Consider the following 42,916-nt stretch of genomic DNA (forward strand, 5'->3'; position numbering starts at 1 on the left):
CCCAACCCCTCCCCGCAAGCGAGGCTACGGTGTACACACAAGTCTTGCCTGTCTGCGTTTGAGCCTGTTTAGCCCCCTAAATCCCACAAGTTTGGGGGACTTTGAAAATTCTGGTTCCCCCATAATTGGGGGTTAGGGGGCGATTCGATCCCTTGTGTGTACACCGTAGGCAAGCGAGGAGGGGAGATAAAGCAAAGGTTTGGCAGGTTTTCGTGTTTCGTAAGTCTTCAAACGGACTTGATATAACCCAATTTTTTAGTCAGTTTTTTTAACGTTCGCGTAGCGTGCGCGTAGCGCATACCGCAGAGGCGCAGAGGACACAGAGAGAGCAGAAGGAGTGGTTTTGGTTCGCTCATTTTCCTGATGAGGGTTCTGCAAGATTCACATTTCAATTCTTGTTTTGGCGTTGCTGAACTAAAGTATGAAATGCCAAAATTACCTTAATTTTTCTTCCTACCTTTGCGCCTACCCTACGGGAACGTTTTCAACGAATGCGCCTTTGCGTGAGCCTAATTCATATTTTCAATCAGCAACGCCCTTTTTTTCAAGGATTTGGATTAGTTTTATGGAACAGGAAGTTAAGCAAAGTTCATTTTTAGAACAAGCATCTATATGGGGACAGGTGTTTGAAATTGCTGTCAAACGCGGAGTTCTGCAAAATCTGATTCATCAAAAGTTACTTAGTGACCAACATCTGCTGCTGAAACCTTGGCAAGAGGTCAAGAATGCAGACATCTATAGCCAGTTGGTGAAAACTCTGAAGTTGACCGATCCAAATGCTCAAGCATGGGTTGGCTCAATGGTGCGTCATCTGCTGGGATTGGGCTATGGGTTAGGCTGGACAGCAATGCGGGAATGCCTCAAGTATGTACCAGTCCGTCAGCCACAGTTGGCAGCTATTTGGTGTCCGTTGATGCTTCCGGCACAGCAGATGCAACGTGAAGCGGAAAAGGAGAAAACAGCACAAGAATTTAAGGCGGCTTTTAATCTCGCTGGACAACCAGATTTAGGATTAGTCACAACAGGACAACCAGCAAGAGCAGATTTTTTGCTTTGGTTATCGAGTGGAAAGAATACCAGACAAAAGTTTGAGCATTTCCTTCTGTGTTTGGAGTTTTCCTATAATGCGCCGGCAAAATTGGCAGACTTTACCACAGAAGCTGCTCACCGAGAGGAAATGAGCCGTTATGCTCGTTATATTGATTCACGAGGTGTTTTTTCTAGGGTTTGTGCTGAGGTGGAAGGTGGGGAATTTTTGTTTTCGTCAAGTCTGAAAAATCACCTGGCAGCTTTCAGTGGTTTGGATAAACCTTTGTTTAAGTTATGTCAAGCCTCATCTTATACTGAGCGGCTGATAAATTTGTTAAGAAAACAAGGACGGTTAGAGGGTGGTTGTAGTGCTAGAGCGATCGCTATTACTTCCAATGGCTGTGAAAGTATTGCTGCCCATTTTTTTGAAGAATCAGAACCAAATCCTAGAACTAAGCTGATGACATCTCTAGGAGAAGCATATCGCCACACCCGCAAATTAGATGACCAACCTGATGCACTGTCAACAGAAATCCGTGTAGCCTTTAATAAATTGGTGCGATCGCTTCCCTCGGATTTTGAGCGCCAAGCCAAGCAACTCAGGCAAAAACCTAATTCAGAAACGTCACTGCACTACCAATTTACAGAACAGGTGACAGGTTTCTACAACCCTATGCAAGAATTTTCTCAGCAGGATGCGATCGCCAATATTGAAACAACAGAATCGCTGCATAAATTCTTTGGTAGTAGTCCTCTGGTTCATTTTCAATCCATCTTTCAACACCTACCAGAACAAATTCCTCTGCGAACAATCCATGAAAGTGCAGTTATTACTGGTCTGAAATCTGCCCAAACTGGAAGGCTGAATGTTATTGCTTTAGAAGGAAATCCAGGAATTGGTAAAACCACCGCTGTGATTAAATTTCTGGAAGCACAGTCAGAAGGTTTTATGTTTATTTATCTCAGTCCACGAGTGGTAATTAATCGGGATGTCACCGCCAAACTTGCCAAAAAACATGAAAATCACCGTGATATTTTAACCATTACTACTAATGCTCATTTAATTGCCACAGCGCCTGAGTGGTACGAAGAAATGCAGCCAAAAGGTAAGAAACATTGTGTAGATAGTGCAGTAGTTGTCGATGGCATCACAAACTTAAATTATCCTGATGGTAGTACCATTTTTTTAACCCCTGAACAGGAACACGAAATTGATTGTAACGGAGTCCCTTCTGGCCGCTTTAAACGTCGTCGCAATGAACGAGAAGACAGCGTAGAATCAATACCTCGTCCCGGTGTATTCCGAACTCTTGCCAGTTCCGCCCGTAAATTATTAGAACACAATCCCCAAGTAAATCATCTGGTGATGACAGCAGCAATTCAAGGTTATCGACACCTGGATCAAAAAACTACAATTGATGCTTTAGGAAATTTATTTGCTAAAAAAGCTCATACCAAACCAGGACAACAAGAACGCCGCAATTTTGCAGCCAGAATCCCTACTATCATCGCAATGGTTGATGAATTGGCTGGTGATGGTGCAGGGGCGCTATTTGTTCATAAATTAGCAGATTGGTTGCAGCAACAGTTTATTGAACCTTTTGAAGGAAGTCAATCACCGTTTAAAGTAATTCTGATTATTGCTGATGCTTCTTTAAGTAATGAAATAGTCCTGAATAGTTATCTTAATTCGGGGGATTCTGCCCCTGATAAAGTATTAATTAGTCCAACTCAAGGGGAAGCGCCATTTCGCGTTACGGGTACTGATATCAAAATTGGGTTGAGAAAACACCCAGTATTACATATCATGACTAATAGCTATCCGGCTTCTCAACTTAATATTGAATATAGTATCCGCCTTTCACCTATCACACCGAAGCTAATCAAAACAAATATTCAACAACAAATTCGTCAAGCAATACGAGCTACATTAGACGAAGAATTATTAAATAACGCCTACAAAGAAATTGAACGTGGGTTAAAAGCAGGGGCAGAGCAATTAATTTTCTTTGCCCAAGACAAAGCCTTTTTACGTCAATTAAAGCAGAAATTGATAGGGGGTAAAAATGCTCTTTGTCAAAATTCTGAAGTGGAAATCTTAGATCAAAGTGTACCTCCTAACAAGCGATTAGAATTAGTCCAAGAAGAAAAAAGAGATAAAATCCGCGTTTTTTTAATGACTTCTTCAGGGGCTAGAGGTGTTTCTTTTCCCAAAACTGATTGGATTATTGCCGCAATTCCTAGATTTAACATAGAAGCTGCTTTGATGGAAGTCGCGCAACTTATCTATCGAGGTCGAGGAATGTATACAGATCCTGAGACAAAAACGCTAGTTTCTGGAGATGATAAAGCCAGACGATTGGTAATGCTGATTAATGATGGTTTTGTTGTAGAGGAGGATATTGATAACTCAAGGCGCTGGTTACGTCAATCTAGTGATTTATTAACTTTATTGATGATGCTACGTTCTACAATTCACACCCGGATTAAAGGGGATGCGGGACTGAAAAACCAGCGTCTGGCTTTAGTCCCGGTGGGGTCAGTTGGGGATGAAGAATTATTAAATTTAATGTCTGATGATGTCTGGACTTTTTTGCAAGAAGCACGAGTTTTTGTCTATGATCATCAATCAGAAGAGGAGAAAGGTATTGTCAAAAAAGCAGAGATGTTAACGCGACAAATCTTTGCTGAGTTTACATTAAAGGGTAATATCGGTGATAGACAAGCCAAATCTTATGTAGATTATGCTAATTTGGAAGCTTTTATCATAGCTGTATCTACACCTTTAAGTCTGTTATTACCATCTTTAGAAAATGCCAATTTAGTAATTCCTGATTATTTAACCTGTATTGGTCCTTTCTGGATGGAAGACTGGTCTAATCGCCGCACCGAGGAAAAATTTAGTTTTGAAGGATGGCGGAAATATATTCAAGAACATAGCCAGCAACTTTTAGGATTACTGAGAGTAATTTATCAAGATAAAAATGGCAAGTTTCCACCTAAACTCAAACGTCCGGCGAAGGAATTACATCAACTTTTAATTCGAGAAAAGGAAGAATCAACTTTAGAATATTCCACACTCCAAAGTTTGAGAACACAAAATATTGTTGTGAGTATTCCCCTTGATTATCCTCATTTTTGGCGGAAAGATTCAGACGATGATAGTCCAAAACAAGTGTTAGAAGAACCCGATACATGGAAGAAGACTTTAGGAAGAAGTTTAACACCACAAGGTTTGGTTATGCCTGTAGTTCCACAATATAAAAAATTTCCTTGGGCGGCTGTGGCTGGGCGGAGGGTTTTTAGCCAATTGGAAACTATTTTTAGCGATCGCTATTTTCTCGCCTCTAGTGAATTAAATCTACTCAACAGCATTTTGTTAGTAGATGCGTTGGATGATTCAGTTTGACCTTTAATAAAGAACCTCACCCCCAACCTTAGTAAGGAGAGGGGAGACTTGATAACTCCCTATTCTCTGCTATTAATGGTCAAGTCTGAATAAGATTCCGCCTTTGAGTAATCCTTTCTCGTGACCGTAACTGCTGATTGTGAGCGATCGCAAATTTTGAAAAAATGGTTTACCCACTACTTCCACTAACTGCAAAATCGGTAGTTGACGCTCTAAGAGGGTTTTGCTTTTTGTCCAATCGAGATAGACATAGCCCTGATTGGGTTGGGGAATAGTAGCGATACTATCTTGGAAATTGTCATCGCTAATCAAAGAACCTTTCTTGGTGGTGATGACTTCGTTCAAAGTTTCCAAATTAGAAGCAAAAATTTCGTAATTTCCGAGAGTTGTGTGTACTCCCTGAACTTTAGCCTCAATAGCAAATGCTGGGCTGGCTTTAGTCTCAGTTTCTTTACTGACAGCATTTAACTCTGTCCAAGCAAAGATTTTTTGTTGATTCAAGTTGAAAGAACTAATACTGAGTCCACGAGACGAGGCGATCGCATCTAAACGCGAAATTCCTTCTGGGACATCCTCTAATTTTTCCACCACAAACACCCAACCAGCAGCGCCTTCTCCAGCATGGGGTAACACCGCTAAGGCATATTCTCCTTTTACCCAATTAAAGATATCCTCTGCCAAATTTATCCCCTGGCTTTTCTGAACTTCTGCCAAAGGTTTTACCAAGGTAGAAATTGCATCAGTTCCAGAACCAGAGAGCGCCGTTTTGACTTGTGTCCAGAGTTGGGCTAAATCACTTTTACCCAAATTGTCTAAATGAGAACTGGAAATCACCAAACCTGCCGCATCTGGTATATATTCTAACGCCTTTACAGTTTGAGAAAGTGGTGCAGAAGCCGGGATAATTTCCGAATCAGTCAGAAAGTTAGTTTCTGCTAGCAGTCCCTTGGAGTTCAACGACAAAGAAATAATTTGGCTATGGAAGATTGCTTCTGGTAATTCTAAACCTTGCCATTCGGCCACGGCGGGAAGATTGAGAAAAGCCGTTGCTAGGGAGGCTTTAGGCAGTTGTTGGGTGGCTTTTTGGTATTGAGACGAACTGGACAAATTTAAATCAGGAGCCTGGACGTTATTAATTGCATCTCGCAGCACCGACCGATCATTGGCAAATAAGACAAAGCCATCGACAACTGCACCAGCTAGGGAATCCGGCTGTGGTTGGGAGTCAGATATCAGCTTTACGCCTTCATATTCCTCAACAGCCAAATTTGCGCCAGCCAATACCCTACGAGAAAATAACAAGTCTAAAAACTCGCGGCTTTTCTCTGGTTTATCAGTTGCTAGCGCCATGAGATACCCTGGCTGTCGTCCATTCTCCGCGTCGCGATCAATATCTACAGTCGTGACGGAGAGGGTAATTTCATTTCCTAGCCAGGGCTGAATATCTTGTTTGTAATTGATGCCACTCTTAGCCAATAAACTGGTTTTGAGTTGAGATAATTCACCTTGACGCTCCAAAGATTGCAATCGCTCAGGATTCGTTAGCAGCGAAACCGTCACCGGAGCCAATTTTGACACGAAAATAGCAGCATTGGGACTAGAGGTAGAGGCCAGGAGGTTAACCGGAGATTTGGCGAAAAACCAGTATAATCCGGCGGACATGATCAGTAGTGCGATCGCACCAGCTACCAAGAAACCAAACAATGAGCGTTGACTATTGACATTAGACATACTAAACCAGAAAGAAGTTTGATAGTGATTGGATTTGCAAGCCCATCAGCGGCGAATTGCTGAATGAGTAATGGAAAATGACTCATGGCTACTCCCTGGGGAATAGATGCTGATGCTAGGAGAAAGATTTTCTGTCACCATAAAGGTGATAAGGTTGTTTACAAAAATCTCATGACAGGGAATCCTTCTGGTCAACTCATTACTCAGATTAGTGTAGAGGAACTGGCGCAACGTCTGTCTTCTGGTGATGCAAGTATTCAGTTAGTAGATGTGCGCGAACCTCAAGAACTAGCAGCCGCTAAAATTGAGGGTTTTGTCAACCTCCCCCTCAGCGAGTTTGTGGAATGGGGCGATCAAGTCCCCACCATGTTCAATCCCCAAGCTGAAACCCTTGTATTATGTCACCACGGTATTCGCTCTGCCCAGATGTGCCAGTGGCTCATGGTTCAAGGTTTTACAAATGTTAAAAATATTACGGGTGGCATTGATGCCTATTCTCTATTAGTTGATGATTCAATTCCCCAATATTAGTTGATCATCCCCTGAAAGATGGCATTGCGAAGATGCGGCTAATTTTGACATCGGAGCAATGCTATTCTTAACACAGGATTGTCTCAGTTGAGGATCAAGCAAATCAAACTCGCTACTCTCAGCAGTAGTTGGACTTTACACATTTTGCATATATGAATTTTCTCTAAAAATAAGTATTTAAAAATACAGGTTTTTGCTTCAGAAGCTGCAATAATACTTAATAATACTGACCAATAGTTCCTTAATGGTACAAACCTCCAGATTTATCTGTATAATCAATCGACAATCCAAAATCCAAAATCCAAAATCTAAAATTGTTTGACTTTGCTCGTAAAACTGAAAGTTGACTATTAGTGAGTACAACAAAATTAAATATTTTGCTAAATTAATTAACTATTATTCATATTTATGGCTTTCAAATCCGAAATTTTCCCAGTTTAATTAAAATTTGCCTTCAGCAAAACATACCCTATGCAAGTCCAGTTAACGAATCGACAACAGCATATACTTTGGGCAACAGTACGCCACTATATCGCGACAGCAGAGCCTGTAGGTTCAAAAGCTTTGGTTGATGACTATAACCTGGGTGTAAGTTCAGCCACAATTCGGAATGTGATGGGTGTGTTAGAAAAATCTGGTTTACTTTACCAGCCACACACCTCTGCTGGACGAATACCTTCAGACTCAGGCTATCGCATTTATGTTGACCAGTTAATTACACCTGGTCTGCGAGAGGCGACGCGAACGGATGTTTTAGCCAAAGAGGTAGAACTAGCGCTGCAAAATCGTCTCCACTGGGAAGATTGGAGTTTGGAAGCCGTACTACAAGGTGCAGCGCAAATTTTAGCAACCGTGAGTGGCTGCATTAGCTTGATTACTATGCCGCAAACCACGACAGCAATTTTGCGACATCTGCAATTAGTGCAAATTGAAGCCAACAAAATCATGCTGATTGTGGTCACAGACTCTTATGAAACCCATTCCAAGCTGATGAATTTGTCACCAACCGAGGAAGAAGCCAAACTTGATCCAGAGGGAATAGATCATGAATTGCAGATTGTCTCTAACTTTTTGAATACCCACTTGCGGGGGCGCAGTCTCTTGGAATTAGCCACTCTGGACTGGAGTGAGTTGGATCAAGAGTTTCAACGTTATGGCGACTTCTTGAAAGGTTCAGTTGCAGAATTAACCCGCCGCAATCTCACACCAACTACAACCCAAATTATGGTGCGGGGGGTAGCAGAAGTTTTGCGTCAGCCAGAATTTTCGCAATTACAGCAAGCACAGACAATTATCCACCTGCTGGAAGAAGAACAAGAGCAACTGTGGCGATTAATCTTTGAAGAACCGGAAGGGGAAGAGGTGGGTAAGTCCAGGGTAACCGTTCGCATTGGGACAGAAAACCCCCTAGAACCGATACGCACCTGCACCTTAATTACTTCTACCTATCGCCGAGGTTTGCTACCTGTAGGAAGTGTGGGAGTTTTGGGGCCGACACGCCTGGATTATGAAAGTGCGATCGCAGTTGTCGCGGCTGCGGCTGATTACCTCTCTGAAGCTTTTAGTTAATTTATTTAAATCATGCTCAGAAAAATTGCCTTTAGTCTACTATGGTTGGGATTTCTTACCTATGCTTTTCTCCTGGCTCCTCCCGATCAACCTGATACATTTGAGTTAATTCAAAATCTTTCTCTTGGTAAATGGCAAGGTATTAACCCCCTAGTCATCGCATTATTCAACCTCATGGGTATCTGGCCTGTAATTTACAGTGCCGTCTTGTTTTTTGATGGTAGAGGGCAAAAAATACCAGCTTGGCCATTTGCTACTGCTGCTTTTGCCGTTGGGGCTTTTGCCTTATTGCCTTATTTAGCTTTACGGGAACCAAATCAGGAGTTTTCTGGTGAAAAGAATCTCTGGCTCAAGTTGCTAGATTCTCGGATTACTGGTTTGATTTTGACTATAGCCGCAGTGATTCTAGTCGCATCTGGTTTACAAGGAGATTGGGGAAATTTTGTGCAGCAGTGGCAAACCAGCCGCTTCATCCATGTGATGAGTTTAGACTTCTGCGTACTTTCTCTCTTATTTCCCGCATTATTGGGAGATGATATGGCACGTCGGGGGATGAAAAATCAGCCATTATTCTGGTTAATCACCTTGATTCCCCTATTCGGCCCACTGATTTATTTATCTGTGCGATCTGCTTGCAGCAGCGCTTCGCTATCGCCGCAGGTGGGGCGTAGCCCATCGCCTTTACCTTCAAACCCCCAATAATTATTTAGACATTTTATAAATTTCTGGTAACTGCCACCAAGGAACATGAGGGTATTCGTGATGTTCGTAATGGTAACCAAAATGGTAACAAGTTATGAATGACCACCAAATTGGGCGGCTAATAGTTTGGGAACGATGAGGGTCTTTATAACCTTCTGCCGGCTCACTATGGGGTAAAAAAGTCCCAAAATAAAATAATTGTAAGGAACTTAAAATTGAGGGAATTACCCAAAAATAAGTGAGATTATCCTCTGGAAGATGCCATACATATTTGACGATGTTATAAATAATCATTAATGTAATAATTTGTCGCCAACTCCAGTAACGCTTCATAAAATATAAATACCAAGCAAAGAAGTTTTTATGCTTTCCGTTGTGAAAATCTGGATCTGTTTCACTGGCTGGATTATGGTGATGTAACCAATGCTTTTTTAAAAGTTTTTGATAAGGTAAAAGACCATAAAGAAACAGGCACAATGAGCCGATGAAATGGTTGATTTGGGGATTTTTTGGAAAAACCACCCCATGCATGGCATCATGAGCTGTAATAAATAATCCCGTATATAAAAATGTTTGCCAAAATATGATCGGCAACACCATCCAAAATTTGAATTGGGATATATCAAGATAAAGTAACAAACCCAAGCTGATCGCCCATACACTAATAATGGCGATCGCCATGAAAATTCCCCAGAACTGAGGTTTACTTTTCACTGCTGGTGTGGTAATGATTTTTATTTGAGGTAATGGTGGTTGTTCTAACTGGATCACGCTTTTACTCCGCGTAGCTTTCAGGTGAAAATTCTCAAAATATAGTTATGGAAAAGCACTCAGCATTAGCCAGCAACCAATTTTAGTGGTAAGCGTTCTGCATTAGGTAGTGCCAAGGATTGCCATAATGTGTACAAATATTAAGATAACTTAACTATTATTACACATAATAATCGCCATACCAAAAACTGTCTTCACTTTAAAGAGAATAATTAATCAGGGTGAAGATACTGATTAGTTTAGTATCCGCAACACCTAGTATTTTATCGTGGATATGTTCTCAACAGCCCCAACCGACAACTGAGCCGGACAGATTAGGAAACGAACTTGATGACTTCCCGCACTACACTGTAGCCGTTGGCATCCCAAAGTAGGTAAGCGAAAAAACCGATCATCGCCAAGCGTCCATTCCAAAGTTCAGATTGAGGCGTAAACCCAAATTTCAAGGCGTTACGGTCTTTGTCATTGTAAGCGGTTTCAGTGGCATCACTAGGATAAAGTCCCATAATCAATTTTCCTGAAAGTATAAAATCACCTTTTTCATAGTATTTACTTGCTCAGTTAGTGCTATCTGTCTTTAGTACCAAAGTGTCAGCAAGTCTAAAGGAGGAATTATTCAAGTTTGTGAGGAATACTCTTGAAAATTGAAAATGCCAGAATTCCGGTATTTTAAAGATACCAGGAACTCCTTTGGCACAAATTATTGAGCAATGCCATAACACTGGCAATCAGAGTAAAAAAATCTCAGAAGTCATAAAAAATCTAACGAAAGTTAGAAGGTTTCGTGAGTGTTGTTATCCAAACTAATAGATATACGGTAATTTGTTTAAACTTTAGAGAATGGCTCCTACAGTATTAATTACAGGTGCGTCTCAAGGCATCGGCAAAGCAACGGCTCTGTTATTTTCCCGCAAAGGTTATAATCTCGTACTTACAGCGCGTCAAGCTGACACATTGGCAGCCACAGCCCAAGAGGTGCAAAACCTTGGTCATCCCGCACCATTAACGATTACTTGCGATGTCAAAGATCCATCTCAGGTAGATAGATTAGTGCAGAACGCATTGGAAAATTATGGTGATATCGATGTTCTGGTAAATAATGCAGGTATCTTTGCATCAGGGCCAGTAGAACAATTTTCTCTCAAAGATTGGCATCAAGTTATAGACACTAATCTTTGGGGATATATTCATACCATCCATGCCCTTCTGCCTCATTTTCTGCAACGGGGAAGGGGAACCATAGTTAATATCAGTTCTATCGGGGGTAAAGTACCTACGGCTTACATGGTTCCTTACTGTACGAGTAAATTTGCGGTGACCGGGTTAACAGAAACACTGCAAGCAGAGTTACAGCCAAAAGGTATTCAAGTTTGTGGGATTTATCCGAATTTAATCAAGAGTAATTTTATGGAACGGGCAGTTTTTCGAGGTGAGGATGAACAAGAAATCCAAACTCGACGCGAACAGCTTGATAATGTGCTGAAAACTCCTGTAGTTGAGAAGCCAGAAGATGTAGCCAATGCTATTTGGGATGCAGTCCAGCATCAAAAATCAGATGTCATGGTTGGTTCTGCTAATGTGTCTCAGGGTTTATATCGTTTATTTCCTGGTTTAATGAAGTGGGTTTCTCGGCAAACTTTGAAAAATCAAGATAGTTAACCAATACCGTTGCAAATTTATGAGGGTTCAACGGCTGTAAAAACAAACGGGATGAATACGATTTAAGGAATTAATTTATGAAAAATGAAAATTTATACTCTATGTTCCTCCTTGACTTAACTTTAGTGGAGCAAGAACTTTTATCTGGTGGACAAAACTCAGATGATGAGGATGATGATTTCGATAAATTCAAAGATAAGGACAAACAGAAGGATAAAAATATTACAAATTTCTTGATTGCTCAAAAGGATATCAGTGGGTCGGTGGAAATAAACTTAAATATAAGTATGTAAGCAAAAGTAAGGATAATCAAACATTGCGATCGCCATCCTTAAATACCTGCCAATTATCGAAAGCATCAAAAATGCTGGCAATACCTGATCATCAGCCGCAGCTTTTCCACAAGCTCATTGACTAGTCGGCTGATTTTCCCATGTTTATGCTAAAGAATACAGAAAAAATAATTACAATCTATGATATCTGCGATCGCTCCTCATAGCTTTTCCCTCAAGAATGTTGGATTATGGGCAGTAGGCTAAGTTGCATTGGAACAAGTATTTTCTAGTAGTCTGTATAATAATGTAGTCATTTACCAATAGTTTAAATATTTAGGCTTAAGTATATACCAGTAGTTTGTTCATGTTTCAATATGTGGCTTTACATATTTTTGTATTGCCCCATATTCAATTGCTAGGCACTCTTCCCTACTAAAGATTTATGGGGGTGGAATAGCTCTATGTCAATTAATGCGGAATTTACTTAAAATCCTCTATAGGATGTATTTATTTTTTCAAGAGTAATCATGAAAAATTTACCATTTAAACTCTTGTCATTACAGTTAAATGTGCTTATAATTGCAATTGACATAGATTTGCTAAGTAGATAGGCACAAATAAACATAAGTATATAACAAAATGTAAATCTTCCAAAACCCTTGCGATTGCTTCACTCCGCTTTACTCCGTATGGCTAACGCCACGCTCCGCGAACGCAATGACATAGTTATAAATTTTTCCGCCAACCTACTTACATCAAAATAAAGAAAAATTAAATATTGGAGGTACAGAAGCATATCGCTTATCGTTTTAACTGATAAAAATATAGATTCGCTTATCTCTTTATTCAAATAAAAAAAAAGTTATATCAGTTAATACTTTTATGAATCCTGATAATTGAAAAGCATTAGCAAAAATTTATGAAGTTCACAATTCTTTTGTATTAGTGCGAATAAATTAATACTTGCTCAAAATTTAATTAATATACAAATTATAGGTTTATGGTTATTTAAGTTTTAACAAAATATTTGAAATTATCATCAAACAGCAAATCGTAATTAAGTAATAAATGTAATAAAATGGATAATTATTTTTATGAGTGAACCTATTTCTTTGACGCTAGATAATTGGCGTAACATTGCGATAATCGCAGGGACAATTATTACTTTGCTAACCTTAATCAAGGGCGTTTATGAATACACACGCCAGGTAGCGCAAAAACGAAGTGAGCAGTACGCGGAAATGCGAAAGCGGTTTAGAGAGAGTAAAACTTTTCCAAAATTACTTGACTTGCTTGAGGAAAATGACCCTAAACTAGCTAAACTTCCTTGGTCGGAAAAGGTTGAGCTTCTAGGGTTCTATGAGGATGTTGCTTTAATGATATATTCCGGCATAATGAAACGTCATGTTGCCTTCTATATGTTTGCATATTATGCTCTCCGTTGTTGGGACAGCGAGTACTTTTGGCATGATGTTAATCGGAACAGCAGTTATTGGTCACTCTTCCGACATTTTGTCAAAGATATGAAGGCAATTGAAGACTCTTTTGTCTTCCGCATCAAAAATTACCGTTTGTAGGAGCATGAGAATCATTAAAAAAGAAACCTTTTGGATGTTTTTATTTGTCAATTTCTTATCGTGACTCACACTCGCGTTTTGTGACATGGTGACGATAGCGAAGCATCGCTTCTAATTGGGCATCCCAATTTGGTAAAAATATAGAAGACCGATGTAAAAGACCTATTAAACCCTCTTTCCTTGGCGTTCTTTGCGTCTTGGCGGTTCGTTTTTCCATTCCTCTCTCAGTCAAAATCTCATAAATAGATTAAACTTGCAAATTTAGGATGCTCCTATTTTCTTCTACATTTATTAGCATTTTTTCAAATTCTTGTGGTTGAGTAGTAAGCTAAAGATTAAGCGATTTATTTGGAATGGCTATGCACAATCAACCAAAATCTCTTGTAAATGAGTTAGAACAAATTTATAGTCAGGATATTCAGACAATAACTCGTTTGTTAGCTCAAATAACAAACCGTAATCCAGATGAGATTAAACCACACTTGGATACCATGCTTCAGATGTTAGTACAACCACAGAGTGAGCTTCCTTTCTATGAAACTGCAACCCCTCAAGAGTGGGTAACAGCATTTCAAGAGTGGGTAGAAAGCTATCGAGAACTTAACCTTCCAACACTTTCAGATGCAGCCATTAGCCGAGAAAGTATTTATGGAGAGCGAGGTTAAGTGCCGTATCTTGTAGATACTAATGTCTTATTAAGGAGTGTAGACCTTAGCCATCCTATGAACCCGAATGCGGTCAATGCTATTAGTATGATACGTAATAGTGGTGAACAATTGCACATCGTACCGCAAAACTTGATTGAATTTTGGAACGTCTACACACGCCCAGTCGAGAGGAATGGTTTAGGACGTAGTGTGACAGAAACACAAGCACAAGTGAATCGTTTAAAGGTGTTATTCCCATTATTACTAGATACTGAGGCAATTTATCAAGAATGGGAAAGGCTGGTAGTTACTTATGGCGTTAGAGGAGTTAACGTACATGATGCGCGACTGGTTGCAGCTATGCTGGTACATGGCTTAACTCATATCCTGACATTTAATATTAGTGATTTTGTCCGGTACTCGGAAATTACTGCGGTTAATCCTAACGCGTTATCGTGATTCACACTCGCGTTTTGTGACATGGTGACGATAGCGAAACATGGCTTCTAATTGCGCTTGTATGAGCCAACCACTGACAAATTCAACTGTACCACCACCGGGCATAGAGAAGGAAACAGCATCAGTTAACTTGGTTTTACCATTTTCTGTACTAAATTCATGTCGATGTACCCAAGACTCAAAAGGCCCAGATATCTGTTCGTCAATAAACAGGCGATTTTTTTCGCATTCAGTGTGACGCGCTAACCAAGTTAAAGGTAATAGCCCTAAAAACAGACGAAATTCAGTAATAGCGCCCACTTCTAGCCCGCCTTCACGACGGACTACTTGAACTGGTTGCCAAGGTGGGTTGAGTAGTTGCAAAATATCTGGTCTTTCGTGGAATTTCCACACTACTTCGAGTGGCGCATTAATTACTGAAGAATGTTGAAAGTGCAACATGGATAGAAAAACCTAAAATTTAGCCTTCACAATCAGTCTCAATTTCTATATCTAGGGTATCTTCATCAATCCGCACATACAAAATATTCGGGTTACAGCAAACTTGACAATCTTCTACATAAGATTGTTGTGACCCAGCACTCAAATCGATAAAAGTTAAGTTTTGTTCGCCGCAATAAGCGCAGTAGTACTCAGCAGTATTTTGCATTTAATGGCTGTAGTTCTTTGGGGGTTGAGTTGAAATGACTGGTAGCTTCAGCCAAGTGCTTCAATAGTGTAGACTGTGGTAGCGGCCCTTGCAAGTGATTCCAAGGTAAGATTTGCTCTGTTGACCAGTTGCTATGAACGTAATACTCTAAGTCGGGGATTTGCCCTTTGAGTTGTTTGAAAGCACGTTTGTAGCTACCTAAAGAATCGCCAAATTCACGGGTTAATTCTAGAAGTTGGGACAATCGGCGATCGCCTCTCGATATCAAAGCCTGTATAATTGACCAATTATAGCTTTCTGGGCGAAATTCTATCCCCTGGGGTTTTAGCTGTTTTTGCAGCATCTGTAGCCGCTTTTCGGCTTGACGATTTACCCCAAACCATTGAAATGGCGTGTGTGCCTTGGGAACAAATGTACTACATCCAAAGGTTAACCGCAATCCTGGGGCAGCTTTTTTAATATTCCGCATCATTGCCACAGTTTGCTCTAAATCTTCTGGTTCTTCACCGGGGATACCTGCCATACCATAAAGTTTCAAGCCTTTTAATCCTCCAGCCTTGGCATTGATGGCAGCTTGGATGATTTCATCATTATGCAGCTTTTTGTTGACGATTTGGCGGACTTTTTCAGAACCACTCTCGACTGCAATTGTAAGCGATCGCGTGTCTCGTTTCGCTAAAGTTTCGGCAAGCTGCACAGTTACCGTATTGGTTCGGACTGAGGCTATACTCAAACGGACATCATCGTATTTGGGCTGACTAATATAATCTAGCAAAGCCTCAAACTCTGGATGTTGAGTTACAGAAGCCCCCAATAAACCCAAGCGATTTGTAACAGCTAACCCTTTTTCAATAGCAGGAATTAACGACTCTTCCAAACTGGCTGTTCTAAAAGGTAAAGTCAGATAACTCGCCATACAGAAGCGGCACATTTCGGGACAACTCCGCACCACTTCCACCATATATATATTTTCCCATGCGGCTTTTTCCGTCACCACAGTAGATGTAGATAGGATATTCCCTCGGTAAGTTTGCTTCTGCACCACTGGGGGAATTTCTGGGAAAATTGGTTTAATTGACTTTAACTCACCATCTTTTGCCTGATATTCCACCGCATACAAACTAGGAACATAAATTCCTGGTACTTGCGCCAAAGCTTTGAGTTGAATTTCTCTAGAAGCGTTTCTGACTTCTTTGTAAGTCTCAATAAAATTAGGTAGCAGATTTTCCCCATCTCCGAGTAAAACTATGTCAAAAAAGTCGGCAAAAGGTTCAGGGTTAGCAGTGAGAACAGGGCCACCGCCAAAAATTATCGGATGGGAATCATTACGGGAAGTAGCCCTGATGGGAATGTCTAAAGATTCCAGTAAATTTAAAATATTTACATAATCCAGTTCCCAGGAAATAGAAAATCCTACAATTTCCGGGTTTCTGGGCAATTGTTCCTGAATATCGGTAAATAAACGACTCACCTGCACATCTTCACGCATGGCTAAAGTTGCCCACACCACCTGATAGCCGAGGCTGGTAATACCCACTGTGTACTCGTTGGGAAAGGCAAAAATTAGCGGGATAGCATCGGTGTTGGGGGTTGTGGGGGTAAATAGAAGGCGTTCAGAGGCAAATAGAGATGATGTCACAGGTATTTATTAGAAGCAAGTTTATCTATATTTAATTTTAAGCCATAGAATTATGAAGTTGAAAAATAAGGTGAAGCTGTTAGCCAAAATAATTGGTAAAGATTTTAAATAAATTCCATATATTAACCATAAAAATAGACCACTCATAAATGTAATCAGCATGACGTAAGACACATCTTTTGCTGATTTGCTTTGCCATGTTTTCCACATTTGTGGTAGGAAGGCGCTGGTTGTTAATGTGGCTGCACATAATCCTAAGATTGTGATAAATTCCATATATGTTAGGTTGTAATATATAGGAATTATATCTGAGTTTTAAAATTACTTTTTAAACGAACCGCCTTGGCGCTAGCCTCTCCCTTTGGGAGAAGTCGCCAAGAGCGCCAAGGGAAAGAGAAATATGTTTACAATATAATGTTTTCAAGATGCGTTAACCATTTATCAAAATGCTGACACTGTTGACGGATTATATCTAATCCTATATCTATGGCAATTAGAGATCCATGTAATGGTTTATCATATCTAGGGCAACAACTGATAATTCTTTTGGATGGTGCTGTCATCGGACTTTCATTGATATGTTCAGGTGAAGGAAACAAATCACGCTCACGCTGTAGCTGGTCTACTATGCTTTGATAAAACATCCCTTAAAGGCGGTTGGATTGCTGTACAAAAGTGCCTCAAACTCATGTAGTAATAAATTGGGGATAAAATTTTTTTGTCCAATATCTGCGCTCATTGCTTGTTCCAGATATTCAGCTTTCTTAAATGGGTCATTCGTATTTGGCAGAGAATTTTTTCCAGGAAAGTCTTTTGGTAAGGCATACAAATCAAACATTGTCGTGACGAATGCCGAACTATCCTCAAGACATTTTCGATGCAATTGCGGTTTTATTTTTTCATACCTGACTATACCACCTTTCCCTCTTGAGCTAGTTCGCACCAGGATAGGAGTGAGGTAAATGTTTTGTCGCTGAAAATGCTCATAAAGCAATTCTCTGACAAAAGTTTCTTCTGTCTGTCCTTCCACAAAAACATTGACTCGAATCATCTTGAAGGTCTTCCTCCCAGGATGTTCTTTTTCCACAATTCTCCTAAACTATAGTCTTCCAACCACTCATCTAAATCATCTGCCTTTAATCTACGAAGTAATGATTTCCCATCTTCTCTATCCACAACAATTACATCTTTAGCATCAAATTCATTTAATAGTTCAACTGATTGAGTGGAAACAATAACTTGCTTTTCTCTGGAAATTGCACGCATTAATGATGCCAATACAGTAATTGCATAAGGGTGAAGACCTAACTCAGGTTCATCAACTAAAATCGTTTCGGGTTGTAGAGAACTCGGTTGTAAAAATACCGTTGCTAAACAGATAAAACGCAGTGTTCCATCAGAAAAAAGATGAGATTTGAAGGGAATATTTTGATTTTGCTCAAACCATTCTAGTTCTATTACTTCCTTATTTTGTGGAGAAGGTCGTAAACAAAAATCGCCAAAAAAAGGAGCAACCAGTCTAACTGTTTTAATAATTCGTTGATAAGAATCAGGATAAGTCTCTTTTAATAAATACAAAAAAGCGGCTAGATTACTTCCATCTGGGCGCAGGTAAATATTATCATTAATACTATGTGGTTGCTTCACATAAGCCGTGTCACTGGTATCATGGAAATGGTAAACACGCCATTGTCGCATAGTAGGTAATATGTAGTCGTCAATTTGAGTTTTATTACCCTCTGACGCTTTAGTTTCAAAATGACCACTGCCGATTTTACGCCCACCGCCCATCTTCCACCAAAAAGACTCTTGGGAAAACATGAGACGATTATCTTGAGTTGGTTCAAAGGTGGCAAAATATGCGTTGTTGCCAAAGTAAAGCTCAATTTCTAGTTGTTTGGTTTTTTTTCGACCAAAATGTAAGATTGTATCTGGGCCACCTTGGCGACTTACAAAAAGTTGCAACTGTTCATCAAGTATCTGTTGCACCATGCGAAAAAAGCCGATAAAGTTAGATTTACCAGCACCATTACAGCCAATAAGTATATTGAGTTCAGAAAGCTGGATGTCACATTCGGCGATGGATTTAAAACCCTTTAAAATAATTCTTGAGAGTTGCTTTTCACTGCTCAATTTTGTCATGAAACAGTCTCCTAATTTTTCTGTAGAGATGCTTCCAGTTAAACGAAGAAACTGGGGTCAAGAATTTGCTCAATTTTTCAACAACTCAGCTTGTTGTTGCGTCCACAGCAGAAAATCTTGCTCATAACCAGTTTCTTTACTCATCCTTAAATTATGAATTACAACACCTGACACTGCCCATGATGGCGTAATAAATGGTCACACAATACTAAAGCTACCATCGCTTCAACCATTGGGACTGCACGGGGTAATACACAAGGATCATGTCTTCCTTTGGCTGCTAATACTGTTTCTTCCCCGGCTTGAGTAACTGTTTTTTGCTCTTTTCTAATTGTGGCTGTGGGTTTAAATGCAACTCTTAAAATTATATTTTCGCCGTTGGAAATTCCCCCTTGAATGCCTCCAGAACGGTTTGTGACGGTGCGAATCTCTCCGTTTTCATCAATATAAAATTCGTCGTTATGTTCAATTCCTGTTAATAGTGTCCCAGCAAAACCTGAACCAATTTCAAAGCCTTTACTAGCTGGGAGAGATATCACACCTTTGGCAATATCTGCTTCTAATTTATCAAATACTGGTTCGCCTAAACCTTTGGGAACGTTCCGCGCGACACATTCCACTACACCGCCGATGGAATTACCTTGTCTGCCAATTTCCTCTATTAATTCAATCATGCGATCGCAACATTCCGCATCGGGACAGCGCACAATATTGCTTTCTACTTGTTCTAAGGTGACAGTATTAGGATCAATTACGCCTTCTAAGTCTTTGATCCGCTTGACGTAACCAATAATTTCAATATTAGCAACTTGTCGGAGGATTTTTTTAGCGATCGCACCAGCTGCAACTCTACCAATTGTCTCACGGGCTGAGGATCTGCCACCACCTTGCCAGTTGCGAATGCCATATTTAGCATCATAGGTTGCATCGGCGTGGGATGGGCGATAGGTTTGTGCCATCTCGTCATAGTCTTGGGGACGGGTGTCTTTGTTCCGCACCATAATGGCTATGGGTGTTCCCAAGGTTTTCCCTGCAAATACTCCAGAGAGGATTTCGCAAGTGTCCGCTTCTTTGCGGGGTGTGGTAATTTTGCTTTGTCCCGGTCGTCTTCTGTCTAGTTCTACTTGAATTTCTTCGGCTGTAATTTCTAATTGGGGAGGACAGCCATCAATTATTACCCCCACACCGCCGCCGTGGGACTCGCCAAATGTCGTGATGCGAAATAGATGTCCGAAAGTATTGCCCATGATGTTGAGAAAAAAGAGTGAGGCTTTTGTATTGTACCGAAAGTTATCACCTAAGAAAATGATAAGTTTTTCGGTTTTGAGAACTAACCGCCAATTACGCAAAATACGCCCAGGAGGGAAGGAGAAAGTTTGAGAAATTATTCAAGATTTAAATCTGCACTCATTAAGTCTTCTAGGTTTGTGCCTAATTTGCTGCAAATTTGATCTACTGGTAAGTCGTTGGGTTCGATTCCAAAGGGATTTTCTATTTGATTGGCAATTTCTTCTACGCCTAGCAAAATAAAACTGATGACTGCAACGATTGGGGCTGTCCACCAATTTAAATTATATACAAGTTGTAAGGGTAATATTAGACAATATATTAATAAAACTCGCTTCAAATATATTGAATAAGCTAAAGGGACAGGTGTTGTTAAAATACGTTCACAACCAATGAATCCTTCTACCATTTTATCTAATGCGGTGTTCATGGCTATTAATTCAAATATTGTGAGGCGATTTTGGTTTTGCTGCTGTTTGAGATAATCACCAATCCATAAAGCAATTCTTAAGGGTGGGCTTTTTGCATTTTTGATTTCTAAATATTGTGATGGTGTGAGTAAGGCTTCTAGTTCGCTATTCACGGGTAACCGTCGTAGTTGTAATTTTGTAGCGATGGAAAAGGCACTTATTAATTTTACGGCTGCTGCTTTTTTTTCTCTATCAAGAAGTTCTTTCTCTAGAATTAATAGCCGAATTTTTCTCCCTAAGTTTAAACTATTAATAACTATAGTTCCCCAGATTTGCCTACCTTCCCAATATCTGCTATATGCGGTATTTGTGCGGAATACCATTAATAAGCCTAAGACAAGATTGTAGGCTACATTACTAATTACACTGCTGAAAATTTGTTGTGGTAAATTATAGCCGTAGTGGTTAATTACAGATACGATAAATCCTAATCCACTACACAAAATTAGTCGGGGAAAAATTGCCGGAACTACTGAACCTTTGATTTGTAAAGCCACTTGTAACCAATTTGGTTTTGCAACAATCATCTAAATTTTGACATTTATGGCGTTTTGCAATGGAAGAGGTAATTAACCACAGATGCACACAGATAAATATAGGTGAATATTTGCTGTGATGGTGTAATTATACGCTTTTTTGAGTGGCTTTTTTGAGGGTTTTTATCCTAAATCTTGATGTGTAAATGATTGGGCGTTTTCTCCGGTGTATGTGGCGACAATATGACCGTCACCAGTCATTTGATATTTGTAGGTGATTAATCCTTCTAAACCGACTGGACCACGGGGAGGCATTTGTTGGGTGCTGATTCCTACTTCTGCACCAAATCCGTAGCGGAAACCATCGGCGAAGCGGGTAGAACAGTTATGAAATACTCCGGCTGCATTCACGAGTCCAAAGAAGGTTTCTACAGATGCTAAATCTTCTGTAATAATGGCTTCTGTATGACGGGAACCATATTCGTTAATATGAGCGATCGCATCTTCTATTGAGTCTACTATTTTAATCGCTAAAATCAAATCGCTGTATTCTGTCTCCCAGTCTGTAGCTGTGGCTTGGGCAATATCAGGTAATATTTCTAAGGTGCGGGAATCACCTTTTAATTCTACATCAACTCGTTGCAAAGCTTCGGCAATTTTTGGTAAAAAGTCTGCGGCTATGGATTTGTGAATTAATAAAGTTTCAATGGCATTACAAGCTGCGGCATATTGAATTTTAGCATCTACGCTAACTTTAATGGCTTTGGCAATATCAGCCGCTTGATCTATATATAGATGACAAATTCCCTCGGCGTGTCCTAATACGGGAATGCGCGTATTATCCTGGACAAACTGCACAAAGGAATTGGAACCTCTGGGAATAATTAAGTCTACATATTTATCTAAATTTAAAAGTTCTAAAGTTTCTTCTCTCGTTGTTAATAACTGCACTGCATCTGAGTTCACCGCAGTCTGAGAAAGTCCTTGTTTAATGGCTTTAACTATGGCTTCACAAGAACGAATCGCTTCTTTTCCACCTTTGAGAATTACACCGTTACCTGATTTTATCGCCAGTGAGACAATTTGAATTGCTGCTTCGGGACGGGCTTCAAAAATAATCCCCAACACGCCCAAAGGACAAGTTATGCGTTTGAGAACTAAACCTGTATCAAGTTCGCGGTGAATCTGCACCTGTCCCACTGGATCGGCTAGTTTAGCCACGTCTCGCACTCCAGCGATCGCATCTCTTAATTTATGTTCATCTAATTGCAAGCGTTTATACAGTGGTTTGGCAATACCTTCCGCAGATGCGCCTTGACAATCAGCCATATTTGCCTGCAAAATCTCATCCTTGGCTGATTCCAAAGCTTGGGCGATCGCTTCTAGGGCTAGATTTTTCGCTTCAGTGTCCAGAAGTGCCAATTTACTTGCACAGGCGCGGGTTTTTTGAGCGATCGCAATTAAACCAGAAGTATCTTGAATCATAGTCATGTCACAAAACTTAGCTTTTCCCCATCCTATCAATCTTAGGAACTTCAAAAACTCCCTTCTCCTTGCTCAGGAAAGTGGCTGGGGGTGAAATTCTCGATATTATACTTATTACTTTTCCGTAATTCTGATGACGGGGATTGGATCTATTGAGTATTCATGAATAAAAGACTACTCCTTTGCCAAAGAGATACTATGTCATTGCAATCTGGATTAGAAGCCTTTCAACAAAAACGTTATCAGGAAGCGGTGGAATTACTCGAAGAATTCAGCCGTAATTGCGTTGATCACGATTCCTCTGATTATCTTTCAGCACAGATGTGGCTGACGAAAGCCTACAAAAGTGCAGGCCAAATCGAAAAAGCGAAACTTCTGTGTCAAAAGTTAACGACGAGTCAAAACCCAAAGGTGCGTCAATGGGCAGAAAAAGCCAGCCAATCTTTTACTCAACAGTCAGTCAACCAGCCTCACACCACGCAAAAAGCTGGACGTGCTGCTGCTGGTGTCAAATTAGCGATGGGCGGTGTGGGTGGTAATTTAGTTTTAGCTTCTGCTGTCACCATGACCTTGATGTTTGGGATGGTGTTGGTATTAGGCTTGAACTTAGTATTTATTTTGGGTAGTGATAATCCACTCCAAGGGTTATTCTTCGCGATCACCATTACCTTAATTTTCAATATCGCTGCCTTTTTCCTGTCTCCCTGGTTCATGGACTTAACCCAAAGCTGGCTTTACCAGAGGCGCTGGGTAGAATTAGCAGAAGTTGAAAGCCTCAGCCCAGAGACAGCTAAAATCATTCGTCAAATCTGCAAGGATAAAAATCTGAAAATTCCCCGATTGGGAATCATTAACGACCAAAACCCCACAGCTTTTACCTATGGTTCCTTACCTAATAGCGCTCGCTTAGTGGTCAGTCAGGGACTTTTTACTTACCTGGATGATGAAGAAATTGCTACAGTCTACGCCCATGAATTAGGACACATCGTCCATTGGGATTTTGCCGTGATGACAGTAGCTTCTACCTTGGTGCAGATTTGCTACCTAATTTACACTACAGGTAATAGATGGGGTCGTGGTGGGGATAACATCGTCCAAAATTCTTTGCAATATGCTGCTTCCCTTGCTTACGTGTTTTATCTAATCGGCACTTATTTATTACTGTATCTCTCCCGTACCAGAGAATATTTTGCCGACCACTTCGCCGCCGAAACCACAGGGAACCCCAATGGATTATCCCGTGCTTTGGTGAAGATTGCCTATGGAATTGTAGAAGAAGGAGCGCGATCGCCTGAACCCAGTCGTTTGATTGAAGGTACTCGTGCTTTGGGTATTTATGACCATAAAGCCGCAACTTCCACAGGAACCGCCTATCGAGTTGCATCTGACACCCAAAAAATTGGTCGCGTCTTTTTGTGGGATATGTTTAACCCTTGGGCTTGGTGGATGGAGTTAAATTCCACTCACCCCTTGACAGGTAAACGCGTCCGGGCGCTGAGTACCTATGCTGAACAGTTAGGTTTACCAATCGAGTTCGACATGGGAAGAGTCATCGGAGAAGGCAAAACTCTGAATAAGAAGAAGCTTTACGGTAACTTCTTGGCAGACATAGCTTTATACCTGGCTGAAATCATTGGTTTCTTAGCTGGCCTGGTAATTGGTATCATTTCCTGGTCAAGTTCTGCCAATCCAGGTTTAATACTGGGTGCGCCATTCATCGGTATAGGCTTAGGAATACTGATTAAAACCTTTGTGATGTTCCCCGACTACCAGCAAGCACCAGCCACTGACCTTCTCACCTTGATGTCAGATCCCTATGCTAGTCCTTTACGCGGACAACCCGCAAAATTGGCAGGTCAACTAATTGGTCGTGGCGACGCTGGTTATAAATTTGGTTCCGATTTAAAAATCCAAGACCGTAGCGGTATGCTTTATCTGCGTTACTCCTCACGCTTTGGCCCCATTGGTAACTTCTTCTTTGGGATGAAGCGAGTGCAAAGCTTAATTGGTGAACAAGTTGGGGCTGTCGGTTGGTTCCGCCGAGGTATAGCACCTTGGATGGATCTCGTCCAACTTAAAAGTGAAAATGGCACAATTGTCAATAGTTACCATCGTTTTTGGGCATTAATCCTGGGCGGTGCGTCGATGATCCTGGGAATATTCCTGACTATATTTTTGAGTTACTAGACTCTGAGCATTTCTCATCCCAGCTTTAAATTAACAGGAGGCGCTATGCTTGCGGTGGAACTCAAAAAATTAACTAGTACAACACGGCGGAAATCAACAGACCATTCAAAATCCATGAAAAGCCCATTTTATAAGCTTTTTGACTTTTGACTTTTGACTTTTGACTTCACGGCGGTACTAGGCGATCGCAGTTTCTTGATTCCACCCACAGTCTTTGCTGATGTCCGGGCGGGTACAGTCTGGGTAAATTGTGACACAGCCCGGTATGGGTCGAGAACTCGGCGAATATGGACTACAACAATACACACAAGTCAAGACTGTTACAATAAAACTATAAATTATGACTGCTCTTTGGCAATTTGGGCTTTTGCCTCCTGCCAAAGAGTCTCAAACTCATCCAAACTGTAATCAGAAAGGGGGCGATCAACAACCGCCTCTATTTTTTGCAATCTCTGCACAAAGCGCTGATTTGTCCCCTGTAACGCTGCACTAGGGTCACAATTATGCCAACGCGCCAATTGTATAACTGCAAATAATAAATCTCCTAACTCCGCTTGTTGACGTTCTGGTGTTTCCTCAGCCAAAGCCTGTTGGAACTCGCCCAACTCCTCATGAAACTTCGCCCAAACCCCATCAACATTTTCCCACTCAAACCCCACAGCCGCAGCATTTTCAGAAATCTTCATTGCCGCCATCAACGGGGGAAGAGTCCGATAATAACGAGCCAGTTTAGCGCTAAATTGATGCTTCTCTGGAACTTCCCCCTTCTCCTGTGCCTTAATCGCCTCCCAATTTTGCCGCACCTCATCCACACCTTCCACAGACACATTACCAAACACATGGGGATGACGACGAATCAACTTTTGGGAAATTCCCCTGACAACCTCCTCCAACCCAAAATTCCCTGATTCCCCAGCAATTTGGGCTTGCAGAACCACCTGTAAAAGTAAATCCCCCAACTCCTCCTTAATCCCCTGCTGATCCCCCTCACGAATGGCATCAACCACCTCATAAGCCTCCTCAATCACATAAGGAATCAGACTTTCAGGAGTTTGTGCCAAATCCCAAGGACAACCCCCATCAGGCGATCGCAATTTCGCCACTACCTCAATCAACTCTTGCAACGCCGCCAAACTCTGATCCATAAAAACCTCCCTTCGGGTTCACCAGTGGCCTACTGAGGGAAACCCTCCCGCAGCGCTGGTTCACCGCGTACTTGTGTGCTTACCTTAGCGTACCTCTGCGTTTAACTCCTCCCTTCCTCCTCCTCCCCTTCTTCCCAGCAAACAAACTCCGCACCCCCTGCTTCTGCACCCGCTTATAAGCCGAACCCCCCCAATCGCTGAGAGAATGACTCATCGCACCGAGTTCCAACCCCAAAAACAGAGCCAAATATTCAGTAGTATAAACCACAAGCGATCGCCCCAAAGCCCGACTCAAATCCTGCCAAGTCACCGCCAAAATCCCCAGCATTTCCCCCACTAGCAAAAATGCGATCGCCACCAGCGCCAGGAAACACCCCAGATAAATCACCCGGATAATTGTCCCAATAATCGGCCCGTGAGAAAAAACAGAACGATGGCGCAGCTTTTTTTGATAAGGTCGCCAAATACAGCGCAAAAAGCCCCAGCGTTGGAACTGACGCGAGTAAATATCCAAATCCGGGCCGAACATCAGACCGCTAAACATAAACCCACTAGCAACCAACAAAGTTAAATTGCTGCTGCGAGTTTGCCATAAAGTCACACCGGCGATTACAGGCAGAGAATATAAAGTGATGCGATCGTGCGTTCCACCAGAGGGCATAAGTCAGTTGATCGCCTGTGTACAAAGGATTACTGAGTTATTATTGTACGTGAAAAAAAACTTTTCCCAAAGGGCTTGCGCGATTAGAAATACTTTGCTATATTGGTTTACTGTAAGAGAAAACGGGTGGTTAGCTCAGTTGGTAGAGCGCCTGCCTTACAAGCAGGATGTCATCAGTTCGAGTCTGGTACTACCCATCTAAAAGAAAAAATCCTCAGTTCGCGAATTGGGGATTTTTTTTGCATAAGTTATGAATTTAATCTAGCCTTTCAGCCTGGTTTTGAGATTTAATAATTGAGCGATCACTGCATCTTGTCAGCATTACTTACTGTCAAGCAATTTTTATTGAGGACAAATGTAAAACTACCATGATTAATCATTCCAGGTGATCTAATTCGCCATATACAGATATACTCTTTTTCTGAATCAGCATCTTCCATTGGAATAGTAAGTTTGATGGGTCTATCTGTAATTCTAAAATTAGTCCCCTTGAATATAGGTAACATTGCGGGAATAGCCCAGTTTTGACTAAGATGTGTAACAGAAATTGTTTCATCATCTTTTAAATAAATCAATAAATTATCTGTCTTTTTTAAATCATCACAGTTCTGCAACTTGAGAGCTGAATCTATAAAGACATCCATCACAGCATAAGATGCAGGTTCTTCTGCTCTATTCTCTACGCTAATAATTAAATCTATTTCTTCACTGAATAGGTGATCCTGATGAAATTGAATTGGGACAGTATGCTGACCACCAAGAGAAAAAACAAAGTTTAGATCAGGCGTTGTTGCTCTATGGAGAATATCTCTGATTTCATAATCCTCCATCGCGATTGATGCAAAATTGAAACGTTTGTAATATCTCTTATCGGCAGCTTGATGAGGCGCTCTTGTTGTAGCTTGAGGAATTGAAATTACATACAATATATGACCAGGATTAGAAGTACGCAGTTCTATTTGCTTAATGATAAGTCCGTTTATACGAGGATGAATGTTTGAATTTATAATCTGTTCTAATCTCTCTTTAGATAAGTTATTAGGATCAAATCCTGTATCAATTTCAGTAATAAGATGATCCTTTTCTTTTACACCATAAATAATTATACCTCCAGCAGAGTTGGCAAAAGATGAGACATCTTTACTAAGTTCTGTTTTCTTTTTATCAGTAAGTGGGAAGAGTGAACCGCATTCTTTATAATCAAGTTCAAGGTTTTCCTGAACGCCATCTTTAATCATAGAAAAAATCGTTTCTTCAGACCATTCTTTGAGTTGTGTCGTCATTTTCTACCTGAAAAAACAGTAATTGAATGAAAGATATTCATCATTTATACTACTAAGCCATGCCACATTATAACTTTGGCTAAAGACAGCAGATAAAAGCCCAAACCCATTAAAAATACTTTAAATCCTACTCCAGACCTAAATGCAACTTGAGAGCAGCATCAACTAATTCTATGAAATCTTGACTCAAACAGCCTACCATATCTCCCAAAATGCGCTGTTTAGAAATCGTGCGTACCTGTTGCGCTTGTACTTTTGAAGGCTTGGATAAACCAGAATCTTCTGGATTTAACAACACTTCAAAAGGATACACACGATTTATATTAGATGTAATTGGTACAATCGTCACCGTATTTGAAGCATTATTATTAGCGTCATTGCTGACAATGAGTACAGGACGGCGTTTATCCATTTCTGAACCGACTGCGGGACTGAGATTTGCAAAGTAAATTTCACCACGTTTCATCTGTCAGTCCATCCCCGACGGTGACATCCCATTCTGGGTTAAATTCTGCCGCTGCTTCGCGGTAAGCTTGTTCTAACTCTTGATATCGCAGTAACTCTATTGCTAACTCAATCACTTGAGAACGAGATTTACACCCTTTAGTAACTTTGTAATTCTCCACAAACTGCACCAAAGACGCTGGTAAGGAAATAGAAAGTTTTTCAGCTTGCATGGTATTACCAAAAGGTAATTTAATTTTTCCTACTTTATCTTAGCCTAAATAGTAGGAAGCCGTACATTTAACGTAAAACAGCAAAAGCCGGACACTTTTTTGATACGATAGTATTCCTGATTCGTGAAATAACGATTTTCGTATGAGCAAAGGCACCCTGTTTGATAAAGTTTGGAACTTACACACCGTTGGAACACTTCCTTCAGGGCTGACGCAACTATTTATCGGGCTTCACCTGATTCACGAAGTCACCAGTCCCCAAGCCTTTGCCATGTTGCGGGAAAGGGGTTTGAAGATGCTGTTTCCAGAACGAACTATAGCCACAGTCGATCACATCGTCCCGACTGAAAATCAAGCCCGGCCATTTAGCGATCGCATGGCGGAAGATATGATCCAGGCTTTAGAACAAAACTGTCAAGAAAATAATATTACCTTTCATAACATCGGTTCTGGTAATCAAGGGATAGTCCACGTCATCGCCCCAGAACAAGGACTGACTCAGCCAGGAATGACGATCGCTTGTGGAGATAGCCACACATCTAGCCACGGCGCATTCGGTGCGATCGCATTTGGGATTGGTACTAGCCAAGTGCGGGACGTTCTCGCCTCTCAAACCCTGGCTTTATCGAAACTCAAAGTCCGCAAAATAGAAGTTAACGGGACTTTAAACCCTGGTGTGTACGCCAAAGATGTGATCCTGCACATCATTCGGACATTAGGTGTAAAAGGTGGCGTAGGTTATGCCTATGAATATGCAGGAACCACCTTTGAGCAAATGAACATGGAAGAACGGATGACCGTTTGCAACATGGCTATTGAAGGTGGCGCAAGATGCGGTTATGTCAACCCGGATCAAGTCACCTATGATTACTTAAAAGGTAGAGACTTCGCCCCCAAAGGTGCAGAATGGGACAAAGCCGTGGCTTGGTGGGAATCCATCAAAAGTGATGCTGATGCCGAATACGATGATATTGTAGTCTTCGACGCGGCGGATATTTCCCCCACAGTCACTTGGGGAATTACACCCGGTCAAGGTATCGGCGTAAACCAATTTATCCCCAAGCCCGAAGAATTGCTAGAAGAAGACCGATTTATTGCGGAAGAAGCTTATCAATACATGGATTTGTTTCCCGGTCAACCGATAAAAGGCACTAAAATTGATGTCTGCTTTATTGGGAGTTGCACCAACGGCAGAATCAGCGATTTGCGAGAAGCGGCAAAAATTGCTCAAGGTCGCCACGTTGCTGAGGGAGTCAAAGCCTTTGTTGTCCCTGGTTCGGAACGGGTGAAAGAAGAAGCCGAAGCCGAAGGACTGCACAAAATCTTTGAAGCAGCGGGTTTTGAGTGGCGTGAACCCGGATGTTCTATGTGTTTAGCCATGAACCCCGATAAACTCCAAGGTAGACAAATCAGCGCTTCTTCTTCTAACCGCAACTTTAAAGGTAGACAAGGTTCCTCTTCTGGGCGCACATTACTCATGAGTCCGGCGATGGTAGCGACTGCGGCTATCCGCGGCGAAATCTCAGACGTGCGCGAGTTGCTATAAAAAGAAAACCACAGATATATCTTGTGGGGTGGGCATACTATGGCTAACGCCACGCTACGCGAACGACAAGCTCAGTACAAGTCTTGCCCGCCCTTGTGTAAATTAGAACTCATCTGTGTACGTTGATATGTCTGTGGATAAAAATCTTTTCCAACCAGATTGTTGTCAAAAATCGAGTCAAAATTAAAATTTATGGTCAGTGAAGTTAAAAAAATCTCAGGGCGCGGTATAATCCTTATCGGGGATGATATAGACACAGACAGAATTATTCCCGCCCGTTATTTGAAAGCCATCACCTTTGATGGATTAGGCGAAGGCGTATTTATCGATGACCGCACAGCATTAAAAGGCGAACATCCCTTTGACCAATCCCAGTACCAAGGGGCAAACGTTTTAATAGTTAACCGTAACTTTGGCTGTGGTTCATCAAGAGAACACGCACCCCAGGCGATCGCTAAATGGGGAATTAAAGCTTTAATCGGTGAAAGTTTCGCCGAAATCTTTTTTGGTAACTGTGTAGCAATGGGCATACCTTGCTTGACAGCCGATGCAGCTACAGTCAAAAAACTGCAAACACTTGTCGCTACCAATGCCCAAGCCAGCATGACAGTGAACTTGGAAACCTTAGAAGTGCAAATCGGTGATTATACTGCCAAAGTTGCCATGAATGAAGGGACTCGCAGCACTTTTATTGCTGGTACATGGGATGCTTGCGGTCAGTTAGTCGCTAATGCTGAGGAAGTTCGAGCAACGGCTGCTAAACTGCCTTATGTGAGTTGGGGTAAATTAGCCGCGAGTTAAGTTAGTCGGCGCGGACAATTCCATCGACGTTAGAAAGGATGTATTTAACGAAGGGTGTGTTATGCAGTAGGCTAACGCACCTGGAATTAGAATTTTTCGCCAATTTTAACGCCTAGATTTATCTAATACCAATTTATGTGAGGCTGCACATAATCCTGAAATTTCTTGATTAATCCATCTTCATCTGCGTCCATCTGTGTCCATCTGCGTTCAATTATTCTTGATATTTTATTCCATGCAGCTTCATGTTAATTTATCTGAGAGTGCTATTAAATATCTGGATCATTCTTCAGCAAAACAATTTCCCCCTGATCGTTAATTTGTATTGGCTCGACAAGGTGATTATTTTTATTTAAATCACGCAGCAGTCCCACAGTCCGAAAAAGCTGATCAATTTCAGGTATTCCCTGACTATTTAAATGTACAGGGATAATCCGACCCGCAACCAAATCACCCAGGGAATTGAGCTTCACTTCTAATATCATTGAGTATGCAGTTTCAGCCTTTGTGGATAAAGTCCGATATCCGAGAAAGTTACCCAAAGAATAAGCAATTAATTTACCCTTATACATTTCCATTGCTCTGGGAACGTGAGGGCCATGTCCTAGCACTAAATCTGCGCCTGCATCTATGACTGTGCGAGCAAACTTGATGGAATTACCTCGGTTTTCTCCGTAAAAAAACTCTGTTTTATTTCTAACGTGCAGTGCTGCGGTTCCTTCCGCTCCACCGTGCATAGATACAACTACAATGTGAGCATTCTTTTTAGCTTCAGTGACAAGGGCTTGGGCTGCTGGCAAATTATGAATAGAATTATACATATTATAGGGAGCAAAACCAATTATGGCGATCGCCATCTTATTTGCTTCTAAATACAGAATTTGATTTTTATGACCTAATGTAGCAATACCCACATTTGTCAGGTTTTTAACTGTATCCTCAAAACCCACTTGTCCAAAGTCCATTGCATGGTTATTGGCTATATGGAAAACATTAAACCCCACCTCAGCGAATAATTTGGCATAGATAGGTGGAGAACGAAAAGCAAAAACTTTTCCCCGACTGATATTTTTAGCACTGTAGGGATGGTTAGTGAAGGTACTTTCAAAGTTACCAAGCAAAATATCAGATCCTTGCAAGTATTTTCTCACAGGATTTGGTAACAATTGAGCTTCTGACTGAGGCAATCTATCATCAGGGAAGTTAGTTCCCGGAATCATATCCCCAACCGCTTTGATGCTAATGGTATCTAAAACAGTTTCCGCTTCCTTTAGCGGTGGTGTTGGTTCTGGTTCAGCAAAAACATATAACTCTGATTCAGTCAATGGAGCGGTCGCATCTGATACTTGAAATTGTCCAAAGCGAATGAAGACTCCAATCCCAATACCTAGAGAAAAACAGCCACTAATAAAACCAAATGACAGTAATTGCACCAGTCTTTGATTTACCATTGTTTACTCCTCGCACAATGGCATTAGTTTAGCCCAAAGCTCAGTAATTTCTGTATATATAGAGTAATTCTGGGAACAAAGTTAAATGAATAAACCTGAACCCAGACAAAAAATACCAGAGATAAAAACGGAGAGGGGGGGATTCGAACCCCCGTTGGGTTTCCCCAAAACGCATTTCGAGTGCGTCACCATCAACCACTCGGACACCTCTCCAGATATGTATTTAAATTAGGTAAATGCTATTAGACTGATCGGCGGTTAATTATTTATTTCCGCTATTTTGCCCAAAAGCTGATTGCATACTATTACCTATTATAGCATTCATAGTCATTTAATCGCTAAAGAATATGAATTAAATCACATAAAAATTTGGTTTTTAATCTCACCCCGCTTTTGAATTGCGTCAATTTTATTCCATCCGCATTTCTAAGTCAGAACTAAATTATCGCGATGAATCACAGTTTCTACACCTACATAGCCCAAAATTGTGAAAATTTCCCTGGAATGACATCCACGAATCTTTTGTAGTTCGTCGCTGCTATAGTTGACAAGTCCTCTGGCAATTTCGTTTCCTTGGTTGTCGCACAACTGTACAGCTTCTTGAGCGTCAAACTCTCCTGACACTGATTTAATCCCCGCAGCCAATAATGATTTTCCGGCTTGAGCGATCGCCGCGATCGCCCCTGTATCCAAGTATAATTTTCCCGCCGGGACTAGACCATAAGCTATCCAACGTTTACGCGCCGAAGTTGGTTCCGGCTGTGGTTGAAAGTGAGTCCCTAGCGGTTCCCCTGCGATAATTTTCTGGATATTCTGCGGAAATCGTCCTTGGGTAATCACGGTACGAACTCCCGCCGCAATGGCAATTCTCGCCGCAGAAATTTTAGTTGACATCCCACCAGTACCCCATTGAGAACCTGGAGAGGTGGTTTCCACTTGTAATTCTGCCAATTCTTTGAGGCTACTTACCAAAGAGATCGGCTGTGCATCGGGTACGGAACGGGGATCGGCGGAATATAGCTTGTCTACATCGGTGAGAATAAATAACCAATCTGCTTCTACTAAACTCGCAACCAATGCCGAAAGGGTATCATTATCGCCAAATTTCAGTTCGTCCACTGCCACCGTATCATTTTCATTGACTACCGGAATTACTCCCAGTCCCAGTAGTTCCCGAAAAGTGTTGTAAGCATTGAGATAGCGGCTACGCTGTACCAAGTCGCTACGAGTCAGTAACACTTGAGCAATTGGCTGATTTAATGTAGTAAATAAATCATCATATATCCGCATTAACCGTCCTTGTCCCACTGCTGCTACTGCTTGTTTGAGAGCGATCGCTTTGGGGCGTTCAGTTAAGCCTAACCTGGCACAACCCACTCCCACAGCACCAGAGGAAACTAAAATCACCCGATGCCCTTGCTGCCTTAAATCACAAAGTGTTTCTGCTAAGGTGGCAATGGTGGAAAGGGCTAGCTGTCCGGTTTCTGGTTGGGTGAGGCTAGAAGTACCAATTTTGACAACAATTGTCTTAGTCATTAGTCATTAGTCATTAGTCATTAGTCATTAGTCATATCATGTTCGTTGGATGACTGATGAAACCTCTATACTTTGTTTCTTCTCTCCCCTCCTCGCTTGCGGCTACGGTTTACACACAAGTGATAGAATCGCCCCCTAACCCCCAATTATGGGGGAACAAGAATTTTCCAAGTCCCCCAAACTTGGGGGATTTAGGGGGCAAAACAGGCTCAAACGCAGACAGGAAGGACTTGTGTGTACAACATGATAGCCTCGCTTGCGGAGTGGGGTGTTAGATTGTGGTAATCGTCAACAACTAACCGAACGTAAAAATTTGTAAAGCGCCGATCCTTCTATATGTGAAGGCCGACGCTCTACGGGTTTATTTTTATCTTTTATGAACTAGGGTCTTTATTGGGCTGACCCCATATTATCAATAATAATAATCCCCGATTTTTGTCACCTAGATACATTTCTTAATGTTTTCTTTATATTTACTTTGGTGATGATTTATCAAGTTTTGTGAATTTTCGTTTCTTTAGGAGTAATAGTGGCTCCCAAGATTTCCGAGAACCAAACTTCAAAATTGCGGATAGGATGAGAGCGCAGGGCTGCATCAGGATGGACAATCGGTTCTACCAAAACGGTGAACATTCCTAGACGATTACCCGCTATGACATCGGTAAACAAGCGATCGCCTACCATTCCGACTTGGTTTGCTGGGAGATTCATCGCTGTGAGTGCGGCTCTAATTTTCCGTCGTGATGGCTTGGCTGCGCCTAAATAATAGGGCAAATTTAGCGATCGCGCGATTCCACCAATGCGGGTTTCACTGAGATTATTACTTACCAAACACAAATCTGTACAAGTCCGAACTTGCTCTACCCACTGTTGCAATTCTGGGGAAGCTAGCCCCACTGTAAACGGTACTAGTGTTTCATCCACATCCAATACCAGACCCTTCAGCCCGTATTGTTGAATGATTTCGGGTGTCAGGTTTAATATAGAACCTTCTAAAATCAAGTCAGGTTGTAAGAGCTTGTTCCAGGTCATAGTCAAATTTAACGACTTAATAATAAAAATTATATAGCAGTCCTAATTGACTTCTCCAAACCTAAAGACTAGGGGATTTGCATATCAAATAGGATTGCTATAGATGGATGCTTGATTGAAAAATCCGCGATTAAAAATCTAGAAGCATAACATTTTAATTTTGAATTTATTCGACTTCGTTAAAAAGTTGCTCTTCTAACAGTGGTTGTACTTTCTTAAATTCCTCTGGGGAAAGTAGTTCAGGTTGGCCGGTGTTTGAAATCCGGGCAAAAAACAGCAGAGGATCGAGTGGTGTATAAACTGCGTATTCTTGATCTGTATCATAGAAGCTAGCTAGTAGCTGCAATTGCTCAGGCTCCAAATCTGCCTCTTCATCTTCGATTTCTAAGGTGAAAAGTTCTGACTCTTCCACTGCTGGTAAATCACCCGCCACTGTCAGAGCATACGCAGTATTTTTGACGATCAAATTTTGTTCAGCTAACACAGCTTGAGCCGTGGCAAAAATTTGGTTAATGACAGCATCATCATCTACCAAAACCGCCTCTTCTTCTTCTTCGTCACCTTGCCAAGCAAAAATTTCTATGGGTGAGTCTACAGGAAGCAGTAAAACATATTCTTGTCCATCTACCGAAAGCGAATGTTCAACATAACATTCGAGGGTTCGCCCTGTATCATCGGTCAGAGTGATGGAACCTGCATGAGCATGATCATTTTCTTCAGGAAATGGAGAGGGGAACATAGCCGGAGTGTGAAACTTTAATAAATACCAGCATATGTACAAATTTCTTGGCTGTTTAATGACCAATTTAGTCAAAACAATAGCTTCCGAACTCGATACAAGTGTTGGTGATTAGCTTTCAGAATATCATGTAAAAAGGTATCAATACTTTAAGGCTAGCACCGATTTAGAGAAGTTGGCGCGCCTAGTGTCCAGCCATTGTTGCAAAATGATCGATGCTGCCTTCCGGTCAATTAAACCTTTATGGCGTGATGGGGAGCGATTTTCAGCTATTAACAGTTGCTCTGCTTGAAAAGAAGTTAATCGCTCATCTACATATTCCACAGGCAATTGCAATGCCTTCGCCAGTTTTTTGGCAAATTTCTGCACTTGACGCGCCTGGAATCCGAGAGTCCCATCCATTGAGTAAGGTAAACCAATCACCAGAACTTGCACCTGACGCTCATTGACTAAGTTGCGGATTTGCTGGACATCTCGCTCAAAGGATGTACGCTCAATCGTGGTTAGTCCTGTAGCAATTAAACCCGTACCATCGCACCCCGCTACACCCATCCGCTTGCGACCGAAATCTAAACCCAATGCTGAAATAAACGGCTGTGGCTGCTCTGGGGGTGTCATAGAATTTTGGATTTTAGATTTTAGATTTTAGATTGATTTCACAGATAAATCTGGGCTGGGGACTTGTACTATTAACAAAAAATTGCTCAAACTAGTTCTCCTGTGTTCTATCTGTTGTCTCCGGAATGGGGAATGCTTCCATACTCAAATTTTCGCACTTAAAGGTTAAAGGTTCTGATTTGGTTGGCGCTGGCCTGTCTGAGGCTGGTTGCTGCGTTTTTTGTATCCATGTCATCCCACCTGGTATGGGTTTACGAGCTGGTTGCAAACCTTGCAGCACCCCAGTCCACTGAATGCCTTCTAAGGAGACAAATTTAGACTCCCGCAGCTTATGCCAAACTGAACGAGACATCACTAAGGTATGTTCTATGCGTTCTGCCCCAATGCGCTCTAAATACTCTTCTCTTTCTGCTTGGTAGTCTGATGATGCGAGTTGTAAACCTTGCTGGGGGAAATCTTGGACAATACGAGCTAATTGGGAAAGTAACTCTGGGTACAGCCACGTATAAGCGGGGTGAACTGTCAGCGTGGCGACATGAGGAGTTTTACCTTTGCGATCAAGTTGGACTTGGAAATAGCCGATGGCTGCTTTGCGTTGGGGTTCAAAGACGTAACCACTAACTACTTCGGTTTTGGTTACCCACTGCTTGACAGCATCAGTTAAAGCCCCAAACAAACTGGTTTTAAAGTCGCGAGTGTTGCGGTCAAAAACTTGACGCACCAAAGGAGGCATTGATGCTGTATCTAACTGATAGAGTAATTGAGCATCGGCATTACTGACAGGGAGAAGATTGGGCAAGTCAGGCTCTGCTTGGGCTAATTCCGCGAGTAATTGGGGATCAATTTCCCAGTAGGTCATTTCTGCTAGACGCTGAAATCCATTTTGGCGATATAGTGCCAGTGCGTCTTTATCATTGACATTAACTTCTAATAGCCAAGTCCGAGCTTCCAAAATCGACTCAAAGCAATGGCGCAAAAGTTGCGAGCCGACTGCTTGCTTCTCCACAGATGGAGCCAGCATGACCCGATCAATCCGCCATGTACTGCGTGTGCGGTTAAAGGGTGACACTTGAATCATTCCTAAAAGCACTCGCCCTTGCTCTGCTACGTAGGCACAGAAGCGATACTTGAGGGGGTTAGGAAACCAACTCAAAAATTTGAGTAATCCATACCAACGCCGTAACCATTGCATCTGGCTAATTGCCAGTTGAGCTTCTTTGGGAGTGAGGCTTGTGAATGAGTCTTGAGTTATTTGTTCAATTCCGTCCAGATCCCGGTATTGGGCTGGCCGGATGACAACGCTGAGGTGTCGAGGAAGTAATGAAGTCATTTTAATTCGAGCTGCCATTTAGCCTTAACTTACTGAGTCAGAGGAACTGTTGCAATAATTAATTTTAACGGCTTTCCGCTCCTAGCTATTGCGCCCAAAGAGTTATTTTTGTAACTTGATACTAAAATATGATCATGAATAAACCAAAATAAAGCAGACTTGATGAGAACAACCTTGCTGTTGACCCAACAATATCTGCTTTCATTTTATGAGATTTTCGAGAAAGATTTGGAACTATTACAGCCCTTGTCGGGAAATTAGCTTTTCAAAGTTGGCTTGAGTTTGGTGAAGCAGTTGCTCTCGGCTATCTGCAACTGAAAATGTCTGCTTCAGGGTTGGAACCAGATTGCGGGCTTGTAGAGTCATGTGAAGTTGCAAGTGGGCAACATATTCGCTGAAATCTTCATTTGCTACAACTGCGCCCGTTGAAATATTTGATTCCATTGCCACTGGATTCTCCTTAACTTAATGCTGTGTTGTTTCTCTACATCATCAGAACTTATCACATTGTTTTCCTTAGCTTCTTAATTCGCAATGAAGTTTAATGTTTTTTTGCATTGCGGATGTGAACGCTTTTGCTGTGAATCTGGGGTGGTGTTCTCTTTGAAGGTGCGCGTACTGCGGAGAAGAAAGCCCAGACAAGAAAGAATTTTGGCGTGATTTAGGATTGCTAGGGTCAGCAATAGGCTGAAATTTTAACTGCGATCGCTATTCTAACTCTCTACTGCACCCAAATTCATTAAGGTCGATTTCTGCGCCTCTGTCCCACCTGTAATTCCGTAAATATTCCTGGATTCATACAGGGGTGAGGTTCTTAAGCTTTTAACACATTTTGGGGTGAGCAGATCCCAGATTTTAATCCCAGCGTTGGCATCGCCACTGACTATAATTTTACCATCAGGACTAAATGCCACTGCACCAATCCAGTTAGGTCTGGGTTTGAAAGTTTTGATACATTCGCCGTTAGCAATATTCCACAATTTGACGTAAAAATTATCACTACCACTGGCGAGTCATCTGCCTTGGAGGTTAGAGGCGATCGCATGAATGAAATCGACCGCAAATCTTTGACATCCCTGATCTTGGTGATGTTTGAGGACAAGTAGCTACGCATTACCCAAAATACAGGAGGGTGATTATGTTCAAGAAATTGAAACAAATTAAAATGCTTCTGACTTATAAAAACTCAAACCATTTAGGTGATTTAGCTATTCTTAAATCGGAGTTATTTGAGGCAAAAATTCCGCCAGAAGTAGCTTCTAAATTTCAAGAAGTAGTGGGATATCATCCTTTTATTGATTTAGACAAATTAAGCCAATATCCTCAAGGTTCCTTTGGACGAGAATATGCTGACCATATGCAAGCAAATCATCTGCGACCCTTCAATATCAGTCCTGAGCTAGAGGACGTTGCTAGATGTAATGTGTTTGCTTTGCGATATGCGGTTACTCACGATATTTTTCATGTTTTACTGGGATTTGATACCACCTATGCTGGAGAAATCGGGGTTCTGGCTTTTGCAGTTGAGCAGAACTATAGCAAAGCACTAAAAATTGGTTTATGGATAGCTAAATTACTCTATCCTATGCTTGCCCCTCAACAAATTAAAGCAATTTTGAGGAATTTGTCCCAAGGTAGAGAAATGGCAAAAAATGCTGACTTTCTTTTGGGTTATCGATTTGAAGAACATTGGTTAGACTCAATTGCTGAGGTGAGAAAATGCTTATCTTTACCTCCAATAGCAACGTCTTCATGATTCCACAACTACAGCATCTGATAACTGAGTTCATATATCAAAAAAACAGGAGTTTGTAATGATTACAAATCCAGAAAATTCGGCAATTCACAAGAGTGCTAAATTACCACCAAAATTTCGCTCACCTAGATTTATTCAAACGATGCAATCAATTTTTACTCCCATATCTTCTTTAGAGGAAGCTCAACAACGCTATGGAGATATTTATTTAGCGGAATTTAGTAGTTTTCCTTCGCAAGTAGTGCTGAGTAATGTCCAAGCAATTGAGGCAGTTTTTACAGCCGATGCTAACCTGTTTGAAATCGATTCAGAAGGCCAAATTATCGAACCGCTCTTGGGGGCTAACTCGTTAGTATTACTTGATGGCGATCGCCACTTACAACAGCGTAAACTGTTAATGCCTCCCTTCCACGGTGAACGGATGCGGGCTTATGGTCAATTAATCCGTGATATTACTCAGCAAGTTACTAATCAGTGGACTGTGGGAGAAAATTTTGTCGCTCGTACTAGTATGCAAGATATTTCCTTGCAAGTAATTTTACGTGCTGTTTTTGGCTTAAAAGAAGGGGAACGTTACCAACAAATCAAGGAAGTTTTAACTGAGATGTTGGATACTTTTAATTCTCCTTTGAGTTCTGTATTTTTGTTTCTCAAGTCATTACAACGCGATTTAGGTGCTTGGAGTCCTTGGGGCAAATTTATCCGGCGCAGAAAACAGTTTAATGAATTGATTTACCAAGAAATTCGGGAACGTCGTCATCATCGTGAATCTCAGGGTAATGATATCCTCAGCTTGTTATTATCTGCACGGGATGAAAATGGGGAAGAAATGACTGATGTGGAGTTACGCGATCAGTTAATAACTATGTTATTTGCTGGTCATGAAACTACCGCTATCGCTCTAGCTTGGGCTTTATATTGGGTTCATTCTATTCCAGAAGTGCGGGAAAAATTGCTGCAAGAACTCAATTCTATTGATGTAGCTAATGCAGATCCCACCGTAATTACTCAACTGCCATATTTGAATGCTGTCTGTTCGGAAACGCTGCGGATTTATCCAGTTGTTTTCTTTAGTTTGCCGCGCATTCTCAAAGCACCTATGCAATTAATGGGCTATGATTTACCAAAAGGGATGATGCTGTCTATATGTACTTATCTGACTCACCAGCGCCCAGATATTTACCCAGAACCTCAGCGTTTTAGACCAGAACGTTTTTTAGAACGGCAGTTTTCTCCCTATGAATTTTTACCTTTTGGGGGTGGAAATCGTCGCTGTATTGGTGCGGCATTTGCTTTATTTGAAATGAAATTAGTTTTGGCAACCATCCTCTCAAATTATTCCTTAGAACTGCTGGATAAAGAGCCGCTTAATCCTGTTCGCCGGGGCATAGTATTTGCACCCAATGGCGGCGTTAATTTGAGGGTAAAAGCTAAATTTTAGCGGTAGAGAACAGGAAATCAGGGGAGTGGGAAGTTAGGCACTGAAAAATCAAAAAATCTCCCCAAGTTTCTTGTGCTGCGGGTAAGCTCGCCATTTATGGACGAAGCTGCGCCGAAAGTCCGAAGTTTTGCCTGCTAATAGGATAACTTGGAGTTACCATTTTTCAGTCCAATAGACAATCTCTGAGGCTGAACTATCAATGGCTACGCCATAACTATGGCCATGATTCCATTTGAAGCCGGGTGTACCTCTGTCTTGGGCATCTAATACTAAGATTGTATATGTGGGTGGAAATGATTCTTTAGAGGCATCACTGGTGTAAAAGAATGTGGTCGGCACACCATTTTCTTGGTTAATGTGGTCGTTTGTACTACCACCTGTGTATTGATATTTAGCCAGGGTTTGATATTCTGAAAGTAATTTTTGGATTTTTTCTGGTGACTGTTTTAGCCTGATTTGAAAAAAACTACCTTCTGATGAAAGTCCAGAAGAATAAGCAATCCGGACGTTTTTAGTCCCACTGGGCAGATCATGAGGAAAATGTTGAATGTGGTGATGATTAGTCCATAATTGCTGACGAATTTCTTGATAACGAGATGGGTCATTTATGACTTGACTTTCGCTGCTACTGCTAAAAGCTTTTCTCAGAAAAAAACTTCCCCCAACAATGCCAAGACTACCTAGAGAAAGTAAAGCTATCATGGCTATTTGGACAAGATGCGATCGCTTCATTGAGTTGGGTACATCTAAATTTTATAGTCATCTACCCAACTACTAAACACTGCTAACAGAGATATTGAGCAAAACTTTGCGTAATCCCCGCAAATCCCAGGAAATTGTAAAATTATTGTAAAAGTATGGGACACAGAAGAGGCAGGGGAGCAGGGAGCAGGGGGGAGAAGAGGGTGAGTTCCTAATGATCAATGACAAAGGACAAATGACGACCCTAGCCAGTTAACTTTATTTACGCCGACCTACTTATCCGTTTATGTCTTAGCCTCCTTGGCGGTTGCTATACGTGAAAATATCTAAAAAATAGATAATAATTGAGTAATAAATATCAAACCCATACAGTGGATTTCAAAGTATTATTTTTAGTAGATTAACGACTTTTTAATCGACAGGACGATCTGGCTGAGTGGGCTAGGTCGCTTTTTATGGTGTTTTTTCTGTTGGCACTACTACGCTAAAATAGATCCGGCAATCATTCCCGCCAGTAAAATAAAACCAATCCAGACATTTTGGCGGAAGATTTCACCATACACAGGGTTGGGTAGGTCTTGGTTTCTTAAACGTAAACACTGCCAAGTCCAGCCAATAGTAGCAATTGCGAGGCTAACCCAAAAGGTTATTTTCAGATGAATCAATATACCTAGCCAAGCTAGTAGAATCACTGTACTAACAAAGAAAATGCTGATAGCTAGAGGGGCGTAATTACCAAAAAATAAAGCGCTGGAATTCACGCCAATGCGTCGATCATCTTCGCGATCGCTCATAGCATAAACTGTATCAAATCCTAATGTCCACAATATAGTCGCGCCCCACAATAGCCAAGTTGGCTGAGAAAGAGTTTGTGTGACAGCACTCCAGCTAATCAAAACCGCAAAACCCCAAGCAATGGAAAGTACCAGCTGCGGTACGGGAAATACTCGCTTTGCACCGGGATAAAGCACAATTACTGGTACAGCTGCCACAGATAACCAGAAACTTAAGGGGTTAAGATATAAAGCGAGTGCTGCTGCACATACTAGGGAAATAATAGCGACCACAATTCCGACTTTGATAGACAGGGCGCGAGAAGCCAGAGGTCGATTTCGTGTTCTCTCTACTTCCGGATCAATGTTCCTATCCCATAAATCGTTGACTACACAACCAGCCGCACTCGTGGCCAAAGTACCTAAGACAATTACGCCTACTAAAGGTAAAGGTGGTTTTCCAGCGGCTGCTAAAAATACAGCCCAAAGGGCAGGAATCATTAAAATTAATCGTCCTTCTGGTTTATGCCACCGCAAAAGCCGGATAATAGTTAGCCATACAGGTTCCTGTTTACTTTTGTAAGGATTCAGCATAGAAATCAAGTAAGAACTTTAGATAGATGAATTCACACATCTTTACATCTATAGAATAACGTTATTTGATATTTGTAAAAGTATCACCTTTATAGCTGGGGAGTAGGGAGTAGGGAGTGGGGAGTGGGGGAAGAAGC

At 41.3% G+C, this 42,916-nt stretch carries 44 protein-coding genes and 2 tRNA genes; 15 read left to right on the plus strand and 31 right to left on the minus strand.

Annotated features, from left to right (window positions below; all coding sequences use genetic code 11):
* Positions 1–565 precede the first annotated feature (565 nt).
* Complete coding sequence (locus AACX33_RS16040) at positions 566–4,438, plus strand: helicase-related protein (RefSeq protein ID WP_193998649.1); 3,873 nt, start codon at positions 566–568, stop codon at positions 4,436–4,438.
* A 72-nt stretch (positions 4,439–4,510) separates the two neighbouring features.
* On the opposite strand, the gene AACX33_RS16045 is transcribed toward AACX33_RS16040, so the two are convergent.
* Positions 4,511–6,169: a DUF3352 domain-containing protein gene (locus tag AACX33_RS16045; protein ID WP_193998648.1), complete on the minus strand. Its 1,659-nt coding sequence runs from the start codon at positions 6,167–6,169 to the stop codon at positions 4,511–4,513.
* 171 nt (positions 6,170–6,340) lie between these two features.
* Between AACX33_RS16045 and AACX33_RS16050 the strand changes: the two genes are divergently transcribed.
* The 3 genes from AACX33_RS16050 to AACX33_RS16060 all read left to right on the plus strand — a co-directional run bounded on the left by AACX33_RS16050 (position 6,341) and on the right by AACX33_RS16060 (position 8,971).
* Complete coding sequence (locus AACX33_RS16050; RefSeq protein WP_193998745.1) at positions 6,341–6,700, plus strand: rhodanese-like domain-containing protein; 360 nt, start codon at positions 6,341–6,343, stop codon at positions 6,698–6,700.
* 471 nt (positions 6,701–7,171) lie between these two features.
* Positions 7,172–8,269, plus strand: coding sequence for a heat-inducible transcriptional repressor HrcA (gene hrcA, locus AACX33_RS16055; protein ID WP_193998647.1), 1,098 nt, complete (start codon positions 7,172–7,174; stop codon positions 8,267–8,269).
* Between the two features lie 12 nt (positions 8,270–8,281).
* Positions 8,282–8,971: a DUF2834 domain-containing protein gene (locus AACX33_RS16060; RefSeq protein ID WP_227789147.1), complete on the plus strand. Its 690-nt coding sequence runs from the start codon at positions 8,282–8,284 to the stop codon at positions 8,969–8,971.
* Here the strand turns inward: AACX33_RS16060 and crtW are convergent, their stop codons facing one another.
* Both crtW and AACX33_RS16070 read right to left on the minus strand, forming a co-directional pair.
* Positions 8,972–9,742 carry a beta-carotene ketolase CrtW gene (gene crtW / locus AACX33_RS16065; protein WP_193998646.1) on the minus strand — a complete coding sequence of 257 codons (771 nt, stop codon included), beginning with the start codon at positions 9,740–9,742 and terminating at the stop codon, positions 8,972–8,974.
* 314 nt (positions 9,743–10,056) lie between these two features.
* Entirely contained in the window at positions 10,057–10,248 is a 192-nt protein-coding gene (locus AACX33_RS16070) for a chlorophyll a/b-binding protein (protein ID WP_193998645.1), read from the minus strand.
* A gap of 334 nt (positions 10,249–10,582) precedes the next feature.
* Here AACX33_RS16070 and AACX33_RS16075 point away from each other — a divergent pair, with 334 nt between their 5' ends.
* The 3 genes from AACX33_RS16075 to AACX33_RS16085 all read left to right on the plus strand — a co-directional run bounded on the left by AACX33_RS16075 (position 10,583) and on the right by AACX33_RS16085 (position 13,253).
* The gene (locus AACX33_RS16075) at positions 10,583–11,401 is read left to right on the plus strand and encodes an SDR family NAD(P)-dependent oxidoreductase (RefSeq protein WP_193998644.1); all 819 of its coding nucleotides are present in this window, start codon (positions 10,583–10,585) and stop codon (positions 11,399–11,401) included.
* A 77-nt stretch (positions 11,402–11,478) separates the two neighbouring features.
* Positions 11,479–11,694 (plus strand): hypothetical protein, encoded by a 216-nt coding sequence (locus AACX33_RS16080; protein ID WP_193998643.1) that lies wholly within the window; start codon positions 11,479–11,481, stop codon positions 11,692–11,694.
* A 1,076-nt stretch (positions 11,695–12,770) separates the two neighbouring features.
* A complete protein-coding gene (locus tag AACX33_RS16085) occupies positions 12,771–13,253 on the plus strand; it encodes a DUF4760 domain-containing protein (RefSeq protein WP_193998642.1) in 483 nt (160 codons plus the stop codon).
* Between the two features lie 55 nt (positions 13,254–13,308).
* Here AACX33_RS16085 and AACX33_RS16090 read toward each other — a convergent pair whose 3' ends face one another.
* Positions 13,309–13,470, minus strand: coding sequence for a hypothetical protein (locus AACX33_RS16090; RefSeq protein ID WP_227789149.1), 162 nt, complete (start codon positions 13,468–13,470; stop codon positions 13,309–13,311).
* A gap of 142 nt (positions 13,471–13,612) precedes the next feature.
* Between AACX33_RS16090 and AACX33_RS16095 the strand changes: the two genes are divergently transcribed.
* Positions 13,613–13,918, plus strand: coding sequence for a hypothetical protein (locus tag AACX33_RS16095; RefSeq protein ID WP_193998641.1), 306 nt, complete (start codon positions 13,613–13,615; stop codon positions 13,916–13,918).
* On the plus strand, positions 13,919–14,359 hold the full coding sequence (locus AACX33_RS16100; RefSeq protein WP_193998640.1) for a PIN domain-containing protein: 441 nt from the start codon (positions 13,919–13,921) through the stop codon (positions 14,357–14,359). It begins immediately after the preceding gene.
* On the opposite strand, the gene AACX33_RS16105 is transcribed toward AACX33_RS16100, so the two are convergent.
* The 10 genes from AACX33_RS16105 to AACX33_RS16150 form a co-directional block, all read right to left on the minus strand.
* Positions 14,351–14,800 (minus strand): SRPBCC family protein, encoded by a 450-nt coding sequence (locus AACX33_RS16105; RefSeq protein WP_193998639.1) that lies wholly within the window; start codon positions 14,798–14,800, stop codon positions 14,351–14,353. The two genes, AACX33_RS16100 and AACX33_RS16105, sit on opposite strands and share 9 nt — an antisense overlap.
* A gap of 19 nt (positions 14,801–14,819) precedes the next feature.
* Positions 14,820–15,008: a CPXCG motif-containing cysteine-rich protein gene (locus AACX33_RS16110; RefSeq protein WP_193998638.1), complete on the minus strand. Its 189-nt coding sequence runs from the start codon at positions 15,006–15,008 to the stop codon at positions 14,820–14,822.
* On the minus strand, positions 14,992–16,647 hold the full coding sequence (locus AACX33_RS16115) for a radical SAM protein (RefSeq protein ID WP_193998637.1): 1,656 nt from the start codon (positions 16,645–16,647) through the stop codon (positions 14,992–14,994). The genes AACX33_RS16110 and AACX33_RS16115 overlap by 17 nt, the downstream gene beginning before the upstream one ends.
* Before the next feature lie 21 nt (positions 16,648–16,668).
* Positions 16,669–16,923 carry a SemiSWEET transporter gene (locus tag AACX33_RS16120; protein ID WP_193998636.1) on the minus strand — a complete coding sequence of 85 codons (255 nt, stop codon included), beginning with the start codon at positions 16,921–16,923 and terminating at the stop codon, positions 16,669–16,671.
* A 128-nt stretch (positions 16,924–17,051) separates the two neighbouring features.
* The gene (locus tag AACX33_RS16125; protein ID WP_265338660.1) at positions 17,052–17,291 is read right to left on the minus strand and encodes a DUF4276 family protein; all 240 of its coding nucleotides are present in this window, start codon (positions 17,289–17,291) and stop codon (positions 17,052–17,054) included.
* Positions 17,273–17,698: a DUF4276 family protein gene (locus AACX33_RS16130; RefSeq protein WP_265338661.1), complete on the minus strand. Its 426-nt coding sequence runs from the start codon at positions 17,696–17,698 to the stop codon at positions 17,273–17,275. Before AACX33_RS16130 ends, AACX33_RS16125 begins: the two co-directional genes overlap by 19 nt.
* Entirely contained in the window at positions 17,695–18,789 is a 1,095-nt protein-coding gene (locus AACX33_RS16135; RefSeq protein WP_193998635.1) for an AAA family ATPase, read from the minus strand. The genes AACX33_RS16130 and AACX33_RS16135 overlap by 4 nt, the downstream gene beginning before the upstream one ends.
* A 158-nt stretch (positions 18,790–18,947) precedes the next feature.
* Positions 18,948–20,036 (minus strand): chorismate synthase, encoded by a 1,089-nt coding sequence (gene aroC / locus AACX33_RS16140; protein WP_193998634.1) that lies wholly within the window; start codon positions 20,034–20,036, stop codon positions 18,948–18,950.
* Between the two features lie 137 nt (positions 20,037–20,173).
* Positions 20,174–21,073 carry a bestrophin family protein gene (locus AACX33_RS16145; RefSeq protein WP_193998633.1) on the minus strand — a complete coding sequence of 300 codons (900 nt, stop codon included), beginning with the start codon at positions 21,071–21,073 and terminating at the stop codon, positions 20,174–20,176.
* 132 nt (positions 21,074–21,205) lie between these two features.
* Positions 21,206–22,513 (minus strand): glutamate-5-semialdehyde dehydrogenase, encoded by a 1,308-nt coding sequence (locus tag AACX33_RS16150; protein ID WP_193998632.1) that lies wholly within the window; start codon positions 22,511–22,513, stop codon positions 21,206–21,208.
* Positions 22,514–22,705: 192 nt separating this feature from the next.
* Between AACX33_RS16150 and AACX33_RS16155 the strand changes: the two genes are divergently transcribed.
* A complete protein-coding gene (locus AACX33_RS16155; protein WP_193998631.1) occupies positions 22,706–24,694 on the plus strand; it encodes a zinc metalloprotease HtpX in 1,989 nt (662 codons plus the stop codon).
* Between the two features lie 128 nt (positions 24,695–24,822).
* Here AACX33_RS16155 and AACX33_RS16160 read toward each other — a convergent pair whose 3' ends face one another.
* The 3 genes from AACX33_RS16160 to AACX33_RS16170 form a co-directional block, all read right to left on the minus strand.
* A complete protein-coding gene (locus AACX33_RS16160; protein ID WP_193998630.1) occupies positions 24,823–25,002 on the minus strand; it encodes a hypothetical protein in 180 nt (59 codons plus the stop codon).
* 30 nt (positions 25,003–25,032) lie between these two features.
* Entirely contained in the window at positions 25,033–25,839 is an 807-nt protein-coding gene (gene mazG / locus AACX33_RS16165) for a nucleoside triphosphate pyrophosphohydrolase (protein WP_193998629.1), read from the minus strand.
* Between the two features lie 79 nt (positions 25,840–25,918).
* Positions 25,919–26,500, minus strand: coding sequence for a metal-binding protein (locus tag AACX33_RS16170; protein ID WP_193998628.1), 582 nt, complete (start codon positions 26,498–26,500; stop codon positions 25,919–25,921).
* 124 nt (positions 26,501–26,624) lie between these two features.
* Here AACX33_RS16170 and AACX33_RS16175 point away from each other — a divergent pair.
* Positions 26,625–26,697: transfer RNA gene (locus AACX33_RS16175), tRNA-Val, on the plus strand.
* Between the two features lie 105 nt (positions 26,698–26,802).
* Here the strand turns inward: AACX33_RS16175 and AACX33_RS16180 are convergent.
* The 3 genes from AACX33_RS16180 to AACX33_RS16190 all read right to left on the minus strand — a co-directional run bounded on the left by AACX33_RS16180 (position 26,803) and on the right by AACX33_RS16190 (position 28,460).
* Positions 26,803–27,783 (minus strand): AlbA family DNA-binding domain-containing protein, encoded by a 981-nt coding sequence (locus AACX33_RS16180; protein ID WP_193998627.1) that lies wholly within the window; start codon positions 27,781–27,783, stop codon positions 26,803–26,805.
* A 127-nt stretch (positions 27,784–27,910) separates the two neighbouring features.
* The gene (locus AACX33_RS16185) at positions 27,911–28,249 is read right to left on the minus strand and encodes a type II toxin-antitoxin system PemK/MazF family toxin (RefSeq protein WP_193998626.1); all 339 of its coding nucleotides are present in this window, start codon (positions 28,247–28,249) and stop codon (positions 27,911–27,913) included.
* Positions 28,236–28,460 carry a ribbon-helix-helix domain-containing protein gene (locus AACX33_RS16190; protein WP_193998625.1) on the minus strand — a complete coding sequence of 75 codons (225 nt, stop codon included), beginning with the start codon at positions 28,458–28,460 and terminating at the stop codon, positions 28,236–28,238. The genes AACX33_RS16185 and AACX33_RS16190 overlap by 14 nt, the downstream gene beginning before the upstream one ends.
* Positions 28,461–28,602: 142 nt before the next feature.
* On the opposite strand from AACX33_RS16190, the gene leuC reads away from it, so the two are divergent.
* Both leuC and leuD read left to right on the plus strand, forming a co-directional pair.
* On the plus strand, positions 28,603–30,006 hold the full coding sequence (gene leuC, locus AACX33_RS16195; RefSeq protein ID WP_193998624.1) for a 3-isopropylmalate dehydratase large subunit: 1,404 nt from the start codon (positions 28,603–28,605) through the stop codon (positions 30,004–30,006).
* A 192-nt stretch (positions 30,007–30,198) separates the two neighbouring features.
* Complete coding sequence (leuD, locus tag AACX33_RS16200; RefSeq protein ID WP_193998623.1) at positions 30,199–30,807, plus strand: 3-isopropylmalate dehydratase small subunit; 609 nt, start codon at positions 30,199–30,201, stop codon at positions 30,805–30,807.
* A gap of 269 nt (positions 30,808–31,076) precedes the next feature.
* Here the strand turns inward: leuD and AACX33_RS16205 are convergent, their stop codons facing one another.
* The 9 genes from AACX33_RS16205 to AACX33_RS16245 all read right to left on the minus strand — a co-directional run bounded on the left by AACX33_RS16205 (position 31,077) and on the right by AACX33_RS16245 (position 38,493).
* Positions 31,077–32,258 carry a CapA family protein gene (locus AACX33_RS16205; RefSeq protein WP_193998622.1) on the minus strand — a complete coding sequence of 394 codons (1,182 nt, stop codon included), beginning with the start codon at positions 32,256–32,258 and terminating at the stop codon, positions 31,077–31,079.
* 128 nt (positions 32,259–32,386) lie between these two features.
* Positions 32,387–32,471: transfer RNA gene (locus AACX33_RS16210), tRNA-Ser, on the minus strand.
* A 213-nt stretch (positions 32,472–32,684) separates the two neighbouring features.
* Positions 32,685–33,794 carry a glutamate 5-kinase gene (gene proB / locus AACX33_RS16215; protein WP_193998621.1) on the minus strand — a complete coding sequence of 370 codons (1,110 nt, stop codon included), beginning with the start codon at positions 33,792–33,794 and terminating at the stop codon, positions 32,685–32,687.
* Between the two features lie 492 nt (positions 33,795–34,286).
* Positions 34,287–34,826, minus strand: coding sequence for a YqeG family HAD IIIA-type phosphatase (locus AACX33_RS16220; protein ID WP_193998620.1), 540 nt, complete (start codon positions 34,824–34,826; stop codon positions 34,287–34,289).
* Positions 34,827–34,992: 166 nt separating this feature from the next.
* Positions 34,993–35,565 (minus strand): DUF3727 domain-containing protein, encoded by a 573-nt coding sequence (locus tag AACX33_RS16225; RefSeq protein WP_193998619.1) that lies wholly within the window; start codon positions 35,563–35,565, stop codon positions 34,993–34,995.
* A 141-nt stretch (positions 35,566–35,706) separates the two neighbouring features.
* Entirely contained in the window at positions 35,707–36,183 is a 477-nt protein-coding gene (gene ruvX, locus AACX33_RS16230) for a Holliday junction resolvase RuvX (protein ID WP_193998618.1), read from the minus strand.
* Positions 36,184–36,274: 91 nt separating this feature from the next.
* Positions 36,275–37,531, minus strand: a complete 1,257-nt coding sequence (locus tag AACX33_RS16235) for a GNAT family N-acetyltransferase (protein WP_193998617.1) — start codon at positions 37,529–37,531, stop codon at positions 36,275–36,277.
* Between the two features lie 219 nt (positions 37,532–37,750).
* Positions 37,751–37,957, minus strand: a complete 207-nt coding sequence (locus AACX33_RS16240) for a hypothetical protein (protein ID WP_193998616.1) — start codon at positions 37,955–37,957, stop codon at positions 37,751–37,753.
* Between the two features lie 269 nt (positions 37,958–38,226).
* Positions 38,227–38,493, minus strand: coding sequence for a WD40 repeat domain-containing protein (locus tag AACX33_RS16245; protein WP_193998615.1), 267 nt, complete (start codon positions 38,491–38,493; stop codon positions 38,227–38,229).
* Between the two features lie 158 nt (positions 38,494–38,651).
* Between AACX33_RS16245 and AACX33_RS16250 the strand changes: the two genes are divergently transcribed.
* Positions 38,652–39,269: a Coq4 family protein gene (locus AACX33_RS16250; protein WP_193998614.1), complete on the plus strand. Its 618-nt coding sequence runs from the start codon at positions 38,652–38,654 to the stop codon at positions 39,267–39,269.
* 58 nt (positions 39,270–39,327) lie between these two features.
* Positions 39,328–40,710 carry a cytochrome P450 gene (locus AACX33_RS16255; protein ID WP_193998613.1) on the plus strand — a complete coding sequence of 461 codons (1,383 nt, stop codon included), beginning with the start codon at positions 39,328–39,330 and terminating at the stop codon, positions 40,708–40,710.
* A 153-nt stretch (positions 40,711–40,863) separates the two neighbouring features.
* Here the strand turns inward: AACX33_RS16255 and AACX33_RS16260 are convergent, their stop codons facing one another.
* Together AACX33_RS16260 and AACX33_RS16265 are read right to left on the minus strand one after the other, a co-directional pair.
* On the minus strand, positions 40,864–41,442 hold the full coding sequence (locus AACX33_RS16260) for a hypothetical protein (protein WP_193998612.1): 579 nt from the start codon (positions 41,440–41,442) through the stop codon (positions 40,864–40,866).
* Between the two features lie 449 nt (positions 41,443–41,891).
* Complete coding sequence (locus AACX33_RS16265; protein ID WP_193998611.1) at positions 41,892–42,779, minus strand: 4-hydroxybenzoate solanesyltransferase; 888 nt, start codon at positions 42,777–42,779, stop codon at positions 41,892–41,894.
* Positions 42,780–42,916: the final 137 nt, after the last annotated feature.

This window comes from Nodularia sp. LEGE 04288 (assembly GCF_963896525.1).
In the GTDB taxonomy this organism is placed as follows: domain Bacteria; phylum Cyanobacteriota; class Cyanobacteriia; order Cyanobacteriales; family Nostocaceae; genus Nodularia.

Excerpts from the sequence above, each read along its gene's own strand:
- AACX33_RS16040 (WP_193998649.1), top strand. The coding sequence starts at position 566 with ATGGAACAGGAAGTTAAGCAAAGTTCATTTTTAGAACAAGCATCTATA.
- AACX33_RS16045 (WP_193998648.1), bottom strand. The coding sequence starts at position 6,169 with ATGTCTAATGTCAATAGTCAACGCTCATTGTTTGGTTTCTTGGTAGCT.
- AACX33_RS16050 (WP_193998745.1), top strand. The coding sequence starts at position 6,341 with ATGACAGGGAATCCTTCTGGTCAACTCATTACTCAGATTAGTGTAGAG.
- hrcA (WP_193998647.1), top strand. The coding sequence starts at position 7,172 with ATGCAAGTCCAGTTAACGAATCGACAACAGCATATACTTTGGGCAACA.
- AACX33_RS16060 (WP_227789147.1), top strand. The coding sequence starts at position 8,282 with ATGCTCAGAAAAATTGCCTTTAGTCTACTATGGTTGGGATTTCTTACC.
- AACX33_RS16070 (WP_193998645.1), bottom strand. The coding sequence starts at position 10,248 with ATGGGACTTTATCCTAGTGATGCCACTGAAACCGCTTACAATGACAAA.
- AACX33_RS16075 (WP_193998644.1), top strand. The coding sequence starts at position 10,583 with ATGGCTCCTACAGTATTAATTACAGGTGCGTCTCAAGGCATCGGCAAA.
- AACX33_RS16080 (WP_193998643.1), top strand. The coding sequence starts at position 11,479 with ATGAAAAATGAAAATTTATACTCTATGTTCCTCCTTGACTTAACTTTA.
- AACX33_RS16085 (WP_193998642.1), top strand. The coding sequence starts at position 12,771 with ATGAGTGAACCTATTTCTTTGACGCTAGATAATTGGCGTAACATTGCG.
- AACX33_RS16090 (WP_227789149.1), bottom strand. The coding sequence starts at position 13,470 with ATGGAAAAACGAACCGCCAAGACGCAAAGAACGCCAAGGAAAGAGGGT.
- AACX33_RS16095 (WP_193998641.1), top strand. The coding sequence starts at position 13,613 with ATGCACAATCAACCAAAATCTCTTGTAAATGAGTTAGAACAAATTTAT.
- AACX33_RS16105 (WP_193998639.1), bottom strand. The coding sequence starts at position 14,800 with ATGTTGCACTTTCAACATTCTTCAGTAATTAATGCGCCACTCGAAGTA.
- AACX33_RS16110 (WP_193998638.1), bottom strand. The coding sequence starts at position 15,008 with ATGCAAAATACTGCTGAGTACTACTGCGCTTATTGCGGCGAACAAAAC.
- AACX33_RS16120 (WP_193998636.1), bottom strand. The coding sequence starts at position 16,923 with ATGGAATTTATCACAATCTTAGGATTATGTGCAGCCACATTAACAACC.
- AACX33_RS16125 (WP_265338660.1), bottom strand. The coding sequence starts at position 17,291 with ATGTTTTATCAAAGCATAGTAGACCAGCTACAGCGTGAGCGTGATTTG.
- AACX33_RS16130 (WP_265338661.1), bottom strand. The coding sequence starts at position 17,698 with ATGATTCGAGTCAATGTTTTTGTGGAAGGACAGACAGAAGAAACTTTT.
- AACX33_RS16135 (WP_193998635.1), bottom strand. The coding sequence starts at position 18,789 with ATGACAAAATTGAGCAGTGAAAAGCAACTCTCAAGAATTATTTTAAAG.
- aroC (WP_193998634.1), bottom strand. The coding sequence starts at position 20,036 with ATGGGCAATACTTTCGGACATCTATTTCGCATCACGACATTTGGCGAG.
- AACX33_RS16145 (WP_193998633.1), bottom strand. The coding sequence starts at position 21,073 with ATGATTGTTGCAAAACCAAATTGGTTACAAGTGGCTTTACAAATCAAA.
- AACX33_RS16150 (WP_193998632.1), bottom strand. The coding sequence starts at position 22,513 with ATGACTATGATTCAAGATACTTCTGGTTTAATTGCGATCGCTCAAAAA.
- AACX33_RS16155 (WP_193998631.1), top strand. The coding sequence starts at position 22,706 with ATGTCATTGCAATCTGGATTAGAAGCCTTTCAACAAAAACGTTATCAG.
- mazG (WP_193998629.1), bottom strand. The coding sequence starts at position 25,839 with ATGGATCAGAGTTTGGCGGCGTTGCAAGAGTTGATTGAGGTAGTGGCG.
- AACX33_RS16170 (WP_193998628.1), bottom strand. The coding sequence starts at position 26,500 with ATGCCCTCTGGTGGAACGCACGATCGCATCACTTTATATTCTCTGCCT.
- AACX33_RS16180 (WP_193998627.1), bottom strand. The coding sequence starts at position 27,783 with ATGACGACACAACTCAAAGAATGGTCTGAAGAAACGATTTTTTCTATG.
- AACX33_RS16185 (WP_193998626.1), bottom strand. The coding sequence starts at position 28,249 with ATGAAACGTGGTGAAATTTACTTTGCAAATCTCAGTCCCGCAGTCGGT.
- AACX33_RS16190 (WP_193998625.1), bottom strand. The coding sequence starts at position 28,460 with ATGCAAGCTGAAAAACTTTCTATTTCCTTACCAGCGTCTTTGGTGCAG.
- leuC (WP_193998624.1), top strand. The coding sequence starts at position 28,603 with ATGAGCAAAGGCACCCTGTTTGATAAAGTTTGGAACTTACACACCGTT.
- leuD (WP_193998623.1), top strand. The coding sequence starts at position 30,199 with ATGGTCAGTGAAGTTAAAAAAATCTCAGGGCGCGGTATAATCCTTATC.
- AACX33_RS16205 (WP_193998622.1), bottom strand. The coding sequence starts at position 32,258 with ATGGTAAATCAAAGACTGGTGCAATTACTGTCATTTGGTTTTATTAGT.
- proB (WP_193998621.1), bottom strand. The coding sequence starts at position 33,794 with ATGACTAAGACAATTGTTGTCAAAATTGGTACTTCTAGCCTCACCCAA.
- AACX33_RS16220 (WP_193998620.1), bottom strand. The coding sequence starts at position 34,826 with ATGACCTGGAACAAGCTCTTACAACCTGACTTGATTTTAGAAGGTTCT.
- AACX33_RS16225 (WP_193998619.1), bottom strand. The coding sequence starts at position 35,565 with ATGTTCCCCTCTCCATTTCCTGAAGAAAATGATCATGCTCATGCAGGT.
- ruvX (WP_193998618.1), bottom strand. The coding sequence starts at position 36,183 with ATGACACCCCCAGAGCAGCCACAGCCGTTTATTTCAGCATTGGGTTTA.
- AACX33_RS16235 (WP_193998617.1), bottom strand. The coding sequence starts at position 37,531 with ATGGCAGCTCGAATTAAAATGACTTCATTACTTCCTCGACACCTCAGC.
- AACX33_RS16240 (WP_193998616.1), bottom strand. The coding sequence starts at position 37,957 with ATGGAATCAAATATTTCAACGGGCGCAGTTGTAGCAAATGAAGATTTC.
- AACX33_RS16250 (WP_193998614.1), top strand. The coding sequence starts at position 38,652 with ATGTTCAAGAAATTGAAACAAATTAAAATGCTTCTGACTTATAAAAAC.
- AACX33_RS16255 (WP_193998613.1), top strand. The coding sequence starts at position 39,328 with ATGATTACAAATCCAGAAAATTCGGCAATTCACAAGAGTGCTAAATTA.
- AACX33_RS16260 (WP_193998612.1), bottom strand. The coding sequence starts at position 41,442 with ATGAAGCGATCGCATCTTGTCCAAATAGCCATGATAGCTTTACTTTCT.
- AACX33_RS16265 (WP_193998611.1), bottom strand. The coding sequence starts at position 42,779 with ATGCTGAATCCTTACAAAAGTAAACAGGAACCTGTATGGCTAACTATT.